The organism is uncultured Halopseudomonas sp. (assembly GCF_963977355.1).
Lineage (GTDB): Bacteria > Pseudomonadota > Gammaproteobacteria > Pseudomonadales > Pseudomonadaceae > Halopseudomonas.
The window spans coordinates 1-57,671 of sequence record NZ_CAXBOV010000018.1 but is presented as its reverse complement, the minus strand read 5'-3'; the positions used below and the strand labels follow the sequence as shown (position 1 = coordinate 57,671).

General features: G+C 57.0%; 45 protein-coding genes and 2 pseudogenes (1 of these 47 running past the window's edge). 26 read left to right on the top strand and 21 right to left on the bottom strand.

Translation table 11 applies throughout. The features are described 5' to 3' along the window. The 5 genes from AAC076_RS11475 to AAC076_RS11455 all read left to right on the top strand — a co-directional run. Positions 1–1,546, top strand: the 3' portion of a protein-coding gene (locus tag AAC076_RS11475; protein ID WP_339845718.1) for an AAA family ATPase. It extends 74 nt beyond the left edge of the window; only the last 1,546 of its 1,620 coding nucleotides appear in the window; the start codon falls outside the window, past its left edge; its stop codon occupies positions 1,544–1,546. Positions 1,547–1,780: 234 nt separating this feature from the next. Next, entirely contained in the window at positions 1,781–6,229 is a 4,449-nt protein-coding gene (gltB, locus tag AAC076_RS11470) for a glutamate synthase large subunit (protein ID WP_339845716.1), read from the top strand. A gap of 108 nt (positions 6,230–6,337) precedes the next feature. Further along, positions 6,338–7,756: an FAD-dependent oxidoreductase gene (locus AAC076_RS11465; RefSeq protein WP_339845712.1), complete on the top strand. Its 1,419-nt coding sequence runs from the start codon at positions 6,338–6,340 to the stop codon at positions 7,754–7,756. Positions 7,757–7,934: 178 nt separating this feature from the next. Beyond that, the gene (hemE, locus tag AAC076_RS11460) at positions 7,935–9,017 is read left to right on the top strand and encodes a uroporphyrinogen decarboxylase (protein ID WP_339845710.1); all 1,083 of its coding nucleotides are present in this window, start codon (positions 7,935–7,937) and stop codon (positions 9,015–9,017) included. 39 nt (positions 9,018–9,056) lie between these two features. Beyond that, a complete protein-coding gene (locus AAC076_RS11455) occupies positions 9,057–9,827 on the top strand; it encodes a ParA family protein (RefSeq protein ID WP_339845709.1) in 771 nt (256 codons plus the stop codon). Positions 9,828–9,832: 5 nt separating this feature from the next. On the opposite strand, the gene AAC076_RS11450 is transcribed toward AAC076_RS11455, so the two are convergent. Continuing rightward, complete coding sequence (locus tag AAC076_RS11450) at positions 9,833–10,663, bottom strand: universal stress protein (RefSeq protein ID WP_339845707.1); 831 nt, start codon at positions 10,661–10,663, stop codon at positions 9,833–9,835. Between the two features lie 161 nt (positions 10,664–10,824). On the opposite strand from AAC076_RS11450, the gene AAC076_RS11445 reads away from it, so the two are divergent. Beyond that, on the top strand, positions 10,825–12,099 hold the full coding sequence (locus AAC076_RS11445) for a bifunctional O-acetylhomoserine aminocarboxypropyltransferase/cysteine synthase (protein ID WP_339845705.1): 1,275 nt from the start codon (positions 10,825–10,827) through the stop codon (positions 12,097–12,099). An 18-nt stretch (positions 12,100–12,117) separates the two neighbouring features. On the opposite strand, the gene AAC076_RS11440 is transcribed toward AAC076_RS11445, so the two are convergent. Further along, positions 12,118–13,914, bottom strand: coding sequence for an SLC13 family permease (locus tag AAC076_RS11440; protein ID WP_339845702.1), 1,797 nt, complete (start codon positions 13,912–13,914; stop codon positions 12,118–12,120). 355 nt (positions 13,915–14,269) lie between these two features. Between AAC076_RS11440 and AAC076_RS11435 the strand changes: the two genes are divergently transcribed. Further along, complete coding sequence (locus AAC076_RS11435) at positions 14,270–16,060, top strand: acyl-CoA dehydrogenase C-terminal domain-containing protein (RefSeq protein WP_339845700.1); 1,791 nt, start codon at positions 14,270–14,272, stop codon at positions 16,058–16,060. Between the two features lie 193 nt (positions 16,061–16,253). Next, positions 16,254–18,041, top strand: a complete 1,788-nt coding sequence (locus tag AAC076_RS11430; protein WP_339845699.1) for an acyl-CoA dehydrogenase C-terminal domain-containing protein — start codon at positions 16,254–16,256, stop codon at positions 18,039–18,041. A gap of 238 nt (positions 18,042–18,279) precedes the next feature. Here AAC076_RS11430 and AAC076_RS11425 read toward each other — a convergent pair whose 3' ends face one another. Both AAC076_RS11425 and AAC076_RS11420 read right to left on the bottom strand, forming a co-directional pair. Continuing rightward, complete coding sequence (locus AAC076_RS11425) at positions 18,280–19,071, bottom strand: fumarylacetoacetate hydrolase family protein (protein ID WP_339845696.1); 792 nt, start codon at positions 19,069–19,071, stop codon at positions 18,280–18,282. Next, positions 19,064–19,975 (bottom strand): TauD/TfdA family dioxygenase, encoded by a 912-nt coding sequence (locus AAC076_RS11420; RefSeq protein WP_339845694.1) that lies wholly within the window; start codon positions 19,973–19,975, stop codon positions 19,064–19,066. The genes AAC076_RS11425 and AAC076_RS11420 overlap by 8 nt, the downstream gene beginning before the upstream one ends. 183 nt (positions 19,976–20,158) lie before the next feature. On the opposite strand from AAC076_RS11420, the gene AAC076_RS11415 reads away from it, so the two are divergent. The 5 genes from AAC076_RS11415 to AAC076_RS11395 are packed head-to-tail and all read left to right on the top strand — an operon-like array spanning position 20,159 to position 25,284. Then, complete coding sequence (locus AAC076_RS11415) at positions 20,159–20,824, top strand: ABC transporter ATP-binding protein (protein WP_339845780.1); 666 nt, start codon at positions 20,159–20,161, stop codon at positions 20,822–20,824. After that, the gene (locus tag AAC076_RS11410) at positions 20,821–23,295 is read left to right on the top strand and encodes an FtsX-like permease family protein (protein ID WP_339845691.1); all 2,475 of its coding nucleotides are present in this window, start codon (positions 20,821–20,823) and stop codon (positions 23,293–23,295) included. Before AAC076_RS11415 ends, AAC076_RS11410 begins: the two co-directional genes overlap by 4 nt. Then, positions 23,285–24,364, top strand: a complete 1,080-nt coding sequence (locus tag AAC076_RS11405) for a lipocalin-like domain-containing protein (RefSeq protein WP_339845689.1) — start codon at positions 23,285–23,287, stop codon at positions 24,362–24,364. The genes AAC076_RS11410 and AAC076_RS11405 overlap by 11 nt, the downstream gene beginning before the upstream one ends. A gap of 28 nt (positions 24,365–24,392) precedes the next feature. Further along, complete coding sequence (locus AAC076_RS11400; protein WP_339845687.1) at positions 24,393–24,755, top strand: DUF2237 domain-containing protein; 363 nt, start codon at positions 24,393–24,395, stop codon at positions 24,753–24,755. Beyond that, entirely contained in the window at positions 24,748–25,284 is a 537-nt protein-coding gene (locus AAC076_RS11395; protein WP_339845684.1) for a CIA30 family protein, read from the top strand. Before AAC076_RS11400 ends, AAC076_RS11395 begins: the two co-directional genes overlap by 8 nt. A gap of 33 nt (positions 25,285–25,317) precedes the next feature. Here AAC076_RS11395 and AAC076_RS11390 read toward each other — a convergent pair whose 3' ends face one another. Then, complete coding sequence (locus AAC076_RS11390) at positions 25,318–25,671, bottom strand: hypothetical protein (protein ID WP_339845681.1); 354 nt, start codon at positions 25,669–25,671, stop codon at positions 25,318–25,320. A gap of 301 nt (positions 25,672–25,972) precedes the next feature. Here AAC076_RS11390 and ilvA point away from each other — a divergent pair. Beyond that, positions 25,973–27,028 (top strand): annotated as a pseudogene (gene ilvA, locus AAC076_RS11385) (threonine ammonia-lyase, biosynthetic); the annotation flags it as partial. 3 nt (positions 27,029–27,031) lie between these two features. On the opposite strand, the gene trkA reads toward ilvA, so the two are convergent. The 6 genes from trkA to AAC076_RS11355 all read right to left on the bottom strand — a co-directional run bounded on the left by trkA (position 27,032) and on the right by AAC076_RS11355 (position 33,915). Continuing rightward, positions 27,032–28,408, bottom strand: a complete 1,377-nt coding sequence (gene trkA, locus AAC076_RS11380; RefSeq protein WP_339845680.1) for a Trk system potassium transporter TrkA — start codon at positions 28,406–28,408, stop codon at positions 27,032–27,034. Positions 28,409–28,509: 101 nt separating this feature from the next. Next, positions 28,510–29,196: a response regulator gene (locus AAC076_RS11375; protein ID WP_339845679.1), complete on the bottom strand. Its 687-nt coding sequence runs from the start codon at positions 29,194–29,196 to the stop codon at positions 28,510–28,512. Further along, the gene (locus AAC076_RS11370; protein WP_339845677.1) at positions 29,193–30,647 is read right to left on the bottom strand and encodes an ATP-binding protein; all 1,455 of its coding nucleotides are present in this window, start codon (positions 30,645–30,647) and stop codon (positions 29,193–29,195) included. Before AAC076_RS11370 ends, AAC076_RS11375 begins: the two co-directional genes overlap by 4 nt. Further along, on the bottom strand, positions 30,647–32,095 hold the full coding sequence (locus tag AAC076_RS11365) for a TrkH family potassium uptake protein (RefSeq protein WP_339845676.1): 1,449 nt from the start codon (positions 32,093–32,095) through the stop codon (positions 30,647–30,649). Before AAC076_RS11365 ends, AAC076_RS11370 begins: the two co-directional genes overlap by 1 nt. A gap of 117 nt (positions 32,096–32,212) precedes the next feature. After that, positions 32,213–33,079: a DMT family transporter gene (locus AAC076_RS11360; protein WP_339845673.1), complete on the bottom strand. Its 867-nt coding sequence runs from the start codon at positions 33,077–33,079 to the stop codon at positions 32,213–32,215. Beyond that, complete coding sequence (locus AAC076_RS11355) at positions 33,079–33,915, bottom strand: S1-like domain-containing RNA-binding protein (RefSeq protein ID WP_339845671.1); 837 nt, start codon at positions 33,913–33,915, stop codon at positions 33,079–33,081. The genes AAC076_RS11360 and AAC076_RS11355 overlap by 1 nt, the downstream gene beginning before the upstream one ends. Positions 33,916–34,087: 172 nt before the next feature. Here AAC076_RS11355 and AAC076_RS11350 point away from each other — a divergent pair, with 172 nt between their 5' ends. The 6 genes from AAC076_RS11350 to AAC076_RS11325 all read left to right on the top strand — a co-directional run bounded on the left by AAC076_RS11350 (position 34,088) and on the right by AAC076_RS11325 (position 39,613). Further along, the gene (locus AAC076_RS11350) at positions 34,088–34,636 is read left to right on the top strand and encodes a sigma-70 family RNA polymerase sigma factor (protein WP_339845669.1); all 549 of its coding nucleotides are present in this window, start codon (positions 34,088–34,090) and stop codon (positions 34,634–34,636) included. Continuing rightward, entirely contained in the window at positions 34,633–35,367 is a 735-nt protein-coding gene (locus AAC076_RS11345) for an anti-sigma factor (protein ID WP_339845666.1), read from the top strand. Before AAC076_RS11350 ends, AAC076_RS11345 begins: the two co-directional genes overlap by 4 nt. Before the next feature lie 226 nt (positions 35,368–35,593). After that, positions 35,594–37,093: a DUF4331 domain-containing protein gene (locus tag AAC076_RS11340; protein WP_339845664.1), complete on the top strand. Its 1,500-nt coding sequence runs from the start codon at positions 35,594–35,596 to the stop codon at positions 37,091–37,093. Positions 37,094–37,105: 12 nt separating this feature from the next. Then, entirely contained in the window at positions 37,106–37,372 is a 267-nt protein-coding gene (locus AAC076_RS11335; protein WP_339845661.1) for a hypothetical protein, read from the top strand. Positions 37,373–37,385: 13 nt separating this feature from the next. Then, a complete protein-coding gene (locus AAC076_RS11330) occupies positions 37,386–38,507 on the top strand; it encodes a hypothetical protein (protein WP_339845660.1) in 1,122 nt (373 codons plus the stop codon). Beyond that, complete coding sequence (locus tag AAC076_RS11325) at positions 38,504–39,613, top strand: HupE/UreJ family protein (RefSeq protein ID WP_339845658.1); 1,110 nt, start codon at positions 38,504–38,506, stop codon at positions 39,611–39,613. The genes AAC076_RS11330 and AAC076_RS11325 overlap by 4 nt, the downstream gene beginning before the upstream one ends. Before the next feature lie 37 nt (positions 39,614–39,650). Here the strand turns inward: AAC076_RS11325 and AAC076_RS11320 are convergent, their stop codons facing one another. The 5 genes from AAC076_RS11320 to AAC076_RS11300 form a co-directional block, all read right to left on the bottom strand. Further along, on the bottom strand, positions 39,651–40,031 hold the full coding sequence (locus AAC076_RS11320; protein WP_339845655.1) for a rhodanese-like domain-containing protein: 381 nt from the start codon (positions 40,029–40,031) through the stop codon (positions 39,651–39,653). A gap of 74 nt (positions 40,032–40,105) precedes the next feature. Then, positions 40,106–40,969: an MBL fold metallo-hydrolase gene (locus AAC076_RS11315; protein ID WP_339845653.1), complete on the bottom strand. Its 864-nt coding sequence runs from the start codon at positions 40,967–40,969 to the stop codon at positions 40,106–40,108. A gap of 151 nt (positions 40,970–41,120) precedes the next feature. Next, entirely contained in the window at positions 41,121–42,530 is a 1,410-nt protein-coding gene (locus tag AAC076_RS11310; RefSeq protein WP_339845650.1) for an efflux transporter outer membrane subunit, read from the bottom strand. Beyond that, the gene (locus AAC076_RS11305; protein ID WP_339845647.1) at positions 42,527–45,676 is read right to left on the bottom strand and encodes an efflux RND transporter permease subunit; all 3,150 of its coding nucleotides are present in this window, start codon (positions 45,674–45,676) and stop codon (positions 42,527–42,529) included. Before AAC076_RS11305 ends, AAC076_RS11310 begins: the two co-directional genes overlap by 4 nt. 5 nt (positions 45,677–45,681) lie before the next feature. Beyond that, entirely contained in the window at positions 45,682–46,830 is a 1,149-nt protein-coding gene (locus AAC076_RS11300; protein WP_339845645.1) for an efflux RND transporter periplasmic adaptor subunit, read from the bottom strand. 204 nt (positions 46,831–47,034) lie between these two features. On the opposite strand from AAC076_RS11300, the gene AAC076_RS11295 reads away from it, so the two are divergent. From AAC076_RS11295 to AAC076_RS11280, 4 genes are all read left to right on the top strand, one after another. Beyond that, entirely contained in the window at positions 47,035–47,670 is a 636-nt protein-coding gene (locus AAC076_RS11295) for a TetR family transcriptional regulator (RefSeq protein WP_339845777.1), read from the top strand. Between the two features lie 132 nt (positions 47,671–47,802). Further along, the gene (locus tag AAC076_RS11290; protein ID WP_339845644.1) at positions 47,803–48,963 is read left to right on the top strand and encodes an efflux RND transporter periplasmic adaptor subunit; all 1,161 of its coding nucleotides are present in this window, start codon (positions 47,803–47,805) and stop codon (positions 48,961–48,963) included. After that, positions 48,960–52,064: an efflux RND transporter permease subunit gene (locus AAC076_RS11285; RefSeq protein ID WP_339845643.1), complete on the top strand. Its 3,105-nt coding sequence runs from the start codon at positions 48,960–48,962 to the stop codon at positions 52,062–52,064. Before AAC076_RS11290 ends, AAC076_RS11285 begins: the two co-directional genes overlap by 4 nt. Beyond that, on the top strand, positions 52,057–52,593 hold the full coding sequence (locus tag AAC076_RS11280; RefSeq protein ID WP_339845640.1) for a DUF3087 domain-containing protein: 537 nt from the start codon (positions 52,057–52,059) through the stop codon (positions 52,591–52,593). Before AAC076_RS11285 ends, AAC076_RS11280 begins: the two co-directional genes overlap by 8 nt. Positions 52,594–52,796: 203 nt before the next feature. On the opposite strand, the pseudogene AAC076_RS11275 reads toward AAC076_RS11280, so the two are convergent. Together AAC076_RS11275 and AAC076_RS11270 are read right to left on the bottom strand one after the other, a co-directional pair. Then, positions 52,797–52,925, bottom strand: a pseudogene (locus AAC076_RS11275) (extracellular solute-binding protein); the annotation flags it as partial. Between the two features lie 222 nt (positions 52,926–53,147). Continuing rightward, positions 53,148–54,068 (bottom strand): PhzF family phenazine biosynthesis protein, encoded by a 921-nt coding sequence (locus AAC076_RS11270; RefSeq protein WP_339845637.1) that lies wholly within the window; start codon positions 54,066–54,068, stop codon positions 53,148–53,150. Positions 54,069–54,184: 116 nt separating this feature from the next. On the opposite strand from AAC076_RS11270, the gene AAC076_RS11265 reads away from it, so the two are divergent. Next, on the top strand, positions 54,185–55,069 hold the full coding sequence (locus AAC076_RS11265; protein ID WP_339845635.1) for a LysR substrate-binding domain-containing protein: 885 nt from the start codon (positions 54,185–54,187) through the stop codon (positions 55,067–55,069). Here AAC076_RS11265 and AAC076_RS11260 read toward each other — a convergent pair. Together AAC076_RS11260 and AAC076_RS11255 are read right to left on the bottom strand one after the other, a co-directional pair. Continuing rightward, positions 55,066–55,545, bottom strand: a complete 480-nt coding sequence (locus tag AAC076_RS11260) for a nucleoside deaminase (RefSeq protein WP_339845632.1) — start codon at positions 55,543–55,545, stop codon at positions 55,066–55,068. The two genes, AAC076_RS11265 and AAC076_RS11260, sit on opposite strands and share 4 nt — an antisense overlap. Further along, positions 55,538–56,242, bottom strand: a complete 705-nt coding sequence (locus AAC076_RS11255; protein ID WP_339845630.1) for an NAD(P)H-dependent oxidoreductase — start codon at positions 56,240–56,242, stop codon at positions 55,538–55,540. The genes AAC076_RS11260 and AAC076_RS11255 overlap by 8 nt, the downstream gene beginning before the upstream one ends. A 138-nt stretch (positions 56,243–56,380) precedes the next feature. On the opposite strand from AAC076_RS11255, the gene AAC076_RS11250 reads away from it, so the two are divergent. After that, complete coding sequence (locus AAC076_RS11250) at positions 56,381–57,232, top strand: LysR family transcriptional regulator (RefSeq protein WP_339845628.1); 852 nt, start codon at positions 56,381–56,383, stop codon at positions 57,230–57,232. A 170-nt stretch (positions 57,233–57,402) separates the two neighbouring features. Here the strand turns inward: AAC076_RS11250 and AAC076_RS11245 are convergent. After that, positions 57,403–57,671 (bottom strand): hypothetical protein (locus tag AAC076_RS11245; protein WP_339845625.1); only part of this gene is annotated, 269 nt, incomplete at its 5' end.

Sequence of the window (57,671 nt, the reverse complement as noted above, 5' to 3'; positions counted from 1 at the left end):
CCATGATCCGTTCGCGGCGCGTACGCCGGGTTTCAAGTTCTTCACCCCGCAGCGCAAAACGGTGCTTGCTGAATTACATCACTTGGCTCGATTCGGTGATCAGGTATTGCTGGTCACCGGGCCTCACGGAAGTGGCAAAACACTGCTGCGCCAAGCACTGGTCGCCAGTAGTAATAAGGATACAACCCAGTGTGTGGTAACGACGGCACGAGAGTTTCCAGGTGTCAGCGCCCTAACTTCTTTTTTCTGTCAGGCCGTTAATGCCAGCGGCAGGGATTCCCAGTCGCTTTTGCTCAGAGCGGGTCAGGTCCATGAAACGGGCGTGAATCTGTACCTCATTATCGACGATGCGCATCTCCTCGAACAGGAATCACTGCAGGAGCTGGTGGATTGGAGTCGGGTCAGTGACGGGGAATCGCCGCTGCGTATCTTCCTTTTCGCCGATGACAGCATTGAGCCCATGATAGATAGCGTCAACGCCGATGAAGAAGGAGCTGAGTGGTTGCACCGCATTGCCCTGCAGCCTTACTCCCTCGACGAGACCCGGGATTATATGGCGCAGCGTCTGGATGCTGCGGGACAGGGAATAGAGTTGCTGGATGAAGACCAGATTCAATGGATTCATCGGCATAGTGGTGGCTGGCCTGGACGTATAAACGATGCGGCAGGGCAGTCCATGGCTGAAGCCATGGCGGAACAGGACTCGCCAGTAACCTCTCGGCGTGCAGTGCTGCCGTTGAAGTCGCTCGTTGCGGTTATTCTGGTTGCAGTGGGTATAGGGTTTGCCTGGTTCATGGGTGAGCGCCAGGAAGAGTCTGTTACTACGGTGCTGGAGCTGCCAGAGCCGGTGGTAGCCGTTGACGCAATCAATGACCCTCAGCTTGTCGAGCTTACTGAGTTAAATGCCCAGCCTGAGGTTGATGCATCAGGCGTGAGCACAGATCCGAATGTAAGATCCGAGGCGCAGGCCAATAGTGCCGACGCCAGTTCCGTGATGGGCTCAGCAGAGCGGTCTGCAACTGTTAGTCTATTTCCCAGCGCAGAATCCGGACAAGATAGCGAAGCTTCTGGGGCGCAGGCAGCGGTAGCTGCTCCTGCTCGGCCTGAACCAGTGGCATCAACGCCGGTGGAGGAGGCTCCCAAGCCTTCAGCAGTGGTCACGCCGAGCGCTGCACCGGCTGTTCGAGCACCGCAGCCAGCTCAGCAAGCCGGAGTGCCGTCGGCGCCGTCGGCTTCGCAAGCTACTGCTCCGGCGACGGGTAGTGATAACTGGTATCGTTCGCAGCAACCTGCTCGCTATGTATTGCAGGTGCTTGGTTCGCGCAGCCGCGCCGCTGCCATAGACTTTATCGCAAAGAATTCCGGCGTGGCAGAGTTGCGATTTTTCCAGACCACCTATCAGGGCGAGCCCTGGTTTGTTGTCACGCAAGGCAGCTACTCTGGCCGCCAGCAAGCTCAACAAGGTGTGTCGACGCTGCCTGCTTCGATGCGCAGTGCTAATCCATGGCCTCGCTCGGTGGGTGATATCCAGAAGGCCCTGGAGTAATATCGACTATAGTGGCGGAGAGGGTGTTTTCTCCGCCGCTAATAGCCTGGCTGCTGAAAAGCTTTCCTATTTACGACATTTGGATACGCTTATGCGGCACTTTTCACCGAAAAAAAATTGTGGCTGCACAAACCGCTGTGTACAATTACTCCCCTTTTGTCCGGCGCCGAGCCAGATCCAGTCTAGTTTGAATCTCGTAAGCGTCTGAATTCAATAGTATTTGAGAGCGTGCCTATGAAAGCAGGTTTATATCAGCCTGATCAGTTCAAGGATAACTGTGGCTTTGGCCTCATCGCCCATATGCAAGGCGAGCCAAGCCATCACTTGTTGCTGACGGCAATTGAAGCCCTGACGTGCATGACACACCGTGGCGGTATCAACGCCGACGGCAAGACCGGTGACGGCTGTGGACTGCTAATTCAGAAGCCGGATAGCTTTCTGCGGGATGTCGCTCAGGAGTCGCTTGGCGTGGCTTTGCCTGATCAATATGCCGTGGGCATGGTTTTCATGGGCGCCGATCAGGCTGCCACAGATGCAGCCCATGCAGCTTTTGAGTCCGCGTTGGAGAGTGAAGGCCTCGCGTCGCTCGGCTGGCGGGAAGTTCCGGTGGACAGTAGTGTCCTAGGACCTCTGGCCCTGAGCTGCATGCCGCGGATTGAGCAGATATTCGTTTCAGGTGAAGGTCTTGATGATCAGCAGTTCGGCATCAAACTCTTTTATGCCCGTCGCAAGGCCGAGATAGCCATGCAGACGGCGCCGGACTTCTACGTCTGCAGCCTGTCGCACAAGGTCATATCCTATAAAGGGCTGATGATGCCCGCTGATCTGGGCCGGTTCTATCCGGACCTGAGCGATCAGCGTATGGAGACCGCAATCAGCGTTTTCCACCAGCGTTTTTCCACGAACACTCTACCAAAGTGGCCGCTTGCTCAGCCTTTCAGGCTGGTTGCGCACAATGGCGAGATCAACACCATTACCGCCAACCGTAATTGGGCACACGCTCGCCGCAATAAGTTCACAAATGAACTGCTGCCTGATCTTGAGAGTATTTCGCCGATCGTCAACGTAACCGGCTCGGATTCCTCAAGCATGGACAACATGCTTGAGCTTCTACTCGCCGGTGGCATGGATCTGTTCCGTGCGATTCGTATGGTTGTGCCGCCTGCGTGGCAAAACGTCGAGACTATGGATGCCGATCTAAAGGCATTTTATGAGTTCAACTCGATGCATATGGAAGCCTGGGATGGTCCGGCCGGTATCGTTTTGACTGAAGGCCGCTACGCTGTATGCCTGCTTGATCGTAACGGCCTGCGCCCTGCTCGTTATGTGGTGACCAAGAATGGCTATATTACTTTGGCCTCGGAAATCGGTGTCTGGAACTACCAACCCGAAGACGTGATCAGTAAAGGTCGAGTAGGTCCTGGCCAGATTCTCGCGGTTGACACCGAGACGGGTGAAGTCCTGCACACGGATGATGTCGAAGGTCGACTGAAATCCCGTCACCCCTACCGCAAGTGGCTCAAGGAAAACGCGCTGCGTATTCAGGCCACAATGAACGACCGTGACCATGGATCGGATTTCCTCAATCCTGAGCAGCTCAAGCAATACATGAAGATGTTCCAGGTCACCTTTGAAGAGCGTGATCAGGTGTTGCGTCCATTGGCCGAAAACGGTCAGGAAGCCGTTGGTTCGATGGGTGACGATACGCCAATGGCGGTGTTGTCGACTCGTGTGCGTTCAGTCTACGACTATTTCCGCCAGCAATTTGCCCAGGTCACCAACCCGGCAATCGATCCGCTTCGTGAAGCGATCGTCATGTCGCTGGAAACCTGCGTTGGTGCCGAGCGCAATGTGTTCGAGGAAACTGCCGAGCACGCCAATCGGGTTATTCTGAGTAGCCCGGTCATGTCGCCAGCCAAATGGCGCACACTGATGAATCTCGATCGCCCCGGCTTTGCTGTCCAGCGTATCGAGCTTAACGTGCCCGTAGACATGTCCCTGGCCGAGGCGGTCAAGGACATAGCGCTGCAAGCCGAGGCTGCCGTACGCGAGGGCAAGACCCTGCTCGTGCTTAGCGACCGCTATATTGAAGAAGGCAAGCTACCGGTGCACGCAGCGCTTGCGGTAGGTGCCGTGCATCACCACCTGATCGAGGTCGGGCTGCGTTGCGATTGTAATATTCTGGTCGAAACAGCTACGGCACGCGATCCGCACCATTACGCGGTGCTTATCGGTTTTGGCGCCACTGCAATTTATCCGTATCTGGCCTACGAAGTTCTCGGCGATCTGATCCGCACCGGCGAAGTGATCGGCGATCTCTACGAAGTATTCAAGAGCTACCGCAAGGGCATATCCAAGGGTCTGCTCAAGATTTTGTCGAAGATGGGTATCTCTACCATCGTGTCCTACCGCGGCGCTCAGTTGTTTGAGGCGATCGGTCTGTCAGATGAGATCGTTGATGTCTGTTTCCGAGGCGTTGTCAGCCGTATTCAGGGCGCGCGCTTCAGTGATCTGCAGATGGAGCAGAGTCTGCTGGCCAAGGAGGCGTGGAATCCCCGCAAAGCTATCCAGCAGGGTGGTCTGCTGAAGTTTATCTTCGGCGGCGAATACCATGCTTACAACCCTGATGTTGTCAGGGCGCTGCAGGATGCGGTCCAGGGTGACAGTTACGACAAGTACCTGGAGTATGCAGGGCTGGTCAATAGTCGCCCGGTAGCGTCCCTTCGTGACCTTCTGCGCCTGCGTGATGACCAGACGCCGGTTGATATCGACCAGGTTGAGCCGCTGGAGAGTATCTTCAAGCGTTTCGATTCGGCAGGTATTTCCCTGGGCGCACTGTCGCCGGAAGCCCATGAAGCTATCGCTGAGGCCATGAACCGCCTGGGTGCGCGCTCTAACTCGGGTGAAGGCGGTGAAGACCCCGCACGGTACGGCACCTCGCGCAGCTCCAAGATCAAGCAGATTGCCTCCGGCCGTTTCGGTGTAACTCCGGAATATCTGGTTAATGCCGATGTGCTGCAGATCAAGGTGGCCCAGGGTGCCAAGCCGGGTGAGGGTGGTCAGTTACCCGGTGGCAAGGTTAACGAGTTGATCGCCCGTCTGCGTTATGCAGTGCCCGGTGTGACGCTTATTTCACCGCCGCCGCACCACGATATCTACTCGATTGAAGATCTGTCGCAGCTGATTTTCGACCTCAAGCAGGTCAATCCTCAGGCACTGGTATCAGTCAAGCTGGTTTCCGAGCCTGGGGTCGGCACGATCGCCGCGGGCGTTGCCAAGGCCTACGCTGACCTGATCACCGTATCCGGATATGACGGTGGCACAGGTGCGTCACCGCTCACCTCGATTCGGTATGCGGGCTCACCCTGGGAACTGGGTCTGGCCGAAGCACACCAGACCCTGCGCGGTAATGATCTTCGCGGCAAGGTACGGGTGCAGACCGACGGAGGTTTGAAAACCGGTCTGGACGTGATCAAAGCGGCCATTCTTGGGGCTGAAAGCTTCGGCTTCGGCACTGCGCCCATGATTGCCCTGGGTTGCAAGTACCTGCGTATCTGTCACCTCAATAACTGCGCCACCGGTGTCGCCACGCAGAACAAGCACCTGAGGGATAACCACTACATCGGCACTGTGGAAATGGTGATTAACTTCTTCACCTACGTAGCAACCGAAACCCGCGAGTGGATGGCCAAACTGGGTGTGACTCGTCTGCAGGACCTGATAGGTCGTACTGATCTGCTGGAGATCTTGCCGGGTAATACCAGCAAACAGCAGAATCTGAACCTTGAGCCCCTGTTGTTCAGCAAGGATGTGCCGGCGGACAAGCCACAGTATTGTGAATCACCGCGTAACGAGCCCTTCGACAAGGGTCTGACCGCCGAGAAGATGGTCGAACTGGCGCGCGCCGCTATCGATGGCCTGACTGGCGGCGAGTACGAAATGAACCTGACCAACTGTGACCGCTCAATCGGTGCCCGGGTGTCAGGTGAGATTGCCCGTGTACATGGCAACCAGGGCATGGCCAAAGCGCCTGTTACCTATCGCTTCAAGGGCACCGCAGGTCAGAGCTTCGGCGTCTGGAATGCCGGCGGCCTGCACATGTACCTCGAAGGCGATGCCAACGACTATGTGGGCAAAGGCATGACTGGCGGTAAGCTGGTAATTGTTCCGCCAAAGGGCAGTCCTTTCCGCTCTGAAGAAACTGCGATCATCGGTAATACCTGTCTCTATGGTGCTACCGGTGGCCAGCTTTTTGCAGCGGGTAGCGCGGGTGAGCGGTTTGCGGTGCGCAACTCCGGTTGCCATGCGGTAATCGAGGGTGCCGGCGACCATTGCTGTGAATACATGACTGGCGGCATGGTCTGCGTTCTCGGCAACACAGGGCATAACTTCGGTGCCGGCATGACCGGCGGATTTGCCTTTGTACTTGATCAGGACAACAGCTTCTTTGACAAGCTGAACCACGAGCTTGTGGAACTGCACCGGATATCCAGTGAGTCGATGGAGTCCTACCGCAGCCACCTGACCATGGTTCTGACCGAGTATGTGGCGGAGACCGGCAGCGCCTGGGGTGGAGAGGTCCTGGACAACCTGGACAACTACATCCGTCGTTTCTGGCTGGTCAAGCCCAAGGCGGCGAGTCTGGGCGCACTGTTAAGCAGCACCCGCGCCAACCCGCAATAAAGCGGCTGTGTGGCATCAGGTCCGATCCTCTGGGGTCGGACCTGGATCCAAGGTGAATGTTTGCAGCCGTGTCGCTTTCGCGAACAGCTGCTGCTAAGAGGTTTATTTATGGCTGACCGTTTGAATAACGACTTCCAGTTTATTGATGTGGGCCGTAACGACCCGCAGAAGCGCCCCTTGAAAATGCGCAAGACGCAGTTCGTCGAGATCAACGAACAATTCAAGCCCGAGCAAGCGGCTGACCAGTCGCATCGCTGTCTGGAGTGCGGTAATCCTTACTGCGAGTGGAAATGTCCGGTACACAACTACATTCCGAACTGGCTCAAGCTGATTTCAGAAGGCAATATTCTCGAAGCAGCCGAGCTGGCTCACCAGACCAATACACTGCCTGAAGTATGCGGTCGGGTCTGCCCACAGGATCGTCTCTGCGAGGGCGCCTGTACGCTGAATGATGGCTTTGGTGCGGTCACCATCGGCTCGGTAGAAAAGTACATCGCCGATACGGCCTTCGCGATGGGCTGGCGTCCAGACCTGTCTCACGTGGTGCCTACCGGCAAGCGTGTAGCTATCATCGGTGCGGGTCCTGCCGGTTTGGGTTGTGCCGACGTTCTGGTGCGCGCCGGTGTCAGCCCCGTCGTGTTTGACCGTAACCCGGAGATCGGTGGCCTGCTGACCTTCGGTATTCCGGAGTTCAAGCTGGAGAAGATGGTGATGTCCCGCCGCCGTGAGGTGTTCGAGGGCATGGGTATCGAGTTTCGTTTGAATACCGATGTCGGCAAGGACGTGACCATCGATCAAATGCTTGAAGAGTTCGACGCGGTCTTCATGGGCATGGGTACCTACACCTATATGAAAGGCGGCTTCCCGGGCGAAGATCTGTCGGGCGTATATGATGCGCTGGATTTCCTTATTGCCAACGTCAATCGCAACCTGGGTTTCGAGAAGTCGGAAGACGATTTCATCAATCTCAAGGGTAAGCGCGTTGTTGTTCTGGGCGGCGGTGATACTGCGATGGACTGTAACCGCACCTCGATCCGCCAGGGTGCGAAGTCGGTTCATTGTGCCTATCGCCGGGACGAAGAGAACATGCCCGGCTCGCGCAAGGAAGTGAAGAACGCCAAGGATGAGGGTGTAAAGTTCCTGTTCAACCGTCAACCTATCGCCATCGTTGGTGAGGATCACGTTGAAGGTGTAAAGGTGGTTGAAACCCGCTTGGGAGAGCCGGATGCTCGGGGACGTCGAAGCCCGGAACCAATTCCCGGGTCGGAAGAGATTCTTCATGCGGATGCGGTGATCATCGCTTTCGGTTTCCGCCCAAGCCCAGCTGACTGGTTCACTGACAAGAGCGTGGATACTGACAGCCAGGGTCGAGTTGTTGCAGCAGAGAAGGCCAAGTACCCCTTCCAGACCAGCAACCCGAAGATATTTGCTGGCGGCGATATGGTGCGCGGCTCGGATCTGGTGGTAACTGCCATCTGGGAAGGTCGTCAGGCTGCCGAGGGAATTCTCGAATACCTGGAGCTCTGATCATTCGGTTGTAAGAGAAGGGCGCCTGTTGGCGCCCTTTTTTTATATTGATGGCCTGTCCTCATCAAATCCATACACATTCTGCGGTAACGGGATGCGCTCCTGGCATCGCTGGCGCTGATCTTTGTCTCGATTTCCCGGTACAATGGCCGCTGATCCCGCAATTGGATGTGATTTCATGCCCCAACTGAAGAATGACCGTTTCCTGCGCGCCTTGATGCGCGAGCCTGTTGATGTGACTCCGGTATGGATGATGCGCCAGGCTGGGCGCTATCTTCCCGAGTACCGCGAAGCACGTAGTCGGGCGGGCAACTTCATGGGGCTTTGCATGAATCCGGAGCGCGCCTGTGAAGTCACCTTGCAGCCGCTTGAGCGCTACCCACTGGATGCGGCGATTCTGTTTTCTGACATCCTGACCATTCCCGATGCCATGGGGCTTGGGCTGTATTTTGAAACCGGCGAGGGCCCGCGATTCCGCAAACGTATCGATACACCGGCCGACGTTGAGGCATTGAAGGTGCCCGATCCTGAACAGGATCTCGGTTATGTGATGAATGCCGTGCGTACCATTCGCAGCGAGCTTAACGGTCGGGTTCCGCTCATCGGCTTTTCCGGTAGCCCCTGGACGCTGGCTACCTACATGGTTGAGGGCGGATCCTCAAAGGATTTTCGCAAGACCAAGGCCATGCTTTACGACCAGCCAGAGGCCATGCACCAACTCCTCGACAAGCTGGCCGAATCGGTTACCTCCTATCTGAATGGTCAGATCATGGCTGGCGCCCAGGCGGTACAGATTTTTGATACGTGGGGCGGCAACCTGTCGGCCGATGCCTACCAGAAGTTTTCCCTGGCCTACATGCGCAAGATCGTATCTGGTCTGATTCGTGAGCACGACGGTCGCCGTGTACCCGTGATTCTGTTTACCAAGAACGGCGGTCTGTGGCTCGAAAGCATAGCCGACAGCGGTGCTGATGCTCTAGGGCTGGATTGGACAATCGACATGGGGGCGGCACGCTCGCGCGTGGGTTCCAAGGTGGCGCTGCAGGGCAACATGGACCCGACGGTGCTGTACGCAAAGCCCGCGGCCATTCGCGAAGAGGTGGCGCGAATTCTAAAAAGCTATGGCAAGGGCAATGGCCATGTGTTCAACCTGGGCCATGGCATCACTCCCGAAGTCGATCCGGCCCATGCTGGTGCGTTTATCGAGGCAGTGCATGAATTGTCGGCGATCTATCATGATCCCTCTGCTATCGTAGTCTAAATATATTGAGTAATACGCAGGACTGACAGGGAGAAGGTTATGCGGCGGGTGATTTTCAATCAGAAAGGCGGTGTGGGTAAATCCAGTATCGCCTGCAACCTGGCTGCAGTAAGCGCGGCGGCAGGTTACAAGACACTGGTCGTGGATCTTGATCCTCAGGCCAATTCCAGCCATTACCTGCTCGGTGACGGTCTTGCCGATGTCGATCTGACTATTGCCGATTTCTTTGCGCAAACGCTGTCCAGCAGCCTGTTCAATAAGAAAGCAGAGCAGTTTGTCACCGAGACACCCTTTGAAAATCTCTGGTTGATGCCGGCGAGTCCCGAGTTGGCTGATCTTCAGCATAAACTCGAGTCGCGCTACAAGATTCAGAAGCTGCGCAAGCTGCTCAATGATCTCAAGGACAATTACGAGCGGATCTATATCGATACCGCCCCGAGTTTCAATTTCTACACTATCTCGGCGCTGATCGCCTCCGACCGCTGCCTTATTCCCTTCGATTGCGACAGCTTCTCAAGGCAGGCGCTGTACGGCCTGATGCGTGAGCTCGAAGATATCAAGGAAGAGCACAACGAGGATCTCGAGGTAGAGGGGATTGTGGTAAACCAGTTTCAGGCCCGGGCGTCATTGCCCCAGCAGATGCTCGATGAGCTTATTGCAGAGGGTCTACCAGTGCTGCCTGTGTATCTTTCCAGTTCGGTTAGAATGCGCGAGTCCCACCAAGTCAATACGCCGCTGATCTTTCTGGACGGCCGACACAAGCTGACTCAGCAGTTCATTGCTCTGCATGATCATATCGAGGCCGGCTAAGAGGGTCAGCGAGCGACAAGTACGTCGCAGGGTGGTTCTCTTAGCAGCGCCAGGGCAAGACTGCCCAGCAATGCCTCGCCCATGCTGCTACGGCTATGGCTACCAAGCGCAATGAAGCCGGGCTGATTTTGCTCTATTTCCTGTTCGAGCAAGGCCCGTAGCTCCCCGCTCTGCATCTTGAGGTCTGTCATGGGTCTGGGGGTGCCAATAAGATCAAGGGTCTCCAGTTCGTCTTCCAGCAAATAGGATAGCGTTTCCTGCCGCTCAATCATGAAGGCTTCTCGGGCAGCAGGTCCCGCCAGACGGGCTCCCAGTGGAGGATTACACATGTGCAGTGCGTGCAGCTTGCCCCCTTGCAGAAGCAGGGCGGCACAGCGCAAGGCCTCACTGGCGCAAGTTGAAAAATCCAGCGCCAACAACCCGCTGTCATAACAGCTACCCTCACTGGCAACCAGCAGAGCTGGCACCGAGGATAGTCGACTTACGCGCTCCAGCGTGGTGCCAACAAAAAGCTCGGGATTGCGTTGATGGTGCCGGCCTAACACCAGGAGCTGAGCGGCATACTCACTGGCTGCGCGCAGAATAGTCTCGGCTACGGGTCCCCTCTTGATGACAAGCTCCACATTCAACATGCCGTCAGGGCATCGTTCGAGCTGCTGCCCCAGCAGGTCCTTTGCCTCGGCGCAGGCCCTGTCCTGTGTGGCTAGTGGTAACTGATCGTCCACCGTATGCAGGGCGATAAGGGGAGCGTCCAGACGGCGAGCGAGCATGCATGCCCGGCTTACGGCCAGATCGGATTCGGGACTGAGGTCGCTGGCAACGATTATCGGTGACACGGCAAGCACTCCTTGGGCAGATGTATTCCAGTATGCCTACTGATGGAATGGGATTTGTTGATCGAAAGCAAGCTTTGCTCCACCTGCGGGATCTGATATTGACCTGTCACCTGCAGCATGGGCATGCTTGTCAGTACACCCCGTGACGGACACATATAATCATGAAGCTTGAAACACTTGCGGTACATGCCGGCTATTCTCCTGATCCAACCACCAAAGCAGTGGCAGTGCCGATCTACCAGACTACCTCCTATGCCTTCGACAACACCCAGCACGGTGCTGACCTGTTCGACCTCAAAGTGCCCGGGAATATCTATTCACGCATCATGAACCCGACCAATGATGTACTCGAGCAAAGGCTTTCGGCGATGGAGGGTGGCGTTGGTGGTCTGGCCGTGGCATCCGGTATGGCGGCGATCACCTACGCTATCCAGACCCTGGCCGAGGTGGGCGACAACATCGTTTCTGTCGCTAAGCTGTACGGCGGCACCTATAACCTGTTCGCGCATACTCTGCCTCGCCAGGGAATCGAAGTTCGCTTTGGCGATCACGCCGATATTGCCAGCCTGGAAAGCCTGATTGATTCCCGGACCAAGGCTGTCTTCTGCGAGTCCGTTGGTAATCCTTCGGGAAACATCATCGACATAACTGCGCTGGCCGAAGCAGCACATCGGCATGGTGTTCCGTTGATCGTTGACAACACAGTAGCCACGCCCGTGCTGTGCCGACCAATCGAACATGGCGCTGATATTGTGGTGCATTCGTTGACCAAATATATCGGCGGTCATGGCACTACGCTAGGCGGCATGGTTATCGACAGCGGCACCTTCCCCTGGGCAGATAATGCAGAACGTTTCCCGCTTTTGAACACGCCTGATCCTTCCTATCACGGCGTGGTTTATACCGAGGCCTTTGGTCCGGCGGCTTTTATCGGCCGCTGCCGTGTGGTGCCGCTGCGCAATATGGGTGCGGCACTTTCGCCGATGAATGCATTCCAGATCCTCATGGGGCTGGAAACGCTGTCTCTGCGCATGGAGAGGCACTGTGAAAATGCGATGAAGGTCGCGTACTACCTGCAGCAACACCCGCAGGTCAGCTGGGTTCAGTTTGCTGGTCTGCCGGATCACCCGGAACATCATTTGGCGCAGCGATACATGGGTGGCATTCCGGCCTCGATACTCTCATTCGGTATCAAGGGTGGCCAGGAATCAGGGGCGCGTTTTATTGATGCCCTGGATCTGATCGTGCGCCTGGTTAATATTGGCGATACCAAATCACTCGCTTGCCATCCGGCAACGACCACTCATCGTCAGTTGGATGATGAAGAGTTGGCCAAGGCTGGTGTGCCACGGGATATGGTGCGCCTGTCGATCGGGATCGAACATGTAGATGACATTCTTGCGGATCTGGAGCAGGCATTGAAGGCAGCCGGATAAGCTTCAGACTGCCAGCATTTAGGCTGGGAAGAGTGGCCAGATCAAGGGTATTACCAGAGTCGCCGTTCCCCACATGATCAGGTTCATCGGTATGCCAATGCGCATGAAGTCGGTGAACTTGTACCCGCCAGCACTGTAGACAAAGGTGTTGGTCTGGTAGCCGATCGGTGTCGCGAAGCTGGCGCTGGCAGCAAACATGACTGCGACAACAAAAGGACGCGGATCCGCGCCCAGTTGATAGGCAACGCCGATAGCAATCGGCGTTAGCAGTACGGCCACCGCATTGTTACTGACGATCTCGGTCAGGAAAGAGGTGAGCAGGTAGATGAAAGACAGCATGAACAATGGGCCCATATACGGCGCCAGTAGCATTACCTGATCTACCACGCCTTCCACCAGTCCCACCTTGCGCATCGCCACACTGATCGCCAGCATGCCGAAAATGATGGTCAGGATGCGCCAGTCAATGGCCTTGTAGGCGTCTTCGGTTTCCAGGCATCGAGTTGCCAGCACGATTGCCGTGGCGATCATCGCCAGACCCTCGATAGGCATCACCTTCAATGCGGCGAGCACCATGACGCCAAGTACGGCAGCGATGGCGATAGGCGCCTTGTCCCGGCGATAGGCACGTTCCTGCACGGTGTTCAGGCTGATCAAATCACCATTGTCGGCGAACTTGCGGATCTGCGAAGGCGTGCCTTCAACCAGCATCACATCACCGAATTGCAGCTGGAAATCATCCAGGTTGTCCTGGATGTTCTCGTTGTGCCGGTGAATCGCCAGTACGTGAATACCGTAACGCGCGGTCAGGTTCAGGTCACGCATGGGGCGGTGGCTGTATCGTGAGTTGCGACCCACTATGGCCTCGGCCAGGACCACATCGCGGGTGGAGATGGTTTCGAAATTGGCCGGTTGCTCGTGGTTGAAGGCCAGCAGACCGGTCTGCCGCAGCTCGATGAAATCGCGCATGTTGGCATGCAGCACCAGCCGATCGCCAGCGTTCAATACCGTGGTATTGACCGGTGTGGAAAGCTCTTCATCGCCGCGAAAGATTTTCAGCACCTGAATGCCGCTATCACCGTTGAGCTTGGCCGCGCTGATGCTCTGATTGGCCACCGGCGAGTCATGGGGTACCAGCAGCTCGGTCATGAACGGGCGGCTCTGGTCTGGCCGCAACTGCTTCGACAGGCTCTCCCGGTCAGGCAGCAGGCGGTGGCCAACGAGCATGATGAACGCCAGGCCGATGGCCGCCATGATCAACCCCGGCAGGAAGATCTCGAACATGCCGAAGGGCTCCATGCCTTGCTCTCGGGCGACGCCGTCCACCAATATATTGGTGGAGGTACCAATCATGGTCATGGTCCCGCCAAGAATGGTCGCGTAAGACAGCGGGATCAGCATTTTCGATGCCTTGCTGCCCACCTGGGCCGCCAGCGTGACGGCCACAGGCGTGAGAATGGCTACTACCGGTGTGTTGTTGATAAAGGTCGACAGCACCATGGCCGTCAGCATCAGGCTGAATAGAGTGCGCAGCGGGCTGCCGCCGCCCATGCGCGACAGCCACTTACCCAGGGCTTCCACGCAGCCGGTTCGCTCAAGCGCAGCCGACAGAACGAACATGCAGGCGATCGTGATCGGCGCACTATTGGAAAGAATTCCGAGTACGTCGGCAGGGCTCAGCAGGCTACTGATCAGGAGCACAGCCACGGCAATACCGACCACAACATCCGGGCTGAATTTTTCCCGGGCAAAGGCGTAGAACACCCAGCACAGCAGTACAGCGACGCCAATCATTGGCAGGGAATCCCAGCTCATCAGCCCGAACCTTGTTATATAGATAATGCTCCGCGGATCGGAGCTATTCAGGCCGCCACAGTAAAAGGGATCACTAATATTGTCCAAGCACGAAAACTGATTTTTATATGCTTTTCAGGAATAAGTAAGATAGGTGCTCCGATGAGTGCCCTGATGCTGAGTATCGTCTCGAACAGAGGACAGGCGCTGACATTAGCGGCACATCTGTGCCTCTTGGCGTCTTATGGCTTTGTATCAAGCAATGAAATTGGCCGGCATACAGCTTGACCCGCACAGCTGCTCGGCATAGTGTTCAAACGATCGTATGAATTCTGACGGCTGACACGTATCAGCCGCTGCCCTTGGAGAGAGAACCATGCCTGATTACAAAGCCCCGTTGCGCGACATGCGCTTCGTTATGGACGAGATCCACAATTTTGGTGGCGGTTACGAGCGCTTCAATCTGACCGACGCAACGCCGGACTTGATTTCCGCCGTGATGGAAGAAGCGGCGAAATTCGCCGGTGAAGTACTGGCGCCGCTGAACCGTACCGGTGACGAAGAAGGCTGCCATATTGATGATGGCGTGGTGACCACACCCGCCGGCTTCAAGGAGGCCTACCACCAATTCGTCGAGGGCGGTTGGCCGTCAATGACCGCACCCGAAGAGTTTGGTGGCCAGGGCCTGCCTGCTTCCCTGAGCTTTGTGGTTGCCGAGATGACCGGCGCGGCCAACTATGCCTGGAGCATGTATCCAGGTCTGAGCCAGGGCTGCGCGGCAGCGATTCGTGCCCATGGCAGCCAGGACCAGAAAGAGCTGTACCTGACCAAGCTGTTTTCTGGACAGTGGACTGGTTCCATGTGTCTGACCGAGCCCCAGTGCGGCACCGACCTTGGCCTGACCAAGACCCGCGCCGTGCCCCAGGCGGACGGAAGCTACCAGATCACCGGCACCAAGATCTTCATTTCCTGCGGTGAGCATGACTTTGCCGAGAACATCGTGCACCTGGTTCTGGCCAAGCTCCCCGACGCGCCGGAAGGCACCAAGGGCATTTCCCTATTCATCGTGCCCAAGTTCCTGCCTGACTCCAGCGGCGAAGTGGGCGAGCGCAACGGCGTCAAGTGTGGCTCGATTGAACACAAGATGGGTATCAAAGCCTCCGCTACCTGCGTGATGAACTTCGACGGAGCCAAGGGCTTTCTGATCGGCGAGGTCAACAAGGGTCTGAACTGTATGTTCACCATGATGAACCACGCGCGCCTGGGTACCGGCATGCAGGGCTTGTGTCACGGTGAGGCTTCCTACCAGAACGCTCTGGCGTATGCCAAGGATCGCCTGCAAATGCGCGCTCTTTCTGGTCCAGCCGAGCCGGACAAGCCCGCCGATCCGATCATCGTGCATCCGGATGTGCGCCGCATGCTGCTGACCATGAAAGCCTTCAATGAAGGAAACCGCGCGCTGGCCTATTACACTGCGCAGCTGCTGGACAAGGCTCACTATGCGCCCGATGCTGCCGAGCGCGAGAATGCTGAAGAGCAACTGGCCTTCTTGACCCCGATCTGCAAGGCGTTCATGACCGAAACTGGTCTGGAAGCGACCAACCACGGTGTACAGATTTTCGGCGGCCATGGTTACGTCCGCGAATGGGGCCAGGAGCAGCAACTGCGCGATTGCCGAATCGGTCTTATTTATGAGGGTACCAACGGCATTCAGGCTCTCGATCTGTTGGGTCGCAAGGTCCTGATGACCCAAGGCAAGATGCTGCGCGCTTTCACCAAGGAAGTTCACCTGTTCTGCAAGGAAAACGAAGGCAACGCCCAGTTTGGTGACTACATCAAGAAGGTCAGTGCTCTGAACGCCCAGTGGGGCGAGATGACACAGAAAATTGCGATGAAAGCCATGCAGAACCGTGAGGAGATCGGTTCCGCCGCAATGGACTACCTGATGTTCTCGGGTTACGTCACCCTGGCGTTCTTCTGGGTGAAGATGGCAATGGCTGCACAGAGCAAGCTCGATGCAGGCACCACCGAAGAGGACTACTACAAAGCCAAGCTGGCTACTCAGGAGTTCTATTTCAAGCGTCTGTTGCCACGCGCCCAGGCTCACGTCGAGGCCCTTGAGTCAGGTGCTGACAACCTGATGCAAATGACTGCCGATCAGTTCTGATCAACCGGTAGGTTAAAGCTGCAAGCAAAACCCCGACTGGTTCGGGGTTTTGTTTTTTTGGCCCCTGTAACCAGTTGTGACTGAAGTTTACAAATTGGTCATTTAAAGACGCTATCGATCTATTTGTTGTCGAGGTACACTTGTTCGCCTGTTCCGGATGGTCCGGGCGACCCTACTGCAAGAGGATTATTCCATGGCCGACTACAAAGCCCCCCTGCGCGATATCCGCTTCGTACTCAACGAGGTTTTCGAAGCCGACAAGCTGTGGCAGAGCCTGCCCGGCCTGAACGGCGCAATCGATGCCGAAACCGCTGAAGCCATGCTCGAGGAAGCCGGCAAGATCACCTCGCAGACCATTGCCCCGCTAAACCGTAGCGGCGATGAAGAAGGCGCCCAATGGAACGACGGCGTAGTGACGACCCCGGCTGGCTTCAAGCAGGCCTACACCACCTACGCGGAAGGCGGCTGGGTGGGTCTGGGCGGCAACCCTGAATTTGGTGGTCTGGGTATGCCCAAGACGCTGGGCGTGCAAGTAGAGGAAATGGTCTACGGCGCCAATAACAGCTTTGCGCTTTACCCGGCACTGACAGCAGGTTGCTGCCTCGCGCTCGACGCCCACGGTAGCGAAGAACTCAAGCACGCCTATCTGCCCAACCTGTACGGCGGTTCCTGGGCCGGCACCATGTGCCTCACAGAACCTCACTGCGGCACCGATCTGGGTATCATCCGGACCAAGGCGGTTCCCCAGGCCAATGGCACCTATGCGGTTACCGGCACCAAAATCTTCATCACTGGTGGCGAACATGACCTGACAGAAAACATTATTCATCTGGTTCTGGCCAAGCTCCCCGATGCACCCGCTGGTCCCAAGGGTATTTCGCTTTTTCTGGTGCCCAAGATCCTGGTCAAGGAAGATGGCAGTCTGGGCGAACGTAATACTGTCAGTTGCGGCTCGATCGAACACAAGATGGGCATCAAAGCCTCTGCAACGTGCGTGATGAATTTCGACGGCGCCGAAGGCTACCTCATCGGTGAAGTGAACAAAGGTCTCAACGCCATGTTCACCATGATGAATTATGAGCGTCTGTCCATCGGTATTCAGGGCATCGGTTGCGGTGAGGCTTCTTACCAGACCGCCGTTGCCTACGCCCGCGAGCGTACGCAAAGCCGCTCGCCAACCGGTGCGATCGCGCCGGAACAGACCGCTGACCCGATCATCGTGCATCCCGATGTGCGCCGCATGTTGCTGACCATGAAGGCCATGAACGAGGGTAGCCGCGCATTTTCTACCTATGTGGGCTCTCAACTGGACATCAGCAAGTTTGCCGATGACCCGCAAATCAAGAAGAAGGGTGAAGACCTGGTTGCATTGTTGACGCCGGTCGCAAAGGCATTCTTCACCGATATCGGTCTCGAAAGCTGCGTTCACGGCCAGCAGGTACTCGGTGGTCACGGCTATGTTCGCGAGTGGGGCCAGGAGCAACTGGTGCGTGATGCGCGTATCGGCCAGATTTATGAGGGTACCAACGGCATTCAGGCACTGGATCTGATGGGCCGCAAGACCGTGGCAAATAACGGCGCATTTTTCAGCGTGTTTGCCCAGGAGGTTCGGGAATTCGTCGAAGCGAATCAGAGCCAGGATCTGGCCGAGTTCGTGCAGCCTGTGAAGAAAGCGTTGACCAATCTGGAGGAGCTCACCGCGCTGGTGATCGACCGTAGCAAGACCAATCCCAATGAAATTGGTGCAGCATCGGTCGAGTATCTGCATGTGTTCGGTTATACCGTTTACGGCTACATGTGGGCGCGTATGGCCAAGGCGGCCCTGGCTAAACTGGATCAGGATAGTGATGGCTTCTATGCCGCCAAGCTGGGTACCGGGCGTTTCTTCATCAAGCGACTGTTGCCGCGTATTCATTCCTTGAGTGAAGCTGTGCGCGCAGGTAGCGACCCGCTGTTCGAGCTGGATGCGGCCCAGTTTTGAGTTCAAGCGCCCTGTAGGTAATTGCTTACATTGCGTGGTGGCAATCAGCTATGTGCAGTCCCTGTGCTCGTGCGTACCATTGGTTTTGCTAGGAGCAACGCAGGGACGCACCAAGACTGACATGGAGTAGGGACAGTGCCTGGAGGCACCCAGATCTAGGAATGATCAGGAACAATGTTCTGCAAACCCCGCCTCGGCGGGGTTTTTCTTTGCCCGAGATTTGACCTTTGCCAGATGGTTATTCGAAGCGACACTCCAGCGTACCCAACTGGTTCAACTCAAGACGGATCTGATCGCCTTTCGCAATCGGCTGCATTGGACCCAATGAGCCGGAGAGTATGACGTCACCGGGCTGGATCGGTGTGCCGCGCTCTGCCAGTTCGCGGACCAGCCACATGCACGCAGCAAGTGGGCTGCCCATGCATTGGCGAGCATCCCCTTCGACGGCTTTTTCATCATTGCAAAACAACTGCATTGTCATGTTTGGAAAGTCCAGATCATGAACATCCCTTGCGTCATCGCCCAGCACATAAAAACCCGATGACAGGTTGTCCGCGACAGCATCGAACAGACTGCGCGGCCAGCCGGCGAACGCCGAGTCGCAGATCTCTAGAGCCGGTAGCACCTTGCTGATGCTGTTCTTGAGTGTTTCCTCGTCCACGTCAGGATCATCAATTCCGGCGCTGAACACGAACGCGACTTCGCCTTCAACTCTGGGCGCGATCAGCTTGTCCGTTGGTATGTCGGCCCCGGCCGCAAAGCCCCAGCCTTCCACCAGTTTGCCGAACAGAGGGTTGTTCAGCGCCATCTGAGCCTGTGCTTTTGGGTCCGTTAGCCCCAGTTTGTAGCCCACCACCTTATGACCCGCCGCGTTGAACTTTTTGATCAGTTCGTCCTGAACCTCATAGGCCTGTTCCAACATGTGAATCTCATAGGTCCCGGCGACCGGCTCACAGGGCTCGGTATTGTGGCGCGCTTGGTATAGCTGCTTAGCTGCACCCTTGGGGTCGAAAAAAGCTTCCTCATTCATTCAGGCTGCCTCGCTCGGGCTTATCACCCACAACAGTAGTTCGGTACATTTCTCGGCGTTGGCCAAAGTAGTCCGACACCGGCTGGTGCCAAACGCAGCGGTTATCCCAGATGGCCAGTGTGCCCGGTGTCCAGCGCATGCGACAGGTAAACGCCGGTGCGCTGGCAACCGAGAACAGGTAATCCAGCAGGGGGCGCGCTTCTTCGACCTTCATGCCCTCGATGCCCAGAGTATAGGCTGGGTTGGCAAACAGCACATTGCGGCCGGTTTCCGGATGGCGGGTAATCAGTGGATGACTGCGTACATCGTGGTCGACATTTTCCCCGTAGAGAATCTGCATGCTTTCCAGGCCAGCGTTATGTTTCGCATTGGGTCCATAGCCGTACTCCGGTGAGTTGATACCGTTGAGACCCAGCAATATCTTGCGCATAGCCGGCGATAGCCACTCGCAGGCCAGATACATATTATTGAACAGCGTGTCTCCTCCTACTGCAGGCACGTCGTGACCGTACAACAGTGTGAAAGCCGGGGGGCGTTCCTGGAACGACCAATCCGAGTGCCAGGCACCACCGAACACGAATGGCGTGCCCTCGCTGGCCTCCTTGACCACATGCACTACATGGGGATGATTGGCCATGGGTTTCACGTAGGGCTCTACGCCGAACTCGCCAAAGCGCTGTGATACCGCTTCGAGCTGAGCAACACTCAACGACTGATCGCGAATGAACAGAACCTGATGATCAAGCAATGCCTGGCGCAGATCAGCCTGGCCCTGCTCGGACAGGTTGTTCAGGTCGATATCGCGTATGTCGGCACCTAGCCCGCCACAGACCGGCTCGGTGCGGAAATGAGAGCTGGTGCGCGCCTGATTATTGCTTGCCGAGGTGTAGAAAAATTCGGGCATGACGGTTACCTCTTGTTATAGGTTGATACCCAGTGAGCATGCCCCAGGTTCTATACTCCCTCTATGACCAGTTGCGCCATTTTATGATAGTTACTGCCATACGGCTGGCACAGACAACGCCAGATACCTGAGCCGGGCCATTGATCAATGCGCTGGCGCATTCTGGCTCTGGAGAGTTCCAACGTGCTTGAAGTAACCAACCTGAAAAAATCCTATCCAGGTCCAACAGGACAACTTCCGGTACTCGACGGGGTCAGCCTGCATCTTGATGCAGGCAAGAGTGTCGCGTTGATGGGCGAGTCAGGTAGTGGCAAGAGTACCTTGTTGCACCTGGTCGCCGGTCTGGATCAGGCCGATAGTGGGACTATTCATGTTGCCGGAAGATCGCTTGCAGGGTTGGATGAGACTGCTCGGGCCGCTTTTCGCCGCGATCAGATAGCAGTCATTTTTCAGCAATTCAATCTGATTCCCTCCCTGCGCGTAGTCGACAATCTGGCCTTCCAGGCACGGTTGGCTGGCAGGGTCGATGATCAATGGCTCGACTGGCTTGCACACAAACTGGGCCTGGCTGGACTGCTGCAACGCTATCCCGAACAGCTCTCCGGTGGACAGCAACAGCGGGTTGCGGTTGGCCGCGCTCTAGCGGTGCGACCGCCGCTGGTGCTCGCCGATGAACCCACGGGCAATCTGGATGAGGGCAGTGCCGACGAGGTCATGGCCTTGCTTCTGGAACTGGTGCGTGAGGCGGGCTCAAGTCTGTTGATGGTCACCCACAGTGCCCGCCTGGCTGCGCAGCTGGACCGCCATGTGATGCTCAAGGCAGGTCAGGTGCATGGGAGTCAATCTTGACCCGCCACTGGGTTTGGGTATTGCACACCCTTCTCAGTCATTGGCGTCGGCATCCGCTACAGGCTGGCTGCCTGCTGGTTGGGTTGTGGTTGGCCACGGCGCTGTGGACGGGTGTCCAGGCGCTCAACAGCCAGGCCCGTGAAAGCTACGACCGAGCCGCAGAGTTGTTCGCTGGCGGCGCGCAGACTGTACTGGTGGACCCGGCTGGCCAGCTCTTCACGCAACAGAACTTCATTGCCCTGCGCCGCGCAGGCTGGCCGGTTTCGCCGATGTTGAACGGCTCGGTGGCATTGGCTGGCGCTGCTGATGGACGTCGGCTACAGCTGACCGGAATAGAGCCGCTCACGCTGCCCAGCGAAGGAACTATTGCCAGTCAGACCGGCGATCAGAATCTGCTGCAGAGCTTCATGTTGGCGCCGGGTCTGACCTGGATCGCGAGCGATACTCTCGCGGAATTTGGTCTTGCCGCCGGGGATACGCCAGCCCTGGTTGATGGAAAAAAGCTCCCGCCGCTGCATGTTGTCGATAACCTGCCACCGGGCCTGTTACTGGTAGATATTGGTCAGGCTCAGAGGTTGCTTGGACAGCCTGAAAGGCTCACCCAGTTGGTGGTTGATGCGAGCTTCGCAGCCGCGCTGCCGCAACTGCCAGAAAATATACCGTTGAGCTGGGAAGTTCGCGGCGAGGATGAGCTGGTGCGGCTGACTGACAGCTTTCATCTCAACCTTACCGCCCTGGGTCTGCTGGCCTTCGTGGTTGGGCTTTTTATTGTGCATGCAGCGGCCAATCTGGCTATGGAGCAGCGCCGGGGGCTGCTGCAGACACTACGCGCCTGTGGCGTAGGCCTGAAAACGCTTCTTGCCGTTCTCCTTTTGGAGCTTTTTGTACTGGCGCTACTGGGTGGCAGTCTCGGGGTCCTGAGCGGCTTTGCACTGGCGGCGTTGCTGGTCGGTGACCTGGCAGCCAGCCTGCGCGGGCTCTATGGCGCCCAGGTGGCAGGTCAGTTGTCGCTGGACGCACTCTGGTGGCTTACCGGTATGGGTATGAGCCTGCTTGGGACCTTGATTGCCGGCGGCGGCAGTGTACTGGCTGCAATGCGCCTGCCGGTGCTGGCCTGGGCCAGGCCACAGGCCTGGCGGGAGGCCCAGGGCCGCATGATCAAGCGTCAGTCTGTGCTTGGTGTGGTGCTTGTGTTGATGGCCTTTGTGCTGATTGTCTGGGGCAATTCACTGCTTGCTGGTTTCGCTCTGCTGGCTTGTCTGTTGCTGGGCGCAGCCTGGTTGTTGCCGTTGTGCCTGCAGGCCATATTGCGAATCGCGCAAATGCGCCGTGGCGGCCCGGTGCGACAATGGTTCTGGGCTGACAGTCAACAGCAGCTATCCGGTTTGAGCGTAGCCTTGATGGCGCTGCTGCTGGCGCTGGCTGCCAATATTGGCGTCGGCAGCATGACTGAAGGTTTTCGTCAGACCTTTACCGGCTGGCTGGATCAGCGTCTGGCAGCAGATATCTATGTGCGTCCGCATGATCCGCAACAGGCAGCCGCCATCGACAGGTCCCTCAGGCAGAACCCTCAAGTGCTTGCCCAGCTACCCAGTTGGCAGCTGGATACGCGTGTGGGCGGCTGGCCCACCCAGCTCAGCGGCGTCGTTGATCATCCGCTCTACGCAGATACCTGGCCGATGCTGGAAAGCGTCCCTGATCCCTGGCCGCAGCTTGCCGCAGGAACGGGCACCATGGTCAGTGAGCAGTTGGCCTATCGGCTGGATCTTGCGGTGGGCGATTCTGTGACGCTGGATACCCCAGCCGGGGTCTGGCAATTGAGCGTGCTGGGTCGTTACGCCGACTATGGTAATCCCCGGGGGCAAATGCTGGTATCGGCCGCCGGATTGCAGCAGCGCTGGCCCGATCTGCCGCTGACCAGTGTCGGCGTGCTTACCGAACCCGACGCCGCGCCAAAAATAGCCTCTGACTTGCGCAGGGATTTCGACCTGGGGGACAGCCGGGTTATCGATCAGGCGGCACTGAAGGCGTATTCACAACAGATATTTGAACAGACGTTCGCCGCCACAGCCGCGCTTAACACCCTGACCCTGGGCGTTGCGGCGGTCGCGTTGTTTGCCAGCTTGCTGGGCCTGGCAGACAGCCGGCTGAGTCAGCTCGCACCGCTTTGGGCAATGGGCTTACGGCCCGGTCAGTTGGCATTGTTGAGTCTCGCACAAATGCTTGTCCTGGCTGCGCTTACCTGTGCACTGGCGATTCCCCTGGGGCTGGCGTTGGCCTGGTGCCTGGTCGAGGTGGTCAATGTGCAGGCGTTCGGCTGGCGCTTGCCGTGGCACTGGTTCCCGAAGCAATGGTTGCTGTTGGTGTTGCTGGCCCTGGCAGCGGTATTGCTGGCGAGCGTCGTCCCGGCCTGGAGCATCATGCGCACTGGGCCCACGCGTTTGCTCAGGAGTTTTAGCCATGGTGCATAAGTGGATATGTGTACTGGCTCTGATCGTTCTGGCCGCCTGTGACAACACCCAACCAACTGCGACTGCCGGTTTTGCCGGACTGGGTAGCGAAGCAGAGGGTTTCAGTGCGGTTACCTTTGGGGAGACGCCTGATTTTCCGGCCGACTTTGCCGCGCACCCGGACTATCGGATCGAGTGGTGGTACGTGACGGCCAATCTCACTGATGAACAGGGCAAGGATTGGGGCGTGCAGTGGACTCTTTTCCGCCAGGCGATGGCTCCGCAGACTGAGGAGCAGGCGCAGGATGGCTGGCAGAGCGCACAGGTCTGGCTTGGTCATGCGGCACTGACCCACGCCGGGGGGCACCAGCACGCAGACCGCCTGGCCCGAGGTGGTATTGGTCAGGCCGGCGTGCGGGCCAAGCCTTTCCGGGCCTGGATCGATGACTGGTCGTTGGAAGGCGATGCTGACCTGCAGCTAAGCCCCTTGCAGGTCAGCGCGGGCGCCGAAGACTTCAATTACCAACTGAATCTGCAAGCGGAGGGCCCACTGGTGTTGCATGGCGAGCGGGGCTTCAGCCGCAAGTCGGACCGAGGGCAAGCGTCATGGTATTACAGCCAACCGTTCTATCGCGTCGATGGCGAGGTCGAGTGGCAAGGTGAGCGGCATCGGGTCAGCGGCCGCGCCTGGCTTGATCGGGAATGGAGCAGCCAACCCCTGGCGGAAGATCAACAGGGGTGGGATTGGTTCTCCCTGCATCTGCACGATGGCATCAAGCTGATGCTGTTCCGCCTGCGCAGCGAGGATGGCAGTCACTTCTACTCGGGCACCTGGATTACCCCGGACGGAATCAGTGAGCCATTGGAAAGTGACGGCATCACTATGAGTCCTTTGGCACAGACCAAGGTTGCTGGGCGCTCTCTTCCAACCCGTTGGCGATTGCAGGTGGCGGGCAAGGATCTGGATATCGAGGTGCAAGCCCTGAACGAACAGGCATGGATGGGCACTGGAATCCCTTACTGGGAGGGTCCTATCAATGTCACTGGTAGCCACACTGGTGTGGGCTATCTTGAGATGACAGGGTATTGAAAGCAAACAAACATCAGGAGAAGAATTAATGGCCAACAGTGCGAAGAACGTTCTGGGTACCGCCCTGGAGCCATGCTGCAATCAGATCCGTGCCGGTTTCTACCGGGACGGTTTCTGCCATACCGGTGACGCCGATCTCGGTCGTCACGTGGTCTGCGCCGTAGTGACCGAATCCTTTCTGCAATACAGTTTGGAGCGCGGTAACGATCTGATCACGCCCCGACCCGAGTGGGACTTCCCCGGGCTCAAACCTGGTGATCGATGGTGTCTTTGCGCCAGTCGCTGGAAAGAAGCCTACGAGGCTGGCGTGGCACCACCGGTGCTACTCGATGCCTGTCACGAAAAGGCAACCGAAATCATCAGTCTCGAGGTGTTGCAGGCGTATGAGTGAGGCTCTGGAGATACGCGGCCCCCGGGTCGAGGAAGATCGATTGATTGACGTCTATCGAGCTCAGCGTGATGTTCCCTCGCCCTGGGTGGCGATAAGCGATCAGGTGATGGGCGGCGTGTCCAATGCGCGAGTCCGGCAATGCGAGCGCAGTGATTCGGAAGCTACCTGTCTGACCGGGCGCACGAGTCTGGATAACAATGGTGGTTTTGTGCAGATGAAACTGGATATCGGACCGGCCCACTCCCTGGCCAACTTCCACGGACTGTTTATCGAGCTGTGCGGTCCGGCCCACGAATACAATCTGCATATCAAGACCAGCGAACTGAGCAGGCCCTGGCAATCCTACCGCCATACCTTGCAAGTGGAGCCCCATTGGGTCCGCTTCAATATTCCCTATGCTCTGCTCAGCCCACATCGCACAGACATCGAACTGAACGTCTCGCAGATCAAGAGCATCGCGGTTGTAGCCATTGGCGAAGAGTTCGAGGTAGATGTATGCGTGCGACGGGCGGGCTTCTATCTCGGCTGAAGATAGGGCCTGGGGATGCTGCTCTGCTTCTCGTCAGAGCAGGTCGGAATCTTCGCAAATCAGCTTGGCGCGGATGATCTCGGTGGAATAGTCACCACCGATACGCAATTCCACTTTTTCGCCGGGCCTGATTGTGGCCTCAGGGAAAAAGGTCCAGGAGTCCTCTGCCGGCTCTGGCGCCAAGGTACAGTGCACCGTGCTGCTGTGGTTGTTGGTCAGTTGCAGGCGCTTGAAGTTCTCCGGCGTTGCAGCACTGGCCTCTGCCGAGTCCAGCACCCAGGTCCGGATGTCCAGACCGTTGAGCTCTTCATCGAGCATAACGTCGGGCGCGGCAAGAGCGACTGCGGGCAGGCATCCGATAACGGCGCATAGGTGGGAAAGTTTCATTGTGCGACTCCTTCCAGTAAGAATCCAAGGGCTTCGGTAGAGTCTCTGCCGGGCGTCAGGTTCCAGGCTTTTGGCCTGGTATGCGTGGAGACCCTGCTGGTCATGTAGCAAAAGTTTTCTTGACGCACGCTGCGCCGACCCTTAGATTCGAGCCATGACCAGACCAAACGTGTTCGCCAGCCAGATGATTATGACCGCCATTCCACCCTTGGCGGGCTGACTCACGTCGCTCTGAAAAACCCGCCCTCGAGGCGGGTTTTTTGTTTCTGCCTCTGGGGCCTGCAATCTGACAGGAGTTTGTATGTCCCTCGCACTAGCGCAGCCAACTGCCCCCGGTCCAGGAGCCGTCCTCCATTCGGATGTGTCCTTTCGAGCGCTGCACAGCAGTTATGTTGCCCGTATTCTTCGTGCCCCGGTCTATGACATTGCCGTCGAAACACCGCTGCAGTCTGCTCCCCGACTATCGGCGGCCCTGAGCAATCAGGTGCTGCTCAAGCGTGAAGATCTGCAGCCGGTTCATTCCTTCAAGATTCGTGGTGCCTATGCGCGGGTTGCCGCCCTGGATGAGCGGGCACGCAATAGCGGTGTTATCACCGCCTCAGCGGGCAATCATGCCCAGGGCCTGGCGCTGGCAGCGCAGACACTGGGTATCGAAGCGCTCATTGTCATGCCCTTGAATACCCCTGCGATAAAGCTCCAGGGCGTGCGCTCAAGGGGTGCCGAGGTATTGCTTTACGGTGACACCTTTGCCGAGTCCCTGGCCTACGCTATTGGTCTTGCCCAAACGCGCGGGTACACGTTTGTCCCGCCCTATGATGATGCCGATGTGATTGCCGGACAGGGCACGATTGGCCTGGAGCTGCTGCGCCAGCACCAGGGGCCGCTGGATGCCATTTTTGTTCCGGTGGGCGGTGGAGGATTGATCGCAGGTATAGCTGCCTATGTGAAGTATCTGCGCCCGGAGGTACGAATCATCGGCGTCGAGCCGGCCGGCTCCAATTGTCTGCAGTCTGCCCTGGCGGCCGGTGAGCGCGTAATACTGTCGCAGGTTGATGCCTTTGCCGATGGCGTAGCCGTTGCCCAGGTGGGCGCGCTTAACTTCGAACTGTGCCGGCATCTGGTTGACGAGGTGATTACAGTGACAACCGATCAGATATGCGCTGCAGTGCGTGACATCTACGAGGATACCCGGTCGATTGCAGAGCCCGCCGGTGCGCTGGCCGCTGCAGGGATTCGTTCTTATGTAGCCCGTGAAGGCTGCAGCGACCAGGTGCTGGTAGGCATCAACTCCGGGGCCAATATTGATTTTGCCAATCTTGGTTTTGTTGTTGAGCGTGCTGGGCATGGTGATTCAAAGTGATCAAATGAAGCCGATGCCCAACTGAAAGAGTTTCTCTACCGCGCGCACGGCCCGCTTGTCTGCGACGAAGATCAGGACATGATCGCCATCAGTGATGACAGTGTCATGGTAGGCCATGATCACCTCCTCACCCCGGACCACCGCGCCTACGCTGGCTCCAGCCGGTAAAGCCAGCTCGTTGATCCTGCGTCCGACTACGCGTGAACTGCCAATGTCCCCATGAGCTATCGCCTCCAACGCTTCCGCCGCGCCGCGTCTCAGTGAATGCACCGCAACCACGTCGCCGCGGCGCACGTGACTGAGCAGGGCGCTGATTGTGGATTGCTGCGGCGACAGGGCTATATCTATCAGTCCACCCTGAACCAGATCTACGTAGGCGGGGTTGTTTATAAGGGTGATCACCGTGCGGGCGCCGAGCTTCTTGGCCAGCATCGAAGCCATGACGTTGGCTTCTTCATCATTGGTCAAGGCAATGAACACATCGGTGGCCTCTATGTTTTCCTCGATCAGCAGTTCCCTGTCAGAAGCATTGCCGTGAAGAATGGTGCTGTTCTGCAGTTGCTGAGACAGCTGCTCACAACGCTCCCGGTCCTGTTCAATGATCTTCACCTGATAATGGCTTTCGATGCTGCTCGCCAGGCGGGCACCGATATTGCCGCCGCCGGCGATGATAATGCGTTTGTATGGTCTGTCCAGCCGTCTTAGCTCGGCCATCACCTGGCGGATATCATGACGGGCGGCGATGAAGAACACCTCGTCCTCAGCTTCGATGACGGTATCGCCATCCGGAATAATCGGCTGTTCCCTGCGGAAAATAGCGGCGACGCGGATGCTGACGCCGGGTAAGTGCTCACGCAGCGCCCTGATACGCTGACCCACCAGGGCTCCCCCATAACGTGCCTTGACCGCCACCAGCTGCACCCGCCCATCAGCGAAGTCGAGAACCTGCAGCGCGCCCGGATACTGCAGCAACCTTTTTATCCCTCGGGTAATCAGTGATTCGGGGCTGATCAGCACATCGATCGGTATAGCCTCGCGGTTGAACAGTGCCTGCTCGCGGGTGAGGTAATCGGGCTCGCGCACGCGTGCGATTCGCGTGGGTACATTGAAAAGGCTGTAGCCCACCTGGCAGGCAATCATGTTGATCTCGTCGCTGTTGGTTACAGCGACCAGCATGTCAGCATCGTCTGCGCCAGCCTGGGCAAGTATGCGCGGATGGGAGCCAGAGCCCTTGAGTGTGCGCAGATCGAGGCGGTCCTGAAGCTCACGCAATCTTTGGCTGTTGGTGTCGACGATGGTGATATCGTTGTCTTCGCTGGCCAGGTGTTCGGCCAGGGTGCCGCCTACCTGACCAGCTCCGAGAATGATGATACGCATGAACTACTCCTGATGAGTTGTTGCTTGCGTTCATTGTTCGCCGTGCCGGTGTAAACAAACCATGCCAGGCTTGCCACAGGCTCGTAAAAATTGCGTATACGTCAGTCGGGCTGGCCGATAAAACGGTAACCTACACCGGCTTCAGTCTCGATATAGCGTGGTGCTGTCGGGTCATCACCGAGCTTATTGCGCAAGCGTCCAATAAAAATGCGCAGGTAGTGTGTGTCGTGGGTGTGATGGGCTCCCCAGATGTCCTTCAGGAGCTGTTGCTGGGTAATGATGCGGCCTGGATGGGCAATAAGGCTGCGCAGTAGCTCGAATTCCTTCTTCGATAAATGCAGGTCTTCTCCATCCAGGGTGACTCGCCTGTCGAGCAGATCGACGCGCAGGTAACCGTCGTCGTATCCGGTCGGCGGAACGCTTACCTCACCGAAGGTGCGCAGGACAGAACGAATGCGCGCCAGCAATTCGTTGGCGCCAAAGGGTTTTTCCACATAGTCATTGGCACCGTTGTCCAGGGCGAGCACCTTGTCTTTTTCCCCGTTGCGCACCGACAGCACTATTACCGGACCCTTGTAGAATTCACGCAGTTGCTTTAGCAGCAGTTGGCCGTCCATATCAGGCAATCCCAGGTCCATGATGACCAGGTCAGGCTGGTGGAGGGCGGCCTGCTGGAGCCCCTGTCTGGCATCTTCGGCTTCCAAGAGCTGATAGCCCTGGGATCCCAGACAGATGGTCAGGAAGCGACGGATCTGCGGCTCGTCATCAATGATCAGAACGTGCGTCACAGGTCGTCCTCCTGTGTTTTTGCTGGGGCTGAAAGGGGTAGGCTGATTCTCACCCGTGCGCCATCACTCGGCGCGCTGTCTTCAACCGACGTACGGCCACCGTGGGCGGCGATGATGCTTCGGCAAATGGCGAGCCCCAGCCCTGTGCCGGCGGCGTACTGATCGCCATGACTGAAGGTATGGAACATATCGAATACCTGCTCGCGTTTGTCAGCCGCAATGCCGGGTCCACTATCGCTAACGTCGAGGTGCAGCCAGCTATCCTCTTGCAGCGCCTGGAGCCGGATATGCCCATTGGCGGGTGAGAAGCGGATGGCGTTTTCCAGAACGTTAAAGAGCGCTTGCTCGATCAGCGCGGGATGAACGTGCAACAGTGGCAAGTCAGGTGGCATGTCGATCTTGAGCTCGATATCCTTGAGCAGTGGTCGGCTACGACGAATGACCACACTTATCAGGTCGTCCAGGCCTATCCAGTCACGGTCCAGCGTCAGCTCGCCGTGCCCCAGACGCGTCATGTCCAACAGCTTCTGGATATACCGATCCAGTCGCCTCGCCTCGCTGAGGGTGTTGTCCAACAGCTCTGCCTGCTGTCCTGCGTCCAGAGAGTCCGAGAGATCGATCAGGCTGGATACCGAGCCGATCATGGTCGACAGCGGCGTACGCAGATCGTGGGAAACCGAAGAAAGCAGGGCCGAGCGTAACTGCTCGCGCTCCTTGCCCAGGGTTTCCTGTTTCAGTGACTCGCCAAGTTCGATTCTGCCCCACGCCAGGCTGGCCAGGCTGACCAAAACATCCAGACGTTCACGGTGCCAGACGCTTGTCGGTTCGGTAGCAGACACCCTGATTGCATTGGCTACCTCTCCCTTGGCGCCGTGGAACAGAACATTCACGCCGCCTGGATCCTCATGCCAACTGACCGTTCGAGGGGCCGCGGTAAGTAGTGTGGCATCCGGTTCGACGCTGCGTGCATACCAGTCGAGCGTCTCTTCCAGCTGGGCCGCAAACGAATTGATCAAGGTAACCCGGTCAACACATACAGAGAGCGCCCTGGCGCAGGCCATTTGCTCTTTATTCCAGCGTTCACTGGCTCGCAGCGCAGCAACCTGTTCGCTCAGGCGACCGGCCATTTGCCCGGTTATCAAGGCCACCATCGCCAGCAGCGCAGCGGTAAGTGCATCTTCCTGATGCAGCATGCGCAGTGAGTACCGCGGTTCGGTCAGAAAGAAGTTGTAAGCAGCAAAACTCAGCAGAGCACATGCCAATGCGGGCCAAACGCGGGTGCTGATCGCTGTCACCAGTACCGCCGCTAGATAAATCAGTGCCAGGTTGGCGGCGGGCATGACGCTGGCCAGCAGCAATGCCAGCCCAGTGGCAATCAAGGGCGCGAGCCAGGGAAGCGTGAAGCAAAGCAGATCCTTGCGGGTCAGTTTTTGCAGTGTCATTGAATGCATCAGCCCCGCCAGAACATGGGAGAAAACAGCACCATCACGGTCATCAGTTCCAGACGACCCAGTAGCATCGCCAAGGATAGCAGCCATTTGGCCGCATCCGGCAGAGATGCAAAATTCCCTGCCGGACCAATAATGTTGCCCAGGCCGGGGCCGACGTTAGTGAGGGCTGTGGCTGTGGCGGTCAGGCTGGTTACCAAGTCGAGCCCCATCACCGCCAGTACCAGAGTAAAGCCGGCCAGGCACAGGAAGAACAGAAAGGAGAACGCGATGGCTGAGAGAATGATGTCGTCTGCCACAGGCTTGCCCGCGTATTGGGTGACGAATACTCCGTTGGGATGCACCAGCTTGCGTACCTGGCTTCGCAAAAACAGATAGCTCAGCTGAAACCTGAAGATTTTCATACCCCCGCTGGTCGATCCTGAGCATCCGCCTATGAACATCACTACAAAGAACAGCGCTACGCTGAAAGGGCCCCAAAGCGTGTAATCGGCGGAAGCATAGCCGGTAGTAGTAATGACTGACACCAGATTGAAAATAGACTGGGTCAGGGCCTCGAAGGGCGAATATGAGCCCTGAAAGATCAGGTAGAACGTCAGCAGGGCGGTGACTGCGGCAACGATTGCCAACAGCCCGATCACCTGCTGGTTGTTCAGTGTGGCCAACCGGGGGCGACGCGCGAAGCCGATTATCATGGTGAAAGGTACTGCCCCCAAGAGCATGAAGGCCGTAGCGATCCATAGCACGCCACTACCAAAGCGGCCCATGGAGCGATCATCGGTAGCAAAGCCGCCAGTGGAAACGGTGGTCATTGCATGGTTTACAGCATCGAACAGGCTCATTCCCGCAAGCCAGTAGCTCAGGGTGCAGGCAGCGGTGATAGTCAGATAGGTGATCAGCAGAGCCCTGGCCAAGGTCTGAATGCGTGGCATGGATTTGTCTGACCAGTCGGAAGACTCGGTATGAAATAGCCGCATGCCTCCCACGCGCAAGAACGGCAGGATCGACACCGCCATACCGATCACTCCGAGGCCGCCCAGCCATTGGAGAATCGAGCGCCACAACAGGAGGCTGGAGGGTAACTTTTCCAGGCCCGAAAATACCGTCGATCCTGTGGTAGTGATGCCGGAGACCGCCTCAAACCAGGCGTCGGTAAAGGCGACGTCGTAATGGCTGAGAAATAGCGGCAACGCACCGCCCAGTGACATCATCAGCCAGCTTGCGCTGGTCAGGAGGTAAAGCTGGCGTGATACCAGATTGAATTTCCCGCTACGGCAGAACACGACCATAGCGACGCCCAGCGTTGCCATTATTGCTGCGCTGTACAGGAATACGGATAGCTCTGGGTCTGCCCATGCCCATGCTGCCGCGCTGACGCAGAGCATCAGCAAGGTCATGATAAGGCTCAGGATGCCGCAGACGTAAATGATCGGCCGTACGAACTTGAACATGATTCTGACTCCATGACGATGGTGCCAGACTAGGACGTTCGGCCATAAACAAACGAGCCGCAAAGGGCGTTAGGTCCGTAAAAAATACGTAAACGCGAGGCAAGGTTATGCCGTACTTTATGTGCGGATTTTTGAAGCCCGGGCTTTCAGAACAATGGCCAAGCCACCGATCACGGCGACGGCAGCAATCAGCATGCGTACGGAAAGGGGCTCGCTGAGTAGCAGCACGCCTGCTATTGCAGCCAGGATCGGTACGGAAAGCTGGAGTGATGCCGCCTGCATGGCGCCAAGCCCCCTCAATGCGCTATACCAGATAGCGTATCCGAGTCCGGAGGTGATGGCGCCCGACAATATCGCATATAGAGCTCCCGTTGCGTCCCAGCGAATCTGACCCACAAAGGGCAGTGCAAGCAGCAGCACCAGTGGGATCGAACGCAGGAAGTTATCAGCGGTTTCTGCCAAAGGATCCACAGCGCCCCTGCCCAGGAGTGAATAGGCGCCCCAGGCAAGCCCGGATAACAGCATTATCAGTGCGCTGCCCAGCGGTGGAGCCGTACTGCCGGGCAGCAGCAGGACGAGAACCCCCACCGTCGCCAGCACCAGTCCGGCTGTTGCTGCGGTGCTCAGTCGCTCGCCGCGAACAAGGCCGAAAGCCAGCATGCTTAACTGAACAGCGCCAAAGAGCAGCAGCGCGCCTGTGCCCGTATCCAGTTGTATATAGGCAAAGGAAAACGCGGCAGCATAGAGGGTCAGAGCCAGGGCACCTGCCCAGTTGCCGGATGCCGGCCGCGCCCGTTTGCGCAGGCCGACCAATAGCCAAAGTACTATTGCGCCGCTGACGATGCGAAGCACGGTAAAGCTGGCGGCATCGATCCCTGTATTGACCAGAGCCAGGCGGCAGAGCACCGAGTTGCCGGCAAACGCGAGCATGGCGATGCCAGCCAGAAACAAGGTGGGTAGCGGCCGCGCCGCCACCGCTGGCATTACGGCAGCTCGATGCGATCAGGGTGGATGACAATGCGGCCTTGCTTGAAAAGCCCGCCAATGGCCTTCTTGAAATTACCCTTGCTGACGCCGAACTGGCGGGTGATGACCTCGGGAGGGCTTTTATCGCTGACCGATAGTGAGCCGCCATTGGCTTCGAGCTTGTCCAGAATCTGTTGTTGCAGCGCATCGGCGGCTTCGGCGCCCACGGGTTGCAAGCTGAGGCTGATCTTTCCGTCCGGGCGAACTTCACGGATATACCCCTGCTCGCGCATACCGCCGCGCAGAAACTTGAAAGCCTCGTTCTTGTGAATCAGGCCCCAATGCTCGCCGTTGATGATCGCCTTGAATCCCAGGTCGGTCGTGCCGACGATCAGCAGGTCAACAGCCTGGCCGGTGGAGTAGCGGGCAGGGGTTTTATCCAGATGGCGGTCGAGATGCGCGGTAGCGGTAATGCGGCGGGTGTGTTTGTCGAGATAAAGGTAGACGACAACGTAGTCTCCCTCCTTGAGTGGACGCTTTTCCTCGGAGTGCGGCAGTAAAACATCCTTGGGCAGGCCCCAATCGAGAAACAGGCCAATCTTGTTGATCTCCTTCACCTTCAGGCTGGCAAACTCGCCGACCTGTGCCTTGGGAGTCTCGGTCGTGGCGATCAGCCGGTCTTCGCTGTCCAGATAAACGAAAACATTCAGCCAGTCTTCTTCTTCGGTTGGCTGATCCTTGGGGATATAGCGATTGGGCAGGAGAATCTCACCCTCCGCGCCGCCATCCAGGTATAGCCCGAAGCCCACGTGGCTGACAATCTGCAAACTGTTATAGCGCCCGATCAAGGCCATTGTGAAATCTCTCGATAAATAGCGGCAGTGTAACAGGCTGCTGCCATGTGGAAGAAAGATCGGGAAACAACCGGCATGGTGATCGGCTAGTCTGCATCGGCTTTAGCTGCTAGATTCTCCTATCGATCCATAAAGTCACGGCTAACGGCATCAGCACAGGACAGCAATTCCTATGGATGAAGAGCAAGACCCGTCTGGTATAGCGCCGTTGCTCATGGCTATTGCGCAGCAGGATCAGCAATCATTCGAGCAGCTGTACAGGCTCACCAGTGCCAAGCTCTTCGGCATCTGCAAGCGTATGCTGGTGCAGAGCAGTGATGCTGAGGATGTGCTCCAGGAGGTGTATCTGACGGTCTGGGCCAAGGCCTCCCAGTTTGATGCGCAGCGCGGCAAGCCGGACACCTGGTTGACTACCATCGCTCGTTCCAAATGTATCGACCGCTTGCGTCTGGGCGGCGTCGATCGACATACCGATCTGATCGATCTTGATCAGTTGCCGGAACCTGAGAAAATTGATCCGGTTGAATTTGCCAGTGATAAGCAGCGCTTGGATAACTGTCTCTCCAACCTGCAAAACCAGCATCGTACCGTGATCAGAACCGCGTTCTTGGATGGTTGTACCTACCATGATCTGGCAGCTCGGACTGGTGTGCCTCTGGGTACCATGAAAAGTTGGATTCGACGTGGCTTGATGAGCCTCAAGGCGTGCCTGGAGAAATGAAAAAGACACGAGATTTCACTGAAGATGACGATCTGCGCCTCGCAGAGTATGCCCTTGGCGTGCTTGAAGCAGATGAGCGCAGGTCCGTTGAAGCGCAGCTTGCAGTAGAGCCTGAATATAGCGAGCGCTTGGTCCAGTGGCATGCGCGCCTGGCTCCGATGCTGGAGGAGATCGCCGACCAAGCACCGCCGGAATACGTTTGGGCTCGGATCCGCGATAGTCTCGGCCACAATCCTCACCGCGATGCGGCACCTGAAGCAAGCGGCCGCCGCAGCGTCTGGGAGAGCCTGAACTTATGGCGCTGGTTCTCCGCTGGTAGCATTGCTGCTGCGATGGTCATGGCGCTGGTGCTGGTCGTAGTGCTCCCCCGCGAAGCTGATCTGCCGCCAATCGAAAGCACTCTGACCACGGCCCTGCAGTTGGAGAATGGCCAGGTTGTTTACACAGCAACCCTCGATGCCTCGCGTCGCAGTCTGGTAGTGGTGCCCGCGGCTGAGATTCAGCTGGAGGGTCGCGATGCGCAGCTCTGGCTGATTGCTGGCGATCTTCCTCCGCAATCGCTCGGGTTGCTCCCGGCGGACGGTGCGGTGCGTCTGGCTGTTCCGGAAGAGCTTATTGCCCTGGCCAGTGTAGATAGCGTGTTTGCCATCTCCCTCGAGCCGCCAGGTGGTTCGCCGACCGGACTGCCCACTGGTCCGGTGGTTGCCCAGGGTGTACTGGCGGATATCTGATCTGACACGAGCCCCGGTCTGATACACCAGGGCTCGCTTCTTCGTTTCACCTCGGGTCCATTCAGTAGTGGACCGATTCTCAACACATTACCTCAAAGGTTATTCCCCCATCGCCAACGGGATGAGTAACTGCTGTCTGAAATAAAATCGATTTTCCTGCATCCGTATCCTGACTCGTTGCGTAACTACATGGAGGTATACAAAAACAGACGAGAAGGAGCTTCACATGAATCGGCTTTACACGCGTTCCCTGCTGGCAAAATCAGTATTGGCCACGGCTGTACTTGGTGCCGCTGTCGGCTCGACAATCAGCCTGGCTTCCAGCCACCGCGAAGCGCCGTTTATCACTGAGGTGCCCAAGGTCGACGGCACTGATTTTTACATGTTTCGCAGTTATGAACTTGGCCGCGAAAACACGGTAACCATGATCGCCAATTACTTGCCCCTACAGGACGCTTACGGCGGACCAAATTATTTTGATCTGGATGGCAATGCGATCTACGAAATTCATATCGATAATAGCGGTAATGCCGAGGAAGACATTACCTTCCGCTTCAAGATGACAGACGTGAAGCAGGATCTGCAACTGGATGTTGGTGATGCGGGCAATACCCAGAAGGTGTCGGTGCCGTTGAAGAATATTGGCCCAATCGGACCCTCTGCCGACCAGACCGGCGCGGTGCAGACCAGGCAGACTTATGCACTCAGCGTTATTCGCGGTGATCGGCGTACAGGCACAGTCGACACAGTAATGAACGCCTTTGATCAGTCCAATACGTTTAACAAGCCGTTGGATAACATAGGCAACAAGTCGATCGGTGATTACGAAGCCTACGCCAACGACCATATCTACGATGCAATCATTCCCGGATGCAATGGCACAGCCCGAGTATTTGTAGGCCAGCGTCAGGAAGCATTTGCAGTCAATCTGGGCGAGATATTCGATCTGGTTAACACCAATCCGCTGGGCGGCCGCAATGCCGAAACCAACGATCTGGCAGACAAGAATGTTACCTCCCTGGCACTGGAAGTCCCCACCTCATGCCTGACCGGGACAGCTGCAAACAGTAATAGCCAGAAAGTCATCGGCGGATGGACGACCGCCAGTCTGAGACAGGCGCGGGTACTCAACCCACAACCAACATCCGATGGCAAAGGCGCGAGCATTCAGGGCGGCGCCTACACCCAGGTATCTCGACTGGGCATGCCTCTGGTGAACGAAGTGGTTATCGGCCTCAAGGACAAGGACGCATTCAACGCCAGCGAACCCAAGGATGACGGTCAATTTGCATCCTACGTAACGCATCCGACCTTGCCCGAATTACTGGAGATCCTGTTTCAGGGTACTGCGGTTGCTCCAAATCTGTTTCCGCGTACCGATCTGGTGACTGCCTTCCTCACCGGCGTCCCGGGAGTGAATCAGCCAACGGGTGTAGTGACCTCGGAGATGCTGCGTCTGAATCCCGAAATAGACGTGACCCGAGACGGCTTCCAGAACGATCTGGGCGTCCTCGGCAGTGATAATGCCGGTTTCCCCAATGGTCGTCGGCCGATTGATGATGTTGTCGACATATCTCTGCGGGTGGCGATGGGCGCGTTGATTGCCGATCCGAATGTTGCTCCCAATAACCAGGCGCCCTTTACCGATGGCGTTCAGGTTGATCCAGCCAGTCTGCAGTCATCCTTCCCTTACCTGAGCACGCCGCTGCCTGGCTCAATGAACTAAGGAGAGACTGACATGATCAAGACAATCTGTGTTTTAAGTCTCAGCGGCTTGATGCTGACCGGCTGCCTTAGCAGTGGTGGTGGAGGCGGAGGTAATGCGGGCGGTGGCGGCAATGATGGTGGTCAGGGTGCTCAGCCCGCTTCGTTTACCACTTTGGTCAAGGATATCTTTGCCGGGACCAGTGATACAGCCGAGCCGGTAGCCATCAATGACCTGGCGGTTACCTACGACGATCAGGAAGACGAAGGAGCGTTCGATGATCTGCTGGGCGAACCATAAAGGAGGCCGGGGCTTGCGCCCCGGCGTTTTTTTGCTGCTGGGTGTGATGGGAACACTTGGGCTACCGGTGGCTGGCTGGGCTAATACGGTCGGGACGGCGATCATCTCGCCCGAGCGCGATCTTGTTGTGCTCTCCAGGGAAGAAACCAAGGCGGCGGCCTCAGCAAGCTCAGCGTTGCCAGCGAGTCTGTTGTCCTCTGATGCTGCGGTAGAAAAGTTGCGAGCGCTTATAGAACTTTCTCGCGAGACCGGTAGCCCTCGACCTCTGGGCTTGGCGGTGGGGCTGCTTGATCGTCTGCCGCAGGAAGAGTGGACACCTGAAGTCTTGCTGATGCGGGCAACCATTCATCAGCGACTGCATCGATTCGATCAGGCTGAGGCAGACCTGGCCAAGGTGATCGAGGTCCAGCCGGATAACAGTCAAGCCTGGCTTACTCGCTACAGCATTGCGCTGGTTCGCAACGACCTTGAGGCGGCCGTGGTTGCCTGCAACAAACTAGGTCAACATCGATCCGGCCTGCTGGCGCAGAGCTGCGAGCAGGAGCTGGGAAGTTTTGGTGAGCAGCCCCTTGAATCCTTCGAGCGATTGCATCAAGCGCTTGCCGAGGCCAGTCGCGCCAGTGCTGCCGAGCGCGACTATGCGCTTGTTACGCTGGCTGAGATGGCGACGCGTCTTGATTTGCCCATGGCCGATGCGCTGTGGCAACGCAGTCTGCTGCAGAATCCGGATGACCTGTATCGACGCGGACGATATGCCGACTGGCTTTTGTCCGAGGGTCGTGACGTGAAAGCTGCTGACATCACGCGCGGATTCAACGATGTGGATACGCTTGCCGTGCTTCATGCCGTTGCCCTGACGCGTTTGAATCATCCCGATCGCGTTACCTTGATCGCAGAGCTGGAGGAGCGCTTCGCCGAGGCACATTGGCGCGGGGAGTTTCTCCACCAATGGGAGTACGCGCGCTTTCTGCTGGATGTGAAAGACGATGCAGCTGCGGCTTTCGAAGTAGCCAGCGCCAACTGGGAAACACAGAGGGCTCAGCCGGATCGTGATCTATTGGCCCGTGCTGCAAACGGTGCGGGCGAAACGGTAAATCTTGATTTGCCTATGCAAAACGGAGAAGCACCATTATGAAAATTGCACTCATCATGGTGTTTTTCAGCTTCTTCATCGCTGGTGGCGCCAATGCTCATAAGGCTAGCGACAGCTTTATCTACTGGCAGCCGCTTATAGAGGATGCTCCAGGTAGGCTGGATGTCGCCTTGATCGATCTGGCGCGTGCCGTACCGCTTGATAGTGATGGTGACGGACAAGTGCGCTGGGCTGAGGTGGTCGGCCGACAAGCCAGCGTGAAGAGCTATCTGAATTCGAAACTGGCGGTCATGTCTGGCGATCTGGAATGCCGAGTAGATTGGCGTATCGCTGGACTCACCAGACACAGTGACGGTAATTATCTGGCGCTGGAATTTCGCCCTGACTGTTTTGATGCGGCCATTGTTGCTTCGCAATTGCAGTACAACCTGTTCTTTGACCAGGACCCACTACACCGTGCCCTGGTCATGATTCGCTCCGACGAAAATGATCGTCTGACGGTTCTTGGACCAGACCAGAAAACCCTGTCATTTGCAGATACGCCCAGTGTCTGGCACACCGCTGTCGAATTCATCTGGGAAGGTATGGTGCACCTGTGGATCGGTTACGACCACATGCTGTTTCTACTGGCTTTGCTCCTACCGGCTGCCGTGCGGCGTGAAAAGGGTCACTGGGTGGTAGAGAACCGGCTGGGTGCGGCGGTGAAGGACGTGGCTTTGATCGTAACCGCCTTTACCGTCGCCCATTCGGTTACGCTGGTCATTGCTACCCTGGGTGTTGTCCGTTTGCCCATCGCCTGGGTGGAAACCTTTATCGCATTGTCCATCGTTGCGGCAGCGGTGAATATCGTATGGCCGTTTCTGGGGCACAGGCGGTATCTTGTGGGTTTCGGTTTTGGTCTGATCCACGGTTTCGGTTTTGCTAGCGTACTGGGCGACTTCATGAGTGATACGTCGTCGCGACTGGTCGCCCTGGCCAGCTTCAATGTCGGCGTTGAGCTGGCTCAATTGGCGGTAGTGCTGGCCGTGGTGCCGGTGATTTATCTGCTGCGTAACCAATGGGTCTATCAGCGAGTAGTTATGCCTGTTGGGGTGGCTGCCGTCGCCCTGACTGGCACTGTTTGGGCGTTGGAGCGAGTACCTCTCTAGGGTGCCTCGCTTTGCGAGCCCGGTTGTTGGCGACCGGTTAATCGAATGACGGTAAGCTCGGTGTCATTACGGGCTTGCCGGCTTCGTTCCAGGCGTCAAAACCGCCGCTGATGGATTGCACGTTCATGTAGCCCATCTGCTGCAGGGAGCAGGCAGCCAGTGCTGCACGGCCGCTGGTCTTGCAGTAGAGCACCAGCTTCAGATCGCGCGCCGACAACTCGGGCATATTACTGAGTTTGAACTCCAGCAGGCCGCGCGGAATGTGAATCGCTCCGGGTATATGTCCGGCGGCGAACTCATCACCTTCACGCACATCAATCAGTGCGTCCGCGTTGCGGATTGCCGCATCGGCTTGCTCTATCGAGACTTCCTGAATCTGGTCCTTGGCATCGGCTACCAGGTCGTGTGCGTTTTTCATGGGATTTCCCCCTTGGAGTTAACGGATGAATGGACAATGTGCGCTTGCTGCTTCAACGAATTCATGGTCATTTTTCACAGCACATTGAGTGGTATTTTCAGATAACGAGTGCCGTTATCTTCCGCGGGCGGCAAGTGCCCGGCCCGCATGTTGATCTGCACTGACGGTAATATCAGAGTTGGCATGCCAAGCGTTGCGTCGCGGTCGCTGCGCATGGTGACGAAGTCGGACTCATTGACACCCTCGTGGACGTGGACATTGTGCTCGCGTTCTTGCGCAACGGTGGTCTCGTAGAGAAAGTCATCCCTGCCGGGCGCCCTGTAGTCGTGACACATGAACAGGCGTGTTTCGTCGGGCAGAGCAAATAATCTATGGATCGACTGGTACAGCACCCGCGCGTCCCCGCCTGGGAAATCGCAGCGGGCGGTGCCGTAGTCGGGCATGAACAGAGTGTCGCCGACAAATCCTGCGTCGCCGATCAGGTAGGTCATGCAGGCTGGGGTATGGCCCGGGGTATGAATAGCGCGGGCTTGAATGTTACCTACCTGGAAGGTATCGCCATCCTTGAACAAGTGGTCAAACTGGGTGCCATCGGTGGCGAACTCGTCACCGACATTGAACAGCTTGCCGAAGGTCTTCTGCACGACGGTAATATGTTCACCTATGGCCAGGCGTCCGCCCACGGCTGCCTTCAGGTAGAGCGCAGCGGAGAGGTGATCAGCATGCACATGGGTTTCCAGCAGCCAGTCGACCTGCAGGCCCTGTTCGCGCACGTGGGTTATCAGGCGGTCGGCACTGTGATGAGATGTTCTTCCGGATGCTGGATCGTAGTCGAGTACGGAATCGATTATAGCGCAGCGTCTGGTTGCCGGATCCGTCACCACGTAGCTGTAGGTGAAGGTAGCCGGATCGAAGAAAGGTTCTACAAGGGGTTGCATGATCACACTCCATCACTAGGCTTGAATTTATCAATTAAGATAAATCATAACTGTTTTATGGTTATAACGTTATATCGATTAAGAATATAAAAGCGATGCGTATAGGGTGAGGCCACGGAGCCGGGCGTGCCGACCGGCTCCCCTTGTGCTATTACCGATTGGTCTGAGTCCCCCAGCTACCGCCCAGCGCCCGAAACAGATCAACCTCACTGGTCAACTGATTCAACCGATCGTTGATCAATTGCTGGCGCGCGGTGAAGAGCTGGCGCTGGGCATCAAGTAAAATCAAATAGCTGTCTACGCCGCTACGGTAACGGCGCTCGGCGATCTGGAAATAGTCTTCGCTGGCGCTCAGCAGGCGTTGCTGTGCGGCGACCTGATCCCGATAGGTTCCCCGTGCTGCAAGGCCGTCAGCAACTTCACTGAAGGCCATCTGGATGGACTTTTCATACTCGGCTACACGCACATCGCGAATGAGCTCGGCGTAGTTGAGGTTGGCCTGCAGGCGCCCGGCGCTGAAGATCGGCAGGCTGATACTGGGCGAGAAGTTCCAGTATTCCGAGCCGCTCTGAAACAGGTCGGACAACTGGTTGCTGGCGCTGCCGGCATTGGCAGTCAGGCTGATACTGGGGAAGAAGGCGGCCCGTGCGGCGCCGATATTGGCGCTGGCTCCGCGTAGCGCATATTCGGCCTGGACTATATCCGGGCGCTGCAACAAGACGTCTGAAGCCAGACCTACGGGTAGCTCGGCAAGCAGATCAGTCCCCAGCTCGATTTTTGCGGAGGGTAAAATCGAAACGCGCTGGCCAACCAGCAGGGCAAGGGCGTTGCGATCCTGCGCGACCAGCCGCTTGTAGGCGGCGAGACTACTGCGAGCAGTCTCGACCGCAGTGCGAGCCTGGGTCAGTTCGAGTGTCGAGGCAATACCCACATCGAAGCTGCGCTGGGTCAGGCGCAGGCTGTCTTCATAGGTCTGCAGGGTGTCCTGTGTAGTTTGGAGCAGTGCCTGATTGGCCTGCCAGCGCAGATAGCTATTGGCGACGCTGGCGATCAGGCTGACCTGCACGCCGCGTTGCGCCGCCTCGGTGGCCAGGTACTCCTCCAGTGCCTGCTGCTGCAGGCTGCCCACTCGACCAAACAGATCGATCTCCCAGGCTACGCCCAGAGTCGCGCTGTACTGGCTGTTAATCCCACTTTGCGTGTTGCCATTGAGGCCTGCGGGTGTATGCGTGCGACTACCGCTGCCATTGGCGCTAAGACTGGGCAATCCGTCAGCTCGCTGGATACGGTAGAGCTCGCTGGTAGCAGCCACATTCAGCACGGCTACACGCAGGTCTCGATTGTTTTCCAGTGCCACCTCTATCAGTTCACGCAACTGTGGATCACGGAAGAAACTCTGCCAGGCCAGTGGCGCTGCGCCCGATTGGGCCGGGACGGTCTCGTAGGCTTCGCCTGTCGGCCAACTGTCGGCCACTGGCAGGGCCGGGCGCTGATACGCCGGGATCATTGAACAGCCAGCGAGTGCTGCAGTCAGCGCGCTGCAGATTAACAGGCGCTTCATGGGGTGATCTCCCTGGTGCTCTGGTCGGCATCATCGGTCTGGTTCTTCTTGGCACCATACATCGATGAAACCATCACGAAGAACAGGGGCACCCAGAATATTGCCAGCACCGTCGCCGTGATCATACCGCCGATCACGCCGGTACCGATGGCGTGGGAACTGCCCGCACCCGCGCCACTGGCCAGCGCCAGGGGTACGACGCCGAGGGTGAACGCGAGCGATGTCATGATGATCGGGCGCAGACGCATGCGGCAGGCTTCTACCGCTGCGTCGAACAGACTCATGCCTTTCTCGTGAAGGTCCTTGGCGAATTCGACGATAAGAATCGCGTTTTTCGCGGTCAGCCCCACCGTGGTCAGAAGTCCGACCTGGAAGAACACATCGTTGGTCAGCCCGCGGCCAAGCGTGGCTATCAAGGCGCCAATGACACCCAGTGGCACTACCAGCATCACTACCAGCGGAATCGACCAGCTTTCATACAGTGCGGCCAGACAGAGGAACACTACGAGCAGGGACAGCGCATAGAGCATGGGCGCCTGATCACCGGAAATACGTTCCTCGTACGAAAGCCCTGTCCACGCGACGCCGACGCCCTGTGGCAACTTCTGAGCGATTTCCTCAATCGCTGCCATAGCGTCGCCGGTGCTGTAGCCGGGGGCAGCTTCGCCCATGATTTCCATAGCGGCAACACCGTTGTATCGCGAGAGCTTGGGTGAACCGTAAACCCACTCACCACTGGCGATGGCGTTGAAGGGCACCATGTCACCGCTGTCGTTGCGCACATACCATTTGCCCAGATCCTCCGGACCCATACGAGCGCTTGCTTCGCCTTGCATGTAAACCCGCTTGACCCGGCCGCGGTCGATAAAGTCGTTGACGTAGCTGGAGCCCCAGGCAATGGACTGGGTGTTGTTCACTTCACTCAGTGATACGCCGAGCACGCGCGCTTTTTCATCATCTATGGTCAGTTGATACTGCGGTTCATCCTCCAGCCCGTTGGGGCGCACGGCCATCAGTGCTGGGTGTTGCGCGGCCATCCCGAGCAACTGATTGCGTGCCTGCATCAGCGTGTGGTGGCCTACTCCAGCATTGTCCTGCAGGTACAGGTTGAAGCCCGTCGCGTTACCCAGCTCCATCACTGCCGGCGGTGCAAAGGCGAAAACCATCGCGTCGCGGTAGGTATCGAATTTCGTCTGGGCCCGTTCGGCCAGGGCAAATACGCTCTGGCCCGGTTCTGTGCGCTCATCCCATGGTTTCAGACCAATAAAGGCCATGCCCGAGTTCTGTCCGCGTCCTGCGAAGTTGAAGCCTGTGACGGTAAATACCGAGTTGACCACATCGCTTTCCTCCTCCAGCAGGTAATCGCGCATCTTGTCGACAGTCTGTTGCGTGCGTTCTGCGGTGGAGCCGGCCGGTGTCTGCACCTGGGCAAAGAGTACGCCCTGGTCTTCATCTGGCAGGAACGCGGAAGGAATACGGGCAAAGAGCACTGCCATGATCGCGACGATCACGACATACAGAAGCAGGTAAGGCGTCTTGCGCTTGAGCATGCTGGCGACACCGCGCTCGTAGCGACCGACTCCGCGGTCGAAGGTACGGTTGAACCAGCCAAAGAAGCCGCGCTTTTCATGCTGACCACCCTTGGGGATCGGCTTGAGCAGGGTTGCGCACAGCGCCGGGGTAAAGATCAGCGCCACCAGGACCGACAGTGTCATCGCTGAAGCAATGGTGATCGCAAACTGACGGTAAATCACGCCGGTGGAACCGCCGAAAAACGCCATAGGTACGAATACCGCCGAGAGCACCAGGCCGATGCCGACCAGCGCACCCTGGATCTGATCCATGGACTTGCGCGTGGCCTCCAGCGGCGACAGGCCTTCCTCGGACATGACCCGCTCGACGTTTTCGACCACCACGATGGCATCATCCACCAGCAACCCGATGGCCAGTACCATGGCGAACATGGTCAGAATATTGATGGTGAAGCCGAATGCCGAGAGCACGCCAAAAGTCCCGAGAATAACCACCGGCACTGCCAGCGTAGGGATCAGGGTTGCACGGAAGTTCTGCAGGAACAGGTACATCACCAGGAATACCAGAACCACGGCTTCGAGCAGTGTGTGTACCACACCGGTGATCGATGCAGACACTACCGGCGCGGTTTCGTAGGGGTATTCAATTTTCAGGCCGGGCGGGAAGAACGGCTCCAGATCGGAAATGGTCTGCTTGACCCCCTTGGCGGTATCCAGTGCGTTGGCCCCGGTGGCCAGCTTGATCGCCAGGCCGGATGCCGGCAGCCCGTTGTACCGTGCCGAGATGTTTGCGTTCTGTGCGCCCAGTTCAACCCGGGCGACATCTTTCAGGCGGACCTGGGAGCCGTCCGGGTTGGCCTTGAGCAATATTTCGCGAAACTGCTCAGGGCTCTGCAGGCGGGTCTTGCCGATAATGGTTGCGTTCAGCTGTTGCCCGGGTACGGCCGGCAAGCCGCCGAACTGACCGGATGAGATCTGCACGTTCTGCGCCCGGACCGCGGTACTCACATCGCCGGGGGTCAGCTTGAAGTTGTTCAGTTTTGCCGGGTCCAGCCAGATGCGCATCGCATAGGGCGCGCCGAACACCTGAAAGTCACCCACGCCCTCGCTTCGGGAGATGGGATCTTGCAGGTTGGAGATGATGTAGTCGGCCAGATCGTCGCGGTTCATGCTGCCATCGGTTGAAACTACCCCGATTACCATCAGGAAGTTTCTGACCGATTTGGTTACCCGTATGCCCTGTTGCTGGACCTCCTGGGGTAACAGCGGTGTGGCCAGTTGCAACTTGTTCTGTACCTGCACCTGGGCGATATCCGGATCCACGCCCTGGTCAAAGGTAACGGTGATTTCCATGCTGCCGTCGGAGTTACTGGTCGAGCTGATATAGCGCAGACCATCAATACCGTTGAGCTGCTGTTCGATCACCTGGACCACGGTGTCCTGAACCGTTTGCGCAGAAGCGCCGGGATAACTGACGGAAATGCCCACTGCGGGCGGCGCAATGCTCGGGTACTGGTTGACGGGCAGGCTGAGCACCGACAGCCCGCCGGCCAGCATGATCACCAGGGCTATCACCCAGGCGAAGATCGGACGGTCAATAAAGAAGCGTGGCATGGGGATTATCCTTCCTGTCCGGCAGTAGAAGCCGGTTCAGCGACGTTGCCAGCGGGTACAGGCTTGACCTTGGCACCGGGTTGCACGAACTGCAGCCCCTCGGTAATCAGTCGGTCGCCATCATCGAGCCCCTCACTGATCAGCCAGCGATTGCCGACGGTGCGTTCAGTACGTACTTCTCGCAGCTCAACTACATTGTCGGCGTTGACTATCAACGCGGTGGCCTGGCCCCGGGGAGTGCGGGTAATGCCCTGCTGTGGCGCCAGAATGGCTTCGCTTCGCGTGCCTGCAACCAGTTGGGCATGCACGAACATGCCTGGCAGCAGACCATTATCAGGGTTTGGGAACACCGCGCGCAGGGTTACCGAGCCGGTACCCGCGTCCACCGATACTTCCGAGAACTCCAGCGTGCCCTCGTGCGGATAGGCGCTGCCGTCTTCCAATTGGAGTGTGACCTGGGCGGCGTTATTGCCAACCTTCTGCAGGCGGCCCTCTTCGAGATCACGACGCAGGGCCAGCAGATCACGTGCAGGCTGGGTTACATCCACATAGATGGGATCGAGTTGTTGGATGGTCGCCATGGCAGCATCCTGACCATCGGTCACCAGAGCGCCCTCGCTAACGGCCGAACGGCCAATACGGCCATTGATCGGCGCTCTGACCTGGGTGTAGCGCAGGTCAATCTGGGCACGCTCCAGGGCTGCCTGGGTTTGCAGGCTGGCTGCCCGCGCCTCATCGTAGGCCTGGCGACTCACTGCCTGATCCTGGATCAATTGTTTATATCGATCGCTCAGCGAAGTGCTCGACAGGTTTGCCGCTTTCGCACTGTTCAGCGCGGACTGATAAACCGAGTCGTCTATCTGATACAGCTGCTCACCCGCCTTGACCTCGCTCCCCTCGGTGAACAAGCGTTTTTCGATGATGCCATCTACCTGGGGTCTTACTTCGGCGATGCGAAAGGGCGCGGTGCGGCCGGGCAGATCGGTAGTCAGTTCAAAGGGTTCGGCGACCAGAGTAACCACCCCGACTTCCGGTATCTGCTGCGCCTGGGCTTGCTCAGGTGCTGCGCTTGTCTGGTTTTCACAGGCGCTTAACAGGGCGAGCAGGGCCAATAGTGGAAATAGCGCGGAACGCGCGATGGCAGGATGGGGCATGACGGAATCCTCGGGAAATGCTGTGCTTGTTTCTGTGGTCGGTACGCCTGTTGGGCGGAGTACAGGGATGACCAGATTGACGGGCAATATACTTACATTCATGAATGTTTGTAAGTGAGATTAACATTAGTTAACATAAACGGCACTCACGGACCTGCCGAAGCAGGCCCTATGATTCTCGAAGCTGATTGGGTGAAATGGCGAATGGTCAGGCGAACAAAAGAGGAAGCGCAGGAGACCCGTAGTGACATTCTCACTGCGGCGGAGCTGTGCTTTTACCGCAAGGGTATTTCACGTACATCATTGTCGGAAATTGCTGCCGCTGCAGGCGTGACCCGGGGCGCAATTTACTGGCATTTTAAGGACAAGTCCGAGCTGGTAGGCGCATTGCTCGAGCGGGTAAATATGCCCCTGCAGCCACTCAGTGAAGCGAGCCGCAACCCTCAGGAACCAGACCCCATAGGACGCCTGCGTGAACTGCTGATCAAAATGTTCCAGCGCGCAGGCAGCGATCCTGAAGTGCGTCGCGTCGGCGAGATACTGTTCCACAAATGCGAGTACACCGAAGACCTGGGCAATCTGCGCCAGTGGATGCAGGATTTTCGCCGGGAATACGACCACAATATCGAGCTGAGTCTGCGCAATGCAATAACCAAAGGGCAATTGCCCGAAGACCTCGACCTGCCGGTTGCCAGTCGCTGTGTGCATGCATTTATCACCGGTATGCTGGACCAGTGCCTGCTGGTGCCCGAAGGCCTGGATCTGGACGCCAAGGCAGAAACCCTGGCTGACAGTATTCTGGATATGTTGCGCCTTAGTCCGGCTTTGCGCGCGCCATGAGGCGCCGCTTCTCCCGTTACAATAGGATCAGTTGAGCCCGAGCACGCAGTTCTATTGGCGGATATACTGCCGGGCGTGCAGGCGTGTTCACAGCAGCTGCCGCTTTTTATGGTTTTCTGGTAAGGAATGTCCGTGACCGCTTCACTCAAGAAAAAATTTCCCCGCGGGATATCTCCCGTCGGTATAGCCGTTTTGATGGCTGTCGTGTTGATCGTATGGCTGCTACTGGGTGATTGGCGCAGTGCCAGTGACGAGGCGCCCATGGCTCAGCAAGTGCCCGCGCAGAAGGTGCATCAGGTTGAAACCCGCTGGTCACAAGCGCAACCGATAACACGCGAGCAGGTGCTGCAGGGCCAGCTGCAACCCTGGCAACAGGTACGGGTAATGGCCCAGGTGACAGGCCGGGTTGCACAAATACTCAAGCAGCAGGGTGAGCAGGTTACCGCGGGCGAACCCTTGCTGCTGCTCTCCGATGAAGGTCGGGGTCAGGAGCTGGAGCAGGCCAGAGCCATTTTTCGTCTACGGCAGAAGGAGCTGGCCAGTGCGCGCAAGCTGAGGGCGTCCAACTACGTTACCGAGACGGAAATAATCCGTCTGGAGGGTGAGGTGGCCAGGGCGCAGGCGGATCTGAGCGCTGCGCAGCTGGCAGTGGAGTACAACCGCCCAGTAGCTCCCTTTGATGGCGTAGTCGACCGCCGTTACGTTGAGATCGGCGAGCTGGTGCAGCCGGGTGCCGAGCTCATGTCGGTTGTCAACGTAACGCAGTTGAAGGGTACCGCCCAGATTCCCCAGCAGGATGCACACAAGGTCGAAGAGGGTCAGCCGGTCATCATCCGCTTGCTTGATGGCCGCGAGTTGTCCGGTGAGGTGCGATTCGTCAGCCTCGCAGCCGACCCGCAGACCCGCAGCTTCTACGTCGAGGTGGAGGCGGATAATCCTGAGCTTTGGCGCGTTGCAGGGGGTAGTGCCACGCTGCGTATCCAGTTGGCCCCCGTGCTTGCGCATCAGCTGTCGCCCGCTCTGCTCAAGCTTGGGCCGGATGGGAGTCTGGGTGTTCATGCGGTTGATGATGAAGGCAGGGTGGTCAATTACTCCGTCGAGGTTGTTTCCATTACCGATGAAGGCGCGACCGTTGCGGGTTTGCCAACGAACGTGCAAATCATTACCCAGGGGGCGGGGTTCGTTGATCCCGGCCAGGTAGTGGACACTCTGGTTGTCCCGGTCGGCGACGATGCCAAGGATCCAGATATGGTCGAGTCTCAGCCACTGCCCGGCATGGGGGCGGCTGAATGAGCGAGCTGATTCATGCAGCGATAGACCGTAGTAGGGCTGTCATTGTATTGCTGATCTTCCTGCTGGTAGGCGGTCTGGTTGCCTACAACGCGATCCCCAAGGAAGCCAATCCAGACGTTGCCATTCCGATGATGTACGTATCGATGACCCTTGACGGGATCAGTCCGGAAGACGCGGAGCGCCTTCTGGTGCGGCCGATGGAGCATGAATTGCGCTCCCTGGAAGGGGTCAAGAAGATGACTTCGGTATCCAGTGAGGGTCATGCCTCGGTGATGCTGGAGTTCGATGCCGGGTTCAACGCCGACAAGGCGCTGACCGATGTGCGCGAAAAGGTGGATCTGGCACGCAGCAAGCTCCCTGGCGAAGCCGACGAGCCCACGGTAAACGAAATCAATGTCGCGCTGTTCCCGGTGATGTCTATCGGTCTTGCCGGCCCGGTGGCGCAGGGTGAGCTGGTTTTTATTGCCCGCGAGCTCCAGGAGAATATCGAAGCGATCCCTGAAGTACTCGAAGTGGAGATTGGCGGCGACAGGGAAGATCTGCTGGAGATTGTCGTGGATCCCCAGGCCCTTGAAAGCTACGGTCTGGATTACATGCAGCTGTTCAACCTGGTTTCCAATAACAACCGGTTGGTCGCGGCAGGTAGTCTGGATACCGGCGAGGGACGCATGTCGATCAAGGTGCCGGGGGTGATCGAGAACCTCGATGATGTGCTGAACATGCCCGTCAAGGTAGACGGCGACACGGTGGTTACCTTCGCCGATGTGGCAACTATCAATCGTGGCTTCAAGGACCCCCTGGGCTTCGCACGCATCAACGGTCAGCCGGCCATGGTACTGGAGGTCAAGAAGCGCGCGGGGGCCAACATTCTATCGACGACCGAACAGGTTCGTACTCTTATAACTGCGGCCAGCGAGCGGTTCCCCGACGGGATGGAAGTGCACTACATCATGGATGAGTCCACCCAGGTGGAAACGATGTTGTCGGACCTGCTCAACAATGTGCTTACTGCTGTAGTACTGGTGCTGATTCTGATTGTTGCCACCATGGGCATGCGCTCCGCCTTACTGGTGGGTATCACCATTCCCGGTGCTTTTCTGGCTGCCATTCTGGTGCTGTATCTGATCGGTTTCACGATGAACATTATCGTCCTGTTCGCGCTGATTCTGGTCGCCGGTATGCTGGTCGATGGCGCTATTGTGGTGAGCGAGCTTGCCGACCGTAATCTCGCCGAAGGCCAGGCGCCCAGCCAGGCCTGGGGTAACGCCGCGGAGCGAATGGCCTGGCCGATCATCGCCTCCACCGCGACCACTATTGTGGTCTTCGGCCCCCTGCTTTTCTGGCCTGGTGTGGTGGGTCAGTTCATGCGTTACCTGCCAGCCACCGTGATTATTGCCTTGCTGGCCTCGCTGCTCATGGCGCTGATCTTTCTGCCGGTACTCGGCTCGTTGAAGCGGCATCAGCCCGCTGCCCCGCAAGCCAGCCCAAGTCGCACTGGCAAGGCCTACGGTAGGTTGTTGGCCAGACTGCTGCGGCGGCCTGGACTGACCTTCGGGGGCATGATGTTGATCCTGGTGCTGATCTTCATTGCCTACGGTGCTTTTAATCATGGCGTAGAGTTTTTTCCGGAAGTGGAGCCCGAGTCAGCCCAGGTGCTGGTGCGCGCACGCGGCGACTTGTCGATCTACGAGCGTGACGGCCTGGTAAAACAGGTTGAGCAACGCTTGCTTGGTCTGTCCGAAGTGAAAGCGCTGTATGCGCGATCCATGGTGTCGGCGGGTAATCAGTTGCCACCGGATGTGGTGGGCACACTGCAGTTCCAGTTCACCGACTGGGATGAACGCCGTCGTGCCAACGCCATTCTCGATGAGATGCGCGAACTGACCGCGGATGTGCCTGGCGTCATTCTCGACTTCCGCAAACAGGAAGGCGGCCCTGCCGCGGGCAAACCGATCGAGCTTCAGGTCACAGGTCCGCAGCAGGACGCCATTGATGCGGCAGTCGATATGTTGGTTGCCAAGATGAACAGCCTCGGTGGCTTTGTGGATATCGAGGATGATCGCAGTCTTCCGGGTGTTGAATGGCGGGTCAATGTGGATCGCGCTGCCGCCGCCCGTTTTGGCGCGGACGTGCTGACAGTGGGTAATGCGGTACAAATGGTCACTAACGGCTTGCTACTGGCCAAGTACCGCCCCGAATACGCCAGCGACGAAGTGGACATCCGCGTGCGCTTTCCCCAGGACTGGCGCTCGGTCGGGGAGCTCACGCGCTTGACTGTGCAGACGCCCAAGGGCCAGGTGCCGATCAGCAACTTTGTTACCGTAGAGCCTGCGCCCAAGACCAGTGTCATCAATCGTATTGACGGCAGCCGAGCGGTGACAATCAAGTCTGACCTGGTTCCCGGCGCTCAGGTAGGGGAGCGCCTCAAGGCGCTGCTGCAAAGCGACCTGGAATTGCCGGTGGGAATTCGTGTGAATACGGCGGGCGAGGGTGCTGATCAGCAGGAGGCGGCCAGTTTCCTGGGTACGGCGTTCGTGGTTGCGATCTTCCTGATGCTGTTAATTCTGCTGGTGCAGTTCAATAGTTGGTACCAGGCCATGCTGGTCATGTCCGCCATCATATTTTCCACCGCAGGCGTTCTGATGGGGCTGCTGATCAACAGTCAACCGTTCGGTATCGTGATGGTCGGGATGGGCATCATTGGCCTGTCGGGCATTGTGGTGAACAACAACATCGTACTGATTGATACCTACAACCAGATCCGTGCCGCTGGGGCCTCGGCCTACGACGCGGCCTGGGAAACCGGTTGCCTCAGGCTGCGCCCGGTATTGCTCACATCGATCACTACAGTCCTGGGTCTGATGCCCATGGTGCTGGCCGTTAATGTCAATCTGCTGGAGCCAAGTCTTGGCTTCGGCGCACCCTCCACGCAATGGTGGACTCAACTTTCCAGTGCCATCGCAGGCGGCCTGACCATAGCCACATTCCTGACATTGTTCATCACCCCTTGCATGCTGGTATTGGGAGATAACACACGGGCCTGGTTTGCGGCGCGGCGGACGGTGAAGACGGTGGATAACCAGGCCAACTCCCATGTTTGAAATCCAGCACCTTGATCCGCAACTTTATCGTCAGCAGACGCGCAAGAGCACGTTAGTGGTAGTGGTGATTTTTGCCGCGTTGGCAATGTCGTTTTCGGCGCTCGCGGTCGCCCTGTTCGGCAGCCCGGAGGGCAGTAATTTTCGCTGGAATCTGGGCGGAGTGCTGTTGGGTGTAGCCATCACGCTTGTGCTGATGCGCTCGGTTTTCTGGAGCCAGAGCTGGATGCAGCCAGCCGTATATGGCTGGCAACTCAAACGCAGCCTGATGAGCGTTACCAATGTTATGCACCGGGTGGAGGCAGGCGTGCTAGCGGGTTCGCCAGAGGCGATGAAATTGCTGCGGTTCTATCATCTGGGCCAGGTGGAAATGCACCGGCTTGATGGCCATCCCCAGGCAGCAGATGACCTCAGCGGCCCGATGGAAAAGCACCGCCAGGCGATGATCAAGATGGGCCTTGAGCCCGACCAGTATCGCCTGGACCCAGCATGGTTGGAACGCCTGCGGCAAAAGCCCGACCCTTCGGTCTGAACGCAAGAGCGGGCTTTGCGCTGACGCTCAACTCCCTGTCTTGATCCGTGTCCAGCTCCCGGTACGTACCCGTTCCGCTGCCATGGGCAATGGCTACAGGGTGTAGCCGGGCCTGCACTTTCTGGAGCGGATAGGCGCCCGGCTTGTTTCTCAGCGCCTCGTTGACCGGCGGCGTAGGAGACCTCGTTGCTGATGCTGGCCGCCACCTCGGGCCTCAATATGAAGTTGATGAAAGCGTGGGCCTGTTCTGGATTGGGCGCATCCGCCGGGATCGCCATCAGATCGAACCACACCTGGGTGCCCTCCTTGGGAATGCGATATTCGATATTCACGCCGTTGCCGGCTTCGCTGGCCCGTGCGTTGGCTTGCAGAATGCTGCCGGACTAGGCGACCGCCACGGAGAGTCACCTGATCCCAATTACCTTTAGAGGGGGTAATCGTCCTCTCGCCCGCGGTGGGGGAACCACGGCTGCTTAGCGAGCAAATTATTCTCCTGAGATCCTATATCAAGTTGCTTTTCAACCATTTCAGCTCAGTACGAGCGTGACAGCCCCTCATACAACGAGGGCCTTTACGTCTTTGAGGGATGCTCGCCCCCCTGCAAACAGACTTTCGATTTTACCGTTAGCGCCAATATGCAAACGCACGTTGATAAGGCTAGGTGAGGCCGGTGACATCCACTGCCCTTGCTCAAGCACAAACGCCTGTTTATCGAGGCCGACATGCTCCCGCAGGTAACACGCCAACGGGCCGGCCGCCATGCCCGTTGCGGATTCTTCCTGAATCCCATACCGGGGCGCGAACATACGCGCTCCTGCATCTCGTCCATCTCCAACACCATCGAAGGAAAATACATAAAGCCCGATCAGATCCAGAGCGTCACTGAGCTCTTCAATCAACGCAAAATCTGGTTCGAGACCCTGGATCACATCTGCGTCGCGAATACCGACGACGACAAAACTGTTGCCCGTATTCACCAGTGTCGGACTTGCGCCGGCGATGAGATCGGCGCTGTTTATCCCGAGCGATCGTAGCACCAACTGATGATGGTCATCAGTGAGCGGCTCATAACGAGGCGCTTTTTGCTCCATATACGCTGACTCATGCACTATTTTGATGGATCTGCATCCATCAATGGTCTCTTTGGAGGAGTCATCGCTTGTCAGCAGGCCGTTCTGACTCAGGTAGCTGAATGTAGCGATCGTCGCATGGCCGCAGTGAGCGATCTGCTGAGTGGGCGTAAAGAATTCCAGTTTTATGTCTGCAAGATCAGACGCAGACACAAACGCCGTTTCCGACAAGCCGACGGCTGCGGCGATCATCTGTTTTTGTTCAGAGCTAAACCGCTCTGCATCCAACACAACTCCTGCCGGGTTGCCGCCGGAATCGCCGTCAACAAAAGCACTCACGATCGGGACTTCAATTTTCATGGCCGGTGCTTGAGCACCTTTGCTAGTAATCGCGTCGAGTGACATTTGATGTTCCTCTGGTGGTTGGTGTCCCTTCATTCTTCCAACGTTCCGCACATGGAACAAACGGATAAAATTCGGCTATGCTTAATTAAAACTTAACCATAGACAGAATAGAGCCCGTGCAAAAATTACCTCCATTAAGGGCATTACAAGCATTTCGGTACGCTGCTAGAGAACTAAGCTTCAAGTCGGCGGCTGAGGCCCTGAACATTTCCCAGGCAGCCGTCAGCAGCCACATTCGTGGCCTGGAGGATTTTCTAGGGTTGAAACTTTTTGTTCGTCTAACCCGTGAAGTGAGATTGACGCATGAAGGCAGAGCGCTTTCAGGGTATGTGGAGACGGGCTTTCAGGCGTTGGAAAGAGGTATAGCGCTATTTGCGCCAGACTCCAATCCCGGGCGACTGACCGTGGCAACGGTGCCATCTTTTGCCAGTCGGTGGTTAGTGCCTAGAATTGATTCGTTTCAGAAAGCTCACCCTGAGCTCCAGCTAAGCCTTCAACCCAATCTACAGTTGGTTGGTTTTCAGGGTGATGGCGTGGATCTAGCGATACGGTATGGCAGCGGTAATTACCCTGGGCTCGAGTCCAGGCTACTGCTCGAAGAAAAACTACTGCCGGTGTGTCACAGCATGCTTACTGATAGTGAACCTGTGACGCCTGAGAGCCTGGTAAAACTTCCGTGGCTTATCGATGAATCAATCGACATGGACAGCTCGTGGAGGGCGTTTCAGGAAGCACTCGGCATTGAAATACCTGACAGTTCCATAACACTTCGAGTGACCGAGGGAACGACGCTTGTCGAGGCTGTGCTTGCCGGCAGAGGTATTGCGCTGATGCGATACAGCCTTGTTGCCGATCTCCTTAAAGCCGGCTTGCTTCAGAGTCCGATCGAAATTTCGGTCCCGGCAGAATACCAGTACTACCTGGTTGCACCAGAAGCGAAATTTCGCACGGGCAAGGTTCGCACATTTGTATCGTGGATTTTCGGAGAAGTAGGTTATTAATCACTCAGATTCATTTTGGCTAACTGGAATGGAAGCAATTTTCTTTCATTAGCTAGCGTTCGAATATCGAGCTCATGAAAGAGGCTTTCACTGAGATATTCGTATGTCCTTAGATAATCAAACCCATACTTTCCCACCTCATATCGATTCGATAAGATAATAATTTTCCTGATCCCTGCCATACGAATTACCATATAACAGAGTGCGCAAGGCTCTCCTGAAGCAATTAGAGTTGCCCCTTCCAATGAGAGGTCTTTTTCATTCCTTGAAGCCTCCCTTATCGCCTGGATTTCAGCGTGTGCGGTGCAGTCCAGATGCTTGGCGACTTGATTTACACCTTTGCCAATGAGGTCCCCATTTTGATTGAGAATAATTGCCGAAAACGGCAAGCCATCTGCATTAACACTGCTGACAGCCAAATCAATGGCGATTTCTGCACACTCCATGAGACGTCCTTCCGAAATAGCGTCACACATCAGCGATCTCAGTATTCGAAGATGGACTCAGGTTTGAAACGCTTAGTTCGAGGGCAATACTTTCGGCTCGATGCCTGGCATTAGCCACTGACGTCCGATGCCTCTCGTCACCAAATTCCTGGTATTCGGCGGCAATTTCGTAGACTGTGTCCACTCCGAGATACTTACTTAGAGTCCGCAGGTGTGGCGCCAAGTGACCAGATTCTTCTCGTATTCCGCCTTTTTCAAAACCGAACTCCCCGCTGGAAGTGACTATGACCAATATCTTGCCTGAGAGTAGAGGCTGTAAAGGGAAGTCTCCCCGTGAGAGATCAAAGTCAAACGTTTTGTCGATGCGCACGATTTGATCGAACCAGGCCTTCAGCTGAGCAGGCATGCCATAGTTATACATTGGTGAGGAAATCAAGATGACATCGGCTTTGGCTACCTCCGCTATCAGCGTATCGGATAGTGCCAGTCTCTCTCTCTGTGCTGGGGTCCTCTTTTCCTCAGGGGTAAACACTGCGCCAATCCAATCTTGTGTAATGAAATCAGGTGGATTCACTCCAACGTCACGATAAATATAGTCATCATCGGGCCGCTTCCGTTGCCAAGTCTCGATAAATCGACGAGCGATGTTTTTCGATATGGAGTCATGATCTGGGTTCGGGTTGTTTGCCGCTCTCACGCTTGAGTCGATGTGCAATAGAGTGCTCATTGTCTTTACCTCGGTTGATGAATAACAGGTGCTATTTTGTGAGCCTTTGGAGACCGGAACAAACGAAAAGAGTGCACTTGCAGATGAGTTGAACTCATCTAAAATAGTCAGGATCTGGTGGCAAATTCGGAGATTACCGTGCAGGTATCGTTACAAGCGCTGAAAGCCTTTGAGTCGGCTGCCCGTCTGGGGACCTTTAAGTTGGCTGCAAAGGAGCTCTCACTGACGCCAACCGCTATTTCACACCACATCAGCAACCTGGAAGGTCGGTTAAATGTAAGTTTGTTTCATCGGCAGGGAAGACGGATATCACTCACCGGAACAGGTTCAAGATTGGCTAAAGCCACCTCGGAAGGATTTCGAAAAATTGATGGTGCGCTGGAGGAGGTGATGAAGGCTGGCAGTGCTGTCAGGGTGACGACAACATCATCCTTGGCAGCCATGGTGCTGATCCCTTCCCAGAACGACTTTGAGCAATCCAATCCAGATATTTCTATCGAAATTTCGACAGGCGAGACCGTTGACAGTCAACCGTATATTATTCCAATTCGCTTTGGCGATGTTTCATTAGTTAAGTCGTCTGACATCATCAGATCCGAGTCTTTTAATGTGTTTGGCGCTTATGGAATGCAGTCCCCGGCATGGTCAGATGAACCCATTACCCTTTTTACAACGGAGTGGAAAAATAGATCGTTACCGGACCCTCCACTAACCGCGTGGTTGGAAACAAACGGACTGGCGGGGGCTGACATTAAACTCAAAAAATTTGATCAAGAGCTTTTTGGGATTCAGCAAGCCATGGCAGAAAATGGACTTGTGTTCTGTTCTACGACACTCACTAGAAAACTGTTAAAAGCTAAACTTCTGAAGCAATTTGAAACCCGGCCGGCTGCGTCAGACCTTTGCTACTACGTACCAAATAAGGGCAGCTTCGAAACGAGAGGTGCCGTCAGATTTTTAAACTGGATTGAGCATATTTTAAACCAGTAGTCCGCACGCATACCTGGTCCTCGGCGGTCAGCCCGGTGGACCTAGCCGTGAAGCAGTATGCGCCGTGCTAAGCCATTCGCGGCGGGGCCGGCGCTCCCACCAGGATCAACACCTACGCTGCGAGGCAATCAGCCGCCCCCTTTGGTCAAAACCGCGCACCGAAACTCCAACTAGGTATTTGGGTCAGATTGAACTGACACCGGTTTTTTCTGACCCAGGTTTTTGATGCCGGCTGAGTTTGAGCTTATGGCTGAGGCGATAAAAACCATGGTTGGCATCGTGGCGGAACCAACGACAGGAGCGGTTTGATATGTCGATAATACGGACAGATGAGCAGGCGGATGCTCAGGAAATATTGAAGTCGGTCTTGAAGACTGCCCACTTTTGTCAATGGCCATTAATTTTGACCCACTTTTGGCCAATAAAATTGACCCACTTG

Bases quoted from the DNA above. Each gene is read 5' to 3' on its own strand.
- gltB (WP_339845716.1), top strand. From the start codon at position 1,781: ATGAAAGCAGGTTTATATCAGCCTGATCAGTTCAAGGATAACTGTGGC.
- AAC076_RS11465 (WP_339845712.1), top strand. From the start codon at position 6,338: ATGGCTGACCGTTTGAATAACGACTTCCAGTTTATTGATGTGGGCCGT.
- hemE (WP_339845710.1), top strand. From the start codon at position 7,935: ATGCCCCAACTGAAGAATGACCGTTTCCTGCGCGCCTTGATGCGCGAG.
- AAC076_RS11455 (WP_339845709.1), top strand. From the start codon at position 9,057: ATGCGGCGGGTGATTTTCAATCAGAAAGGCGGTGTGGGTAAATCCAGT.
- AAC076_RS11445 (WP_339845705.1), top strand. From the start codon at position 10,825: ATGAAGCTTGAAACACTTGCGGTACATGCCGGCTATTCTCCTGATCCA.
- AAC076_RS11440 (WP_339845702.1), bottom strand. From the start codon at position 13,914: ATGAGCTGGGATTCCCTGCCAATGATTGGCGTCGCTGTACTGCTGTGC.
- AAC076_RS11435 (WP_339845700.1), top strand. From the start codon at position 14,270: ATGCCTGATTACAAAGCCCCGTTGCGCGACATGCGCTTCGTTATGGAC.
- AAC076_RS11430 (WP_339845699.1), top strand. From the start codon at position 16,254: ATGGCCGACTACAAAGCCCCCCTGCGCGATATCCGCTTCGTACTCAAC.
- AAC076_RS11425 (WP_339845696.1), bottom strand. From the start codon at position 19,071: ATGAATGAGGAAGCTTTTTTCGACCCCAAGGGTGCAGCTAAGCAGCTA.
- AAC076_RS11420 (WP_339845694.1), bottom strand. From the start codon at position 19,975: ATGCCCGAATTTTTCTACACCTCGGCAAGCAATAATCAGGCGCGCACC.
- AAC076_RS11405 (WP_339845689.1), top strand. From the start codon at position 23,285: ATGGTGCATAAGTGGATATGTGTACTGGCTCTGATCGTTCTGGCCGCC.
- AAC076_RS11400 (WP_339845687.1), top strand. From the start codon at position 24,393: ATGGCCAACAGTGCGAAGAACGTTCTGGGTACCGCCCTGGAGCCATGC.
- AAC076_RS11395 (WP_339845684.1), top strand. From the start codon at position 24,748: ATGAGTGAGGCTCTGGAGATACGCGGCCCCCGGGTCGAGGAAGATCGA.
- AAC076_RS11390 (WP_339845681.1), bottom strand. From the start codon at position 25,671: ATGAAACTTTCCCACCTATGCGCCGTTATCGGATGCCTGCCCGCAGTC.
- trkA (WP_339845680.1), bottom strand. From the start codon at position 28,408: ATGCGTATCATCATTCTCGGAGCTGGTCAGGTAGGCGGCACCCTGGCC.
- AAC076_RS11370 (WP_339845677.1), bottom strand. From the start codon at position 30,647: ATGCATTCAATGACACTGCAAAAACTGACCCGCAAGGATCTGCTTTGC.
- AAC076_RS11365 (WP_339845676.1), bottom strand. From the start codon at position 32,095: ATGTTCAAGTTCGTACGGCCGATCATTTACGTCTGCGGCATCCTGAGC.
- AAC076_RS11360 (WP_339845673.1), bottom strand. From the start codon at position 33,079: ATGCCAGCGGTGGCGGCGCGGCCGCTACCCACCTTGTTTCTGGCTGGC.
- AAC076_RS11355 (WP_339845671.1), bottom strand. From the start codon at position 33,915: ATGGCCTTGATCGGGCGCTATAACAGTTTGCAGATTGTCAGCCACGTG.
- AAC076_RS11350 (WP_339845669.1), top strand. From the start codon at position 34,088: ATGGATGAAGAGCAAGACCCGTCTGGTATAGCGCCGTTGCTCATGGCT.
- AAC076_RS11345 (WP_339845666.1), top strand. From the start codon at position 34,633: ATGAAAAAGACACGAGATTTCACTGAAGATGACGATCTGCGCCTCGCA.
- AAC076_RS11340 (WP_339845664.1), top strand. From the start codon at position 35,594: ATGAATCGGCTTTACACGCGTTCCCTGCTGGCAAAATCAGTATTGGCC.
- AAC076_RS11335 (WP_339845661.1), top strand. From the start codon at position 37,106: ATGATCAAGACAATCTGTGTTTTAAGTCTCAGCGGCTTGATGCTGACC.
- AAC076_RS11325 (WP_339845658.1), top strand. From the start codon at position 38,504: ATGAAAATTGCACTCATCATGGTGTTTTTCAGCTTCTTCATCGCTGGT.
- AAC076_RS11320 (WP_339845655.1), bottom strand. From the start codon at position 40,031: ATGAAAAACGCACACGACCTGGTAGCCGATGCCAAGGACCAGATTCAG.
- AAC076_RS11315 (WP_339845653.1), bottom strand. From the start codon at position 40,969: ATGCAACCCCTTGTAGAACCTTTCTTCGATCCGGCTACCTTCACCTAC.
- AAC076_RS11310 (WP_339845650.1), bottom strand. From the start codon at position 42,530: ATGAAGCGCCTGTTAATCTGCAGCGCGCTGACTGCAGCACTCGCTGGC.
- AAC076_RS11305 (WP_339845647.1), bottom strand. From the start codon at position 45,676: ATGCCACGCTTCTTTATTGACCGTCCGATCTTCGCCTGGGTGATAGCC.
- AAC076_RS11300 (WP_339845645.1), bottom strand. From the start codon at position 46,830: ATGCCCCATCCTGCCATCGCGCGTTCCGCGCTATTTCCACTATTGGCC.
- AAC076_RS11295 (WP_339845777.1), top strand. From the start codon at position 47,035: ATGGTCAGGCGAACAAAAGAGGAAGCGCAGGAGACCCGTAGTGACATT.
- AAC076_RS11285 (WP_339845643.1), top strand. From the start codon at position 48,960: ATGAGCGAGCTGATTCATGCAGCGATAGACCGTAGTAGGGCTGTCATT.
- AAC076_RS11280 (WP_339845640.1), top strand. From the start codon at position 52,057: ATGTTTGAAATCCAGCACCTTGATCCGCAACTTTATCGTCAGCAGACG.
- AAC076_RS11270 (WP_339845637.1), bottom strand. From the start codon at position 54,068: ATGTCACTCGACGCGATTACTAGCAAAGGTGCTCAAGCACCGGCCATG.
- AAC076_RS11260 (WP_339845632.1), bottom strand. From the start codon at position 55,545: ATGTGTGACGCTATTTCGGAAGGACGTCTCATGGAGTGTGCAGAAATC.
- AAC076_RS11255 (WP_339845630.1), bottom strand. From the start codon at position 56,242: ATGAGCACTCTATTGCACATCGACTCAAGCGTGAGAGCGGCAAACAAC.